Below are 57671 nucleotides of genomic sequence, written 5' to 3'. Positions count from 1 at the left end.
AGCTCTACCGTGACGGCGGTGGAGCCGCCCGCATCATCATCCGTCACCAGCAGCAGCTCGTAGTGGCCGGCCGCCAGCGGCCGCAGCACCGCTACTCCCTCCACCTTGCCCCGGTACGGCCGGCCATCGGCCCAGGCCAGTTGGGCCAGGGTAACGGGTACTACCGTGCGGTGCCCGGGGCTGCCTAGCTGCAGCACGCCCACAAAGGAGCCCAACACAGCTCCATCCAGCACAGCATCCTGGGTATCTTCCACCGAGGCCGTCACAAATACCTGCCCCGCACCCCAGCTTGCGCCCGAAAACCCGGCGGGCTTGCCGTCGATAACGGGTAATTCGAACAACTGCCGATGCACGGCGGGTAGCTGGGTGGTCTGGTGGTGGAGGTAGGCCCAGGTAGCCGCCAGTGGCAGCCGGAACAGCATGTTGCCGCTGGCCGCCCCCACCGTCCGCTGAAACAGCAGCAACTCAGTTTCGGTGGCGGTGGCTGCCTCCAGGTTCAGCACAATGCCACTGGGCAGCAGGGCACGCAGGGCCGTGTACAGGCCACTGAGGCCCAGCGGATACACCGTACCGGCTCCTGAGCCAGCTACCGGCAGCGGCACCCAGAATCCTTGTTCTCGCAGGGCAGTAGCCCCCGAGCCCAGCACCAGCAATCCGGTTTCGCCGGCCGGTGTGGTAAGCGCCGTTAAGCACTCCAGGTCCAGCTTTACGTCTTTCGGAATCCGGCCCGAGCTGAAGTGCGCGGTTTCGAACAGCGCCGTGCGGCCACCGCCGGCCAGCGTGGCAGCATTCAGCTGATACAGAAAGGGCGAATCGTCGCCGATGATGTAGGCCACCTCCTGCACGATTTCCACCCCGGAAGCCGAGGGCAAATCCAGCAGCTGTAGTTCCCGGCGAATCAGAGCACGCATAACTTGCTGAAAAGGGTTACTTCACGATGGTAAACTCTACCCGACGGTTGAGTTTACGGGTTTCTTCCCGGTCGTTGGCGGCGCGTGGGCGGCTGCCCCCGTAGCCTACCGTGCTGATGCGGGTTTCCGCCACGCCGCGGGTTACCAAATAGCGCTTTACTTCGGCCACCCGCTCTTCGGAGAGCTTCACGTTCAGGTCGGCCCGGCCCTGGTTGTCGGTGTGGCCTTCCAGCCGGATGTTTACCGTGGGGTTATCCTGCAGGGTGCGGGCCAGGCGGTTCAGCTCGGTGTAAGAGGCCGGGAGCAGCGTGAATTTGCCCTGCGCGAAAATCAGCGTGGGCAGTTCCAAACTAGAGCCCACGGCGGCGGGCACCAGCGTCAGCTCTACGCTGCGCGAGCCAGCCACCCGGATGGTGTCGGTGGCGGTCAGGTAGCCGGGGCGAGTAGCCTGCAGGCGGTAGCGGCCGGGCGGCACCGAAAACTGATAGGCACCGGCCGAGGCATCGGTGCGGGCGGTGGCGTTGAACACGATGTTTTCATCCAGTCGCATGATTTTCACCTCTGCTACCAAAGGCTTGCGCGTTTTGGCATCCAGGGTAGTACCCGTTAGCAGGGAACGGGCTGCCACCACGGGCGCTACGGGCTCGGTGGGGGCTGGCCTGGTCGTATCGGGGGCAGGCAGCACGCCGGTGGGCGTCCGGAACAGGTCGGCGGGTCCGTTGGCCGTGCGCGAGGAGGCGTAATAAGCCTGCTTGCCGTCGGCCGTCAGGCTGAGGTAGGCATCGAAGCCGGGGCCGTTGAGGGGGGCACCCAGGTTGCGGGGCTCCGTCCAGCGCGTCCAGGTTTCGTCGAGGCGGGTGGTCACAAAAATATCGGCACTGCCGTAGCCGGCGTGGCCGTAGGAACTGAAGTACAGGGTTTTGCCATCGGGGGCCAGCCAGGGCGCAAACTCAAACCCCGGCGAATTCACCACCCCGCCCAGGTTGAAGGGCTCCGTCCAGAGGCCATCAGTGGTGGGGCGGCTCACGTACAGGTCGTTGGCCCCCTGCGAGTCGCCCCGCTCCAGGCTCAGCAGCAGGATCTGCTCGTCGGAGGTCATGAAAAACGAAGTGGCCGGGCCAGCTGAGTAATAGTTGGCCACTTCCACGGCAACGGGTTTACTGTTTTTGCCGGTGGCCGCCCGCTCTACCCGGCTCACGCCCTCGTCCCGAAACGTGCCGTCGCGCTGGTAGTCGCCGCGTACCAGCAGGGTGCGGCCGTCGTGTACCACGGCCATTACTCCATTGTTCTGGGTGGTGTTCAGGGCATCGAGGCGGGTAGCCGGGGCCCAGGTACGGCCGTTGTTGGCCGAGGTGCTCATCCAGATGTCGCCCGATTCGGTAACACCCTCCTTGTTGCCGCTGTAGCGGGTGCGGCTGAAGTAGAGGGTAGCACCATCGGGCGAAACCACGGGCTGCAGCTCGTTACCGGTAGTAGTGTTCAGGCTCAGTAGTGGCTCGGGCGGGCCAAAGCCAGGTTGGGTGGGGTCCACGTTCAGGCGCAGTTTAAAGAGCTTCCACTGTTGGGTCGCGCGGTTCTGCACCCGCTGGCCAACTACCGGCGTACCATTAAACTTATCGGCCGCGGCCAGGGCAGCGCACTTATCGTTGCCCCGGCTAATGAGCATAAAGCTGCCCAAGGGGCCCGAGGGCACTAGCTTCCACTGCTGGTAGAAGCTGCCGGTCCAGGGGCGCTGCACCAGGGGGGCATTCTCGTCAGGCTTTTCCAGCGTGAGGCACTTACCACTGTGACGCACTTCCACCCGATAAAAATCACTGCCTTTAGCGGCCGGCACAAAGCGCCACTGCTGGCTGTTGGCGTGCGTAAACTCCCACTGCACGGTGGCGGCCCCAGCTTCGGCCGAGGCATTAGCCACATCCAGGGAGCGGCCACTGCTGCGCGCTACTACCCCGTACCAGGCATTTTCGTCAGGAATAAAGGCCGTTTGAGCACGCCCCGGAACAGTAACCCACAAACACAGCAACACTATCCACGGCGCCGTGGCGCGAACCAGCAAAGTAATCATGCACGCAAAACGGATGAACCGGGGCGCAAGTTAGGCGAAATGCCGGGCCCGGTGCCGGCCAGCACGCAAAAGGCGCTGCCTTCCCTAACGAAAGTGCAGCGCCTCTTAGTACGAAAGCCTATACCATAAGCTCCTACGCAACCACGGCCGCCAGCCGTCTTGCTCAGGATAATTATTCATGCACGAGCTATGCCCTAATTATTATTAATGTACTTGAACCGTACAAACCGGTCGTTTTCGTAGATGGCCGTGAAATGTCCGCCGGCCTGTTTGGTTTCGGTTCTGCGCTCTGCAGGCCGATGGGTGCTGGTTGTGGTTGGTACGGCTGGATAGGTACCGGGAGCCATGCCGGGTACATGGCAGATGAAGGAGAGGATTTTTGATGGCATGGTCTGCTTTTCGTTAGGGGTTAAACGTTTCGACACGGCTGCAAAGTGAGGTGAAAGAGGAAATGACTGAAACAGAGCTTGGTAATGGAGCTATTGGTTGATGTAATATAAAGATATTATCATTTGATTGAACGATGCTAAGGTATATTTTTTACCCTATATAAGTAAATAAGTAGCAGCCCTGATTTTTACCTCCGTACCAGTACGGATATACCCCTTCCGGCCCCAAGTGAGCTTACCTCGGTTTAGCCCTACTAAACTGCTCGTATTGCGCCCGTAGCCTACTTCAGCAGCCGGCCTGCTCTTGTGCATGGCTACACGCTTCCCCCGGCTCAGTGCTGCGCCCTGTTACTACTACCCCAGACAACCACACGGCGGCGGCCTACCCTACTCCCACTATAAACCAGCCAAGATATTAGTGAATAAGCTTGTGCTTAAGCGCATATTGAATAAGCCCAACCACCGACTTGGAGTTGGTTTTCGTGAACAGGTTACGCCGATGAGTTTCCACGGTCCGCTCACTGATAAAGAGCGCCTCCGCTATAGCTTGATTGGAATACTCCTGGGCTATCAGCTGCAGAATTTCCTGCTCCCGGCCCGTAAGCTCTACCGCCCGCTTAGCCTGAATGGAAGCTGGTATCTGCAGGTTCTGGAGCAGGGTATCGGCTACATCCTGACTGAAGTAATTCTGGCCCGCAGCTACTTGCCGGATAGCCGTGCTCAGCTCCGCCCGACTGGCCGTTTTCAGAATATAACCTGAGCCGCCGGCTTCCAGTACCTCGGCCACCGTAGCATGGTCGTGAAACATACTCAGAATCAGGACACGAATGGTGGGCCAGGTAGTCCGAATGGCCCGGGCCAGCTCCACCCCCGTCATTTCAGGCATGTTCAGGTCCAGTACGGCCACCCGTATTTCCGGGTGGGCAGGCAGCAGCCGCAGGGCATCGGCCCCGCTGTTGGCCTGCAGCACCACCTGCAAGTCGGTTTCCGGGCGTAGCATCATCTTAATCCCCTCCACAATTACCGGATGGTCGTCGACCAGCAGTACTGGAATGGTTTCTTGTTCAGATAAGGGGTGTGCCATACGGTGTGGGAAGCAGAAAGAGCAAAATAGTCCGGCAGGAGCTGGAGCAAGGGCAAAAGGTACCGCACCTATCTTCTATACTAAATATAGCAAACTGCTGTATAGTAGGCCGGCGGCCGGGTACTGGTGGCAGCCGGGAACGGCAAATCTACACTAAAACCGGTGCTGGCCCCACCCGCAGCGGAATTTTCAGGGTAGTACTGGTGCCGGTACCTTCACCAGAGCAAATAGCAAGCTCCCCATTCAGGTAGGCCACCCGGCTGGCTACATTGCGCAGGCCAATGCCTGCCCCCTCCTTCAGCAACACTGGGTTGAAACCCACGCCGTTATCGATGATGCTGATATGCAGCTCGCTTGGTTGGCACGTGAGGCGCACGATAAGCTCGGTGGCTTGGGCATGTTTGGTAACGTTGTGGATAAGCTCCTGCAGAATCCGGAACAGGATATTTTCCAGGGTTGAATCCAGCTGATGATCCTGCAGACCGGTTACCTCCAGTTGAATTTGCAGGTGGCAGGGCCCCAGCCGCAGCCGGTCAAGCAGGGTGCGCACGGCCTGCACTAGGCCGTGGCGCGTAAAGGTGGTGGGCACCAGGTTGTGCGAAATACTGCGCACCTCCCGCACGGCCTCATCCAGCATGTCCATGGAGTTGCCAAACAGCTCCTGGTGAGTGGCATCGGTGAGGGAAAGGCGGCGGCGCAACGCCCCCAGCGTTATTTTGGCCGCACTCAGCAGCTGGCCCACGCTGTCGTGCAAATCGGCTCCAACGCGCCGCCGCTCATTCTGCTCCGCATCCAGGATGGCCTTGGAGTGGCGGCGCTCCATGCGCTGGCGCTCCTGCACAAACTCCACCTCCCGGCGCAGGTGCCGCCGGCTGATCAGCAGATACCCCACCACGGCCGTCAGCACGGCCCCAGCTAGGGCCAGGGCCAGCACAAATTGCCACCGGCGGGCAGCGGCCCGCTCGCCTTCTTCCGCCAGCTTTTGCTGATGCAGCTCCTCGCTGAAGCTCAGGGCCTGCACCTGAGTCATGCGCGACTGACTGAACAGACTGTCGCGGGTGGCAGCGGAGGCGCGCAGGTAGCGGTATGCCTCCTTACTGTTGCCCATGTCGGCATATATATCGGCCAGGTAGTCGCTGGCTTCAAACACGCCTTTGGCATAGCGCCCGGCCTGACCCGCAGCCAAGGCCAGCCGCGCATAGCGCAGGGCCGCAGTTGGCTGTTGGTGGCGGGCCAGGCGGGCCAGCCCCAGGTAGGCCCTACTCACAGCATAAGATACTGGCATACCAACAGCCCGGCTAATGGCCCGCTGGTAGAAGTAGCGGGCCTGGTTTGGGTGGCCACGCCGGGCTTCTATATCGCCCAGAATGGACAAGTCGCCTATTTCACTATGGGCATCATGCTGCTGCAGGTCCAGCTCGTAGCCGCGCCAGGTGTAGTACCAGGCCGAATCGGGGTGCCCCAGCTCCAGGTGGGCCCGGCCAATATTGCCCAGAATGGGCGTGAGCAACACAATATCGTGGTGCTTCTTGGCCAGAGCCACAGCCCGACGAAAATAGCGCAGGGACAATTGCTGGTTCCCCTGCTCCAGGTGGGCATATCCCAGGGCGTTATCGGCATGAATCACACCACCGGCGTACCCGATGCGTTGGGCCAGCCGCCGGGCCGTAACCTGAGTTTGAATGGCAGTGGCATAGTTACCGGTGCGCATGAAGGCCCAGCCCAGCATCAGCAGTGCCCGGCACTCGCCCGAGCGGAAGCGTAGCTGCCGGGCCAGCCGCAGCCCCTGCTGTCCGTATTCTATTCCTTTAAGGGGGTTGTCGTCGGTGCGCTCCCAGGCCAGTTGAATCAGCAGCTGCACCCGGTTGGTATCGGGGCGGGAGGCCGTCAGCAGCCGCTGCAAACTATCGGCCCGGGAGCCGGCAGCGGCGCCCCAGGCTACCTGCACCATGCTACAGCAAAAAACAGCCAGTAGAAGTCGGAGCATGGGCAGGCGGGAATGGTTCAGCCTCTAAGCTAGAAGGTTTCCGTGGACCATCCAATACGCCCCGGCCAGTACGCAAAACGCCCCGCCGGAACTCCGGCGGGGCGTTTTACAGGCACGTACACCTGGTTATCAGGCATTCTTGGGGTCAGGCTCAATGAAGGCCTGCTCTTCCATTTCGGTAGGTATTACCACAATGCCCTGCTGCAGCTTGGAGTTGCGCTTGCCGTAGATGAAGTACACGATAAAGCCCAGTATCATCCAGCCCAGGGCTACTTTCAGCGTGAAGGCATCCAGGGCCACAATCATACCCAGGCATACCAGCATCCCCATAATAGGCACCAGCGGGAAAACCGGGCTGGAGAGCGGGGCGCGGAACGGGCGGGGCTGGCTGGGGTCCGATTTGCGCATAATCCATACCCCGGCCGATACCAGCACAAAAGCCAGCAGGGTACCGAAGGAGGTTAGGTCGCCGGCCAGGGAACCGGGTACGAAAGCGGCGAAAGCGCCTACAAATACCAGCAGAGCCAGGTTCGATTTGTACGGGGTGTGGAATTTGGGGTGCAGCTCGGAGAAGGCCTTCGGCATGAGGCCGTCCTTGGCCATAGAGAAGAATACGCGGCTCTGGCCCATGAGCATTACCAGAATTACCGAGGAGAAACCTAGTAGGATAGCCATGGTTACTGCCGTACCCAGCCACTCGTAGCCGGGCATGTGCGCCTTAATGGCGTAGGTAACCGAAGCTTCGCCGCCCTTGGCCGGGTCGGCAAACTCGCGCCAGTTAGCCACACCCGTCAGCACATGGCCGAACAGGATGTAGAGCACGGTGCATACGGCCAGGGAGCCCAGAATCCCGATGGGCATGTCGCGCTTAGGGTTTTTGGCTTCCTGCGCGGCCGTGCTCACGGCATCAAACCCGATGAAGGCAAAAAACACAATGGCGGCACCTCCCAGGATACCACCCCAGCCGTGCTTGTTCCAAGCCGTGTACTCGCGCACTACCGCCCCGGCAGCATTTTTCACGGGCTCGGCGTTTTCCGGAATGAGGTAGGGTTCGTGGTTGGAGGGGTTGATAAACTGCCAGCCCACTGCAATGAATACCAGCACAATAGCCACCTTCAGGAACACCACCACCGCGTTGAACAGGGCCGACTCCTGGGTACCTTTAATCAGCAGCAGGCTCAGGGCCACAATAATCAGCAGGGCGGGCAGGTTGATGATACCCGTATGCATCACCCCGTCGATGGCAGCGCTTTCGAAGGGCGAGTGGCTAAGCTCGTAGGATATAGGGGCAATGTGAAACGCCTCTAAGAGCTTGTTGAGGTATTCGCTCCAGGCAATAGACACGGTAGCCGCTCCCAGAGCATATTCCATAATCAGAGCCCAGCCGATTACCCAGGCCACAAACTCGCCCATGGTAGTGTAGGCGTAGGTGTAGGCCGAGCCGGCAATGGGAATCATGGCGGCAAACTCGGCGTAGCACAGCCCGGCAAAGGCGCAGCCAATGGCCGCTACAATGAAAGCCAGCGTTACACCGGGCCCCGATGCCTGGGCCGCAGCCGCGGCCGTGCGCACAAACAGGCCGGCCCCGATAATGGCGCCCACGCCCAGTGCCACAAGGTTACCGGCGCCCAAGGTGCGCTTTAGCGAACCTTCTCCGGAGGAGTTGGCCTCGCCCAGCAGCTGGGCCAGCGGTTTTTTGGCGAAAATATTTGCCATACAGGTTGTTGAGAGGAAAGAGAAAAGGTGAGACGAGGATTGTAAATTTTGCAAAGAAAGCTACCTGCAAGCAGCTACGTGGCCCGAATATAGGCGTTTTGGCTGATTGCTGTGAACAGCAGGCGGGCACGCGGCTGGTTTTCACTCGTAATTAAACCTGCCGCTCCCGGTCACCTCTAACCCGCTATACGTTCATCCACAGACTCCTCCTCCATGAAAAAGATGCTTGCGCTGCTTATTGCCGCCACCGCCCTGAGCGGCAACGCCGCTGCTCAAACCACCATTCCGGCCCAGTCCCGCCCTGGTGGCCTGGCTCAGAACCGCCAGAACCTGTCCCCAGAGCAACGCGCCGACCGCCAAGCCCAGCACCTGACCACCCAACTCGGTCTTTCTGCCGATCAGACGCCCAAAGTACGCGCTATTGTGCTGGCTCAGGCCCAGGAAATAGAAACTCTGCGCGACAAATACACTGCCGCCGGTAGCCGCCAGGGCCTGGGCCCGGACCTGAAAGCTACGCAGGAGAAGTACGATGCGCAGTTAAAAGCGGTGCTAACCGCCGAGCAGTACACGGCCTACACCCAGCTCCGCGCAGACCGTTTGGAAAAGGTGCGCCAGCGGCGCGCCAATTAGTCAGGTAGTCGCCTAACCGGTACGCCAATTGAGTACGTTGCCCCGGCCACTCAGGCCGGGGCTTTCTGCGTGCTGCCAGCAGGCGGCGCAAGCTTTTCCGGTATTGATGGGCTTGTAAGAGGTGCTTCTTACCTATATTTGAAACTATGCGCCCCCGCCCTGGCTACCACCGGCCGGGAGGCCGTCACCACATCCAACACCCCATGAGTCCTCTGCCCAGTAGTACCGGTTCGGTACAAATTCAGCAGTTCTACGACAAAGGCCTGGCCCACGCCAGCTACGCCATCCGCAGCGGCCGCCAGGTGGCCATCATCGACCCGGCCCGCGACCCGCAGCAGTATTACGATTTTGCTGATGAGCATGATGCCACCATCATTGCCGTCATCGAAACCCACCCCCACGCCGACTTCGTGAGCAGCCACCTGGAAATTGCCCAGGAAACCGGCGCCACCATCTACGTCAGCAAGCTGGTGAAGGCCGGCTACCCCCACCAACCCTTCGACGACGGGCAGCGCATCAGCCTGGGGGCGGTGGAGCTGCACGCCCTCAATACTCCCGGCCACTCGCCCGATTCCATTAGTGTACTGCTCGTGGACGAGTTGGGCCAGACCCGCGCCGTGTTCACCGGCGACACCCTGTTCGTGGGCGACGTGGGCCGCCCCGACCTGCGCGAATCCGACATTGTGGGCGGCCACAGCCGCGAGGCATTGGCGGCGCAGCTCTACCGCAGCACCCGCCAGAAGCTAATGACGCTGCCGGTCACCACCAAGGTGTACCCGGCCCATGGGCCCGGCTCGCTCTGCGGCAAAACCACCTCCCCCGACCTCGACAGCACCATCGGGAAGGAAGTGAAAACCAATTACGCCCTCCAGCCTATGTCGGAGGAGGAGTTTATCCGGGTGCTGCTGGAAGACCAGCCCTTCATGCCCAAGTACTTCGGGCATGATGTGGTGCTGAACAAGCAAGGGGCATTGCCATTTGAGGACAGCGTGCGGGCCGTGCCCCGCCTGCAGCCCGACGCGGCCCTGGCGCCTGGGGTGGTGGTAATTGATACCCGGCCGGCAGCTGAGTTCCGTAAAGGCCACCTGCCCGGCGCCATCAACCTGATGGACGGGGGCAAGTTCGAAACCTGGCTGGGCTCGGTAGTGGGCCCCACGGAGCCGTTCTACCTCATTGCCGACTCGCAGATAGCCCTGGACATCGTCATCCGGAAAACGGCTAAAATCGGCTATGAGGGCAATATTAAAGGGGCGTTGCTGACGCCGCGGGAGCGGTCTGCTACCAGCCCGGCGGTGGATGTAGAGCACGTGCGCCATCAGCCCCAGGATTTCACCATTGTGGATATTCGCAACTACGCCGAAGCCCGGCAGCCGGTATTTGATAACGCCCTGGTTATTCCGCTGCCGGAGTTGCGCGAGCGAGCCCAGGAAATTCCGACCGACAAGCCTGTGCTGATTCACTGCGCCGGGGGGTACCGCTCGGCGGCGGGGGCCAGCATTGTGCAAGCAGCCCTGCCGGGCGTGCCGGTGTATGACTTGGGGGAAGCCATTTCTACGTTTCAGCCCCAAGCTGTGCATTAGATTTCTTTCTCGCAGAGGTTCGCGGAGGGATGCGCAGAGGTAAAGGGAGGTTGTGCCTCTGCGCTCCTCCGCGCATCCCTCCGCGAACCTCTGCGAGAAAACCTCATTAGCAACTCATGCGCGTATTACACACCGCCGACTGGCACCTGGGCCAACGCTTTATTCAAGGTAATGAGCGCACGGAGGAACACCGCCATTTTCTGGAGTGGCTGGTGCAAACCGTGCGCGAGCAGCAGGTGGAAGTGCTGGTAGTGGCCGGGGACGTATTCGACACCGGCTCACCTTCCAACCAGGCCCTGGAGCTGTATTACAGCTTCCTGCTGAGCCTGCGCCAAACCGGCTGCCGTGACGTGGTGGTGGTAGGCGGCAACCATGATTCACCAGCCACCCTCAACGCCCCGGCCCGGCTGCTGCGCCATTTGCGCGTGCACGTAGTGGGCTGCGTGCCCGAGTGCTTCGAGGAACAGGTGCTGGTGCTGGACGATGCCCAGGGCCGGCCCGGCCTGGTGGTGTGTGCCGCGCCCTTTCTGCGCGACCGGGACGTGCGGCTCTCGGTGCCTGGCGAAACGGCCGAAGAGCGGGAAGCCCGCATCAAACAGGGTATTGCCGACCATTACGCCCGCCTGGCCGAAATAGAAACCGTGTGGCAGCTCAAGGATTTGGGCCTGCCCGTGCTAGCCACCGGCCACCTGTACGCAGCCGGGGCGGCCCCCTCCGAGTCGGAGCGCACCATTCACGTGGGCAACCTGGGCCAGGTGACGGCCGACCACTTTCCGGCAGTATTCGATTATGTGGCCCTGGGTCATTTGCACCGCCCCCAGCGGGTGGGCGGGCGGGAGCATATCCGCTACTCCGGCTCCCCCATTGCCTTATCCTTCTCCGAAATTGACCACCCCAAGGAAGTAGTGTTGGTAGAGTTCCGGGCAAACCAGTCGCCGGCCTTCACCAGCCTGCCCGTACCGGGGGCCCGCCGCCTGGTGCGGTTTCATGGCACACTGGACGAGGTAACCCACGGCCTGACCACTTACGACAACACCGGCTACCTGCTGCCCGCCTGGGCCGAGGTGCAGGTGCACTCCGAGCTGACCCAGCTGGAAGTAGCCGAGGCTTTGCTGCGCGTAATCGGGGAGTTGGACCGCCGGCAGCTGGAAGTGCTGGCCCGCCGCCACTACCGCCTGGTGAAGCTCCGGGCCCTGGGCGAAGCCACCGACGCCGATACTCCGCTTACCCGCAGCCTGCACGATTTTACCGAGCGGGAGGTGTTTGAACAGCGTCTCGAAGCCGAGCCTGAAGCCTCTCGCCCCGAGCTGCTGAGGGCTTTCGATGAGTTGCTGGAGCAGATGTAAGGTCCCCCCCGCTCTGGTAGAATTGTGGTAAATTAGCTTTGCCGGTTGTCCCGGCGGTAGCCCGTCTGGCCCCGTGGCGGGGCCGGTTGCCTAACCACGTAATCTGCTTTTTTCTCTTGCGCATCACGAGCCGGGTCCTGCTGTTGCCAGCCCTGATTGGCCTTGTAACGGCCTGTACCTCCACGCCCGCCCCCCCTACTTACCGCATTGGCTTTTCGCAGAGCGTGAGCGGCGGCGACTGGCGGCAGGCCATGCTGGCGGGTATGGAGCGGGAACTGGTGTTTCACCCCGAAATCCAGTTTCTCACCCGCGACGCGCAGAGCAGCAGCCGGCAGCAGCAGCAACAGATTCATGACTTGCTGGATGCCGGGGCGGATGTGCTCATTGTGGCACCCAACGACGCGCAGGCCCTGTCTCCATCCGTTGAGGAAGCCTACCGCCGCGGGGTGCCCGTTATTCTGCTGGACCATCGCACCACCTCCCCCCACTACGCTGCCTACGTGGGCGGCGACAACACCGGGGCCGGCGCTACGGCCGCCCGCTACGCCGCGCAGCTGCTGCGCCAGCGCGGAGAGGTTATCGAAATAACGGGCACCCCGTCGTTGGTGGCCAGTGAGCGGCACCAGGGGTTTACGCAGGCCCTGCGTGCCTACCCGCAGATGCGCGTGGCCGGCACCGTAACCGGCGACTGGGGCACTACCACCTGGCAACCCACCCTCACCCGCTTACTGCAACAGCACCCCGAAACCCGGCTGATTTTTGCCCACAGTGACCTGATGGCCCAGGGCGCCTACGAAGTGTGCCAGCGGCTGGGCCGCCCCGAGGTGCGCATTATTGGGGTAGATGGGCTGGCGGGCAAGGGCAATGGGCTGGAAATGGTGCAGCAGGGCCGCAGCACGGCGTCCTTGTTTTACTCGCCGGGCGGGGAGGAAGCCATTCGGGTGGCCCTGAAGATTCTGCAGCATCAGGCCTACGAGCGGGAAAATATCCTGGGCACCATTGTTATCGACTCAACCAACGTGCTTACGCTGCAGCAGCAGGCGGTGAAGCTGGCCAGTCAGCAGGCCGGCATCGAGCAGCAGCAGCACCTACTCCACACCCTACAGGCCACGTATGCCAGTCAGCGCACGGTATTGTACGGTTTGCTGGCCTCTCTGCTGGCGGCTATTGTACTGGGAGCCAGCGCCTGGCACGCGGCCCGCACCAACCGGCGCATCAACCGGGAGCTGGCCCGGCAAAACGAGGCCAACGACGCCATTAACCGCCAGCTTAGCACCCAGAACGAGGAAATCAGGGCTCAGCGCAACCAGATTGCCGAGCTGGCCGAGCAGGCCCGCGTGGAAACGGAGGCCAAGCTGCGCTTCTTTACCAACTTCTCCCACGAGCTGCGCACCCCGCTTACCCTGATTATGGGGCCGGTAGAGGAAATGCTGACCGGCCGCAACGGCACCGCCCTCCAGCCCAGCCAGCGCCACGAGCTGGGCCTGATCCGACGCAGCACCCAGCGCCTGCTGCAACTGGTGAATCAGCTGCTCGACTTCCGCAAGATTGAGGTGGGAAAAATGGCCGTGCAGGCCCGCCCCGACGATTTGGTGGCCTTCGTGCGGGAGCTGGTGGAGGCCTTCGAGCCGGCCGCTCGGGTGCAGCAGGTGGCCCTCACCTTGCGCCCCGCCGAGCCTACGCTGCCGGGCTGGCTGGACCGCAACGTGCTGGACAAGGTATTTCTGAACCTGCTTTCCAACGCCCTCAAGTACACCCCCGCCGGCGGGCAGATTACGGTAAGCGTACAGGCGGCCGCCGAGGGCCGCAGCCTACAGGTGCTGGTAACCGACACCGGCCGCGGCATCCGGCCCCAGGATAGTCCGCACATTTTCGAGTGGTTTTACCAGGGCGAGCAGCCGGGCACTGGCAAAGGCTCGGGCATGGGCCTGGCCCTGGCGCAAGGGTTGGTACGGCTGCACCAGGGTCAGCTCACGTTCAGCAGCCAGCTGGGCCAGGGCAGCACCTTCACCGTGACGCTGCCCCGGGAGCTGCCCGCTGCGCTGCGCGCCCCCAACCCCGCCGAGCCCCTGGATATTTCCATGGATGAGCCCCTGGCCCTGCCCGTGCCGGAGGTGGAAGCGCCCGTCCCCGAAGCCGAGGCCCTGGTGCTGGTAATTGAGGACAATGCCGATGTCAGTGAATTTGTAACCCGCAAGCTCCGTCCTCATTTCCGGGTGCAGGCAGCCGCCGATGGGAAGGCGGGACTACAGCTGGCGCTGGAGCTGATTCCGGACCTGATTGTGTGCGACGTGATGATGCCCGGCCTGAGCGGACTGGAAGTAGTGGCCCGGCTCCGCGCCGACTGGCGCACCTCTCACGTACCGGTTATCCTGCTTACGGCCCGCAACGCCCCTGAGCAGCAGGTGGAGGGCGTGCAGGCCGGTGCCGATGTGTACCTGACCAAGCCTTTCAACCCAGCCTTCCTGCTGGAGAGTGTGCGCACCCTGCTGGCCAACCGGGCCCGGCAGCGGGAGCACCTCAGCCGGGAGTTGGCTACCCCCATCGACCCACCCCAGGCCCCCCACCCCGACCAGGCATTTATCCAGGCCCTCACGGCGCAGGTGGAAGCCGACCTCACCCGCACCGACCTCACCGTGGAGGAGCTGGCCCACGCCCTGGGCTTTTCGCGGATGCAGCTCTACCGCAAAGTGAAGGCCGTGCTGGGCACCAGCATCACCGACTTCGTGCAGAGTGTGCGGCTGCAGAAAGCCTGCGAGCTGCTGCGTGATGACTCACTAAGCGTAACAGCCGTAGCCTACGAGGTAGGCTATGCCTCCCATTCCTACTTCTCCAACAGCTTCAAGGCCCGCTACGGGGTGGCCCCTTCCGAGTTCCGGGCCCGCCACCAGGCTGGGGTGAGTTGAAATAATTGTGCAAACGGAGCAAAAAACTCCTGCAAAAATTGAATATCCGCTGAGTTTTTAGTTATATAATAGTTTGTCAAACAGATACTTATATATTTATTACATCTTGAACATACCCTGCACGATTTGAGCATAAGCCGGGAAGCTGGGCGCTGAATCTTTACAAGGTCATCCCATTCACTTTCCCATCCTTCCTGCTCCTATGACTTCCCGTCGTGCGTTTATGAGGTCCGCCGCCCTGCTCTCGGCCGGCGTGCTGGCGGCCCCGGCCCTGCTGGCTAAAGCTCCCGCTACCATTGGTTTGCAGCTGTACACCGTGCGCGACGCCATGCAGCAGGACGCGGCCGGCACACTGGCCCGGCTGGCCAAGCTGGGCTATAACTCGGTGGAAGGCGCCACCTACACCGGCAGCCAGAAATTCTACGGAATGGAGCCGGCTGCCTTTGCCAAGCTGCTGAAGCAAACCGGCCTCATGATGCCCAGCAGCCACTACCTGTTGGGCGAGCAGGAAAACAACGGCCAGGCCACTCAGGGCACCATGCTGCACGGCTGGGACAAAGCCGTGGACGATGCCGCCCAGGTGGGCATCAAGTACATGGTGTGCGCCTGGCTAACCGAGTCGGAGCGGGGCAACCTGGACCACTACAAGCTGCTGGCCGAGCGCCTGAACAAAGCCGGGGAGCGGTGCAAGAAAGCGGGCATTCAGATGGCCTACCACAACCACGACTTCGAGTTTGCCGCCCAGAACGGCAAGCTACCCTACGATGTGCTGCTCCAGGAAACCGACAAAAACCTGGTGCAGATGGAGCTGGACCTGTACTGGGCCACCAAAGCCGGCCACGACCCGGTGGAGCTATTCAAGAAGAACCCCGGCCGCTTCCCGCTCTGGCACGTGAAGGACATGGACAAAACACCCCAGCGCAACTTCACCGAAGTGGGCAACGGCAGCATCGACTTCAAGCGCATCTTCGCCCAGGCCAAGCTGGCGGGTCTGAAATACTACTTCGTGGAGCAGGACCAAACCCCCGGCTCCCCCTTCGACAGCATTCAGCAGAGTATCACTTACCTCAAGCGCAACCTCATCTAGTTAGTAGTTGATGGTTGTCAGTTGTTATTATAGTTCTTGGCTTACGTGCGAACTGACAACTAACAACTAACAACCAGCAACTAACAACCAGCAACTTCTTTCGATATGGAAAAGAATACCTATGATGCCATTGTCATCGGGTCCGGTATTTCGGGCGGCATGGCGGCCAAGGAGCTGACCGAAAAGGGCCTGAAAACTATTATGCTGGAGCGGGGCCGCAACGTAGAGCACATCAAAGACTACGTGAATGCCAATAAGGCCCCCTGGGAGTTTGCCCACCGGGGCGGCAAAACCGAGCAGATGATTAAGGACTACCCGGTACTGAGCCGGGACTACACCCTGAACGAAACCAACCTGGATTTCTGGGTGAAGGAGAAGGAAAGTCCCTACGTGGAGGTAAAGCCCTTCGACTGGTTCCGGGGCTACCAGGTGGGCGGCCGCTCCCTGATGTGGGGCCGGCAGAGCTACCGCTGGAGCGAGTACGACTTTGAGGCCAACGCCAAGGACGGCATTGCGGTGGACTGGCCCATCCGCTACAAAGACCTGGCCCCCTGGTACAGCCACGCCGAGAAGTTTGCCGGCATCAGCGGCAACCGGGACGGCCTGCCCCAGCTCCCCGACGGCGAGTTTATGCCGCCCATGGAGATGAACTGCGTGGAAAAAGACGTGGCCGCCCGCATCCGCAAAAACTACAAGGACCGCCACATGGTCATTGGCCGCACGGCCAACATCACCCGCCCCCACAACAACCGCGTAAACTGCCAGTACCGCAACAAATGCTGGCTGGGCTGCCCGTTCGGGGCCTACTTCAGCACGCAGTCGGCCTCCCTGCCGGCGGCTATGGCTACCGGCAACCTCACGCTGCGGCCGTTTTCCATCGTCACCCGCATCCTCTACGACAAGGACACCAAGCGGGCCAAGGGCGTAGAGGTGCTGGACGCGGAAACCAACCAGACCTACGAGTACTTCGCCAAAATCGTGTTTGTGAATGCCTCGGCCCTGAACTCGGCCTGGGTGCTGATGAACTCGGCTACTGATGTATGGCCCGAGGGCCTGGGCAGCAGCAGCGGGGAGCTGGGCCACAACCTCATGGACCACCACTTCCGGGTGGGGGCCCACGGCGAAATGCCCGGCTACGAGGACAAGTACACCTACGGCCGCCGCGCCAACGGCATTTACGTGCCCCGCTACCGCAACCTGTTCGGGGATAAGCGCGAGTACCTGCGGGGCTTCGGCTACCAAGGCGGGGCCGGTCGGGAAGGCTGGGGCCGCGACGTGGCCGAGCTCAGCATCGGCGGCGACTTCAAGGATGCCCTCACCGAGCCTGGCAACTGGACCATGGGCCTCACCGGCTTCGGCGAAACCCTACCCTACCACGATAACCGCGCCTACCTCGACAAAACCAAGAAGGACAAGTGGGGTTTGCCGGTGCTGGCCATCGACGCCACCATCCGGGACAACGAGCAGAAAATGCGCATCGATATGATGAACGATGCCCAGGAAATGCTGGAAAAAGCGGGCCTCAAGAACGTAAACACCTACAATGGGGGCTACACCCTGGGCGGCGGCATTCACGAAATGGGCACCGCCCGCATGGGCCGCGACCCAAAAACCTCGGTGCTCAACCAGCACAATCAGGTGTGGGATGCCCCCAACGTGTACGTCACCGACGGGGCCTGCATGACCTCGGCGGCCTGCCAGAACCCTTCCCTCACCTACCTGGCCCTCACGGCCCGCGCCGTGGACCACGCCGTGGGTGAGCTGAAAAAACAGAACATCTAACCCCTACCAACGATGATGAACCGACGTGATGCCCTGGCCCGCGTAGCTCTGCTGATGGGCGGAGCCGTTATCGGGGGCGACTATTTCCTGAGCAGCTGCTCTTCGCCCAGCGAGGAAAAAACGAAGACCAAACAACCCACGGCTACCGCACCCAAAGAGCTGCCGGCCGTGCTGACTGCCGAGCAGGTAGCCTACCTGAACGAAGTGGGCGACACCATTCTGCCCCCCACCAAAACGCCGGGTGCCAAGGCCGCCGACGTGGGCGGCTTCATGGCCGTGATGGTGCGCGACTGTTACAAGCCCGAAGACCAGCAAATCTTCAAGCAGGGCCTGACCAAGCTGGAAGCCGCCGCCAAGCAGAAGTACAGCAAGGGCTTTATGGAACTGGACGCTGCCCAGCGCACGGCCCTGCTCACGGCCCTGGACGCGGAGCAGAAAACCTACGCCAAAACCAAAACGCCGGAGCAGCCCAACCACTACTTCCGCATGATCAAGGAGCTCACGCTGCTGGGCTACTTCACCTCCGAAGTGGGGGCCACCAAAGCCCTGCGCTACCTGCCCGTACCCGGCAAGTACGAGGGCTGCGTCCCCTACAAAAAAGGCGACCGGGCCTGGGCGACTACTTGAGTTGCCAGTTTATGGTTGATGGTTGCTAGTTATCAGTTGTCAGAACTATACCGAAACCAGCAACTAGCAACTGACAACAAGCAACTAACAACTAGAAACTGAAAAGCAACCGAATGAAACTACGACTGGGCATGATTGGCGGGGGGCAGGGAGCGTTTATCGGGGCGGTGCACCGCATGGCCGCCGCCCTGGATGGCCTGTATGAGCTAACCGCCGGTGCCTTCAGCAGCAACCCCGACACTTCCCGGGCCACTGGCCGGGAGCTGGGCCTGGCCCCCGAGCGGGTGTACGGCTCGTATCAGGAGCTTATCGAGCAGGAAGCCCGGCGGCCGGCGGCTGAGCGGGTGCAGGTTATCAGCATCGTGACGCCCAACCACCTGCACTTTGCGCCGGCTAAGCTGGCCCTGGAGAATGGCTTTGATGTGGTGCTGGATAAGCCGATGACGTTTTCATTGGCCGAGGCCCGGGAGCTGCAGCAGGTGGTGCAGGCCACCGGCCGTAAGCTCTGCCTCACCCACACCTACACCGGCTACCCCATGCTCAAGGAGGCCCGGCAGTTGGCGGCCTCCGGGGCGCTGGGCACCATCCGGAAAGTGTACGTGGAGTATCCGCAGGGCTGGCTGAGCGCCTTTGAGGAAGGCGGCGACAACAAGCAGGCCGCCTGGCGCACCGACCCCGCCCGCAGCGGCGTGGCCGGGGCCATGGGCGACATTGGCACCCACGCCTTCAACCTGCTGGAATACGTGAGCGGCCTGCAGGCTACCCAACTCTGCGCCGACATCAATACCGTAGTACCCGGCCGCCAACTGGATGATGACGGGGCCGTGCTGCTCCGCCTGAATAGCGGAGCCAGCGGGGTACTGGTGGCTACCCAGGTAGCGGCCGGCGAGGAAAACAACGTGCGCCTGCGCATCTACGGAGAAAAAGGGGGCCTCGACTGGCAGCAGGCCGATGCCAACACCCTGCTGGTAAAGTGGCTGGACCGGCCCACCGAAATCCGGCGCACGGGCGCGGGCTACCTCAGCGCCGCCGCCCGCCACAACAGCCGCCTTCCGGCTGGTCACCCCGAGGGCTACCTCGAAGCCTTTGCCAACCTCTACCGCAATTTCGCCCTCACGTTGCTGGCCGAGCAAACTGGCCACCCCGCCCCACCCGAAGCCCAGGATTACCCCGGTATTGAGGATGGCGTGCGGGGCATGGCCTTCATTGAAACCGTTATTGCCTCGGGCCGCTCCGAGCAGAAATGGACGGACTTTCCGGCTCCTGAGAGCTTAGACCCTAGAACGTAGAACTCAGATTCCGTTCAACCGAAAAGGCCTACTTTCTAAGCTCTACGTTCTTGGCTCTAAGCTCTAAAAATGAAAACAATCAAAGGACCCGGCATATTTCTGGCCCAGTTCATCGGCGACCAGGCCCCATTCAACAGCCTCGCCAGCATCTGCGAGTGGGCGGCGGGGCTGGGCTACAAGGGCGTGCAACTCCCGACCCTGGACACCCGCTTTATTGACCTGAAACTGGCCGCCGAAAGCCAGACCTACGCCGATGAAGTGCGCGGCACGGTGCGGGCAGCCGGTCTGGAAATCACCGAGCTATCCACGCACTTGCAGGGCCAGCTGGTGGCCGTAAACCCCGTGTATGACCAGCTGTTTGATGGTTTTGCACCCGAAGCCGTGCGCGGTAACCCCGCCGCCCGGCAGCAGTGGGCGGTGCAGCAGCTGAAGTACGCGGCCCAGGCTTCGCAGCGGCTGGGGCTCACGGCTCACGCCACGTTTAGCGGGGCCTTGCTCTGGCCCTACGTGTACCCCTGGCCCCAGCGCCCGGCCGGCCTCGTAGAAACCGGCTTTGACGAGTTGGCCCGCCGCTGGCGGCCCATCCTGGACGTGTTTGATGAGTGCGGGGTGGACGTCTGCTACGAAATTCACCCCGGCGAGGACCTGCACGACGGGGTGAGCTACGAACTATTCCTGGAGAAAGTCGACCAGCACCCCCGGGCCTGCCTGCTCTACGACCCCTCCCACTTCGTGCTGCAATGCCTGGACTACCTGGAGTATATCGACATCTACCACGAGCGAATCCGGGCCTTTCACGTGAAGGATGCCGAGTTTAACCCCAGCGGCCGCCAGGGCGTGTACGGGGGGTACCAAAGTTGGGTAGACCGCGCCGGTCGCTTCCGCTCCCTGGGGGATGGGCAGGTGAATTTCAACGCCATTTTCAGTAAGCTCACCCAGTACGATTACCCCGGCTGGGCCGTGCTGGAGTGGGAATGCGCCCTCAAACACCCCGAAGACGGAGCCCGCGAAGGTGCGCCCTTCATCCAAAACCATATCATTCGCGTCACCGATAAGGCCTTCGACGACTTTGCCGCCTCCGGCATCGACGCGGCCCGCAACAATACCCTGCTCGGCCTCTAACCTTCCCAAGCTCACCCATGAAAAACAGCCTTCTTCTCCTGACCCTCTGCGCCGGCCTGGCCGCCTGCGGCTCCGAATCCGATAAGCCCGCCGCCAAGGAAACCTACACCCTGGCCGATGAGGCCGAAACTGCCCAGGACAGCACCACCGGTGCCAACGTCAGCGCCGTGGCCCGGCAGCCGCAGGTAGATACCAACGCCACCAAAATCGGCACCACGCCCACCGGCACACCGGCCGAGACGGGCGCCAAGCTCATTGCCGGCTCCGACTGCACCACCTGCCACCGCGACAATGAAAAGCTGCTGGGGCCGGCTTACAAGGACATTGCCGCCAAGTACCCCAACACCCCCGCCAACGTGACCATGCTGGCCAAGAAAATCATAACCGGGGGCAGCGGCAACTGGGGCGAGGTGGCCATGACGCCCCATCCCGGCCTCTCCCAGAAAGACGCCGAGGAAATGACCCGCTACATCCTGAGCCTGAAGTAAAAACCAGCTCTTAACAACCTATAAAGGCCGTCATGCTGAGCTTGCCGAAGCATCTCTACCGCTTCGTTGCAAGGCCCATTAATTAGCCAGAGGGAGAGATGCTTCGGCAAGCTCAACATGACAATTACTTAGGTAACGTCATCCCCAGATTCCTCGCTTCGCTCGGAATGACAGCCTATTCCCAACCCCCTATTCGCCCTTGCTTATGACCTCTGCAATCCGGGTAAAACTGTCCCTCATGATGTTCCTGGAGTTCTTCATCTGGGGCGCGTGGTTTGTCACGCTGGGGACCTATTTGCTGCGCAACCTGGGAGCCTCGGGCACACAGGTAGGCGTGGCGTTTCTTACGCAGTCCATCGGGGCCATTGTGGCGCCGTTTATCGTGGGGTTGATTGCCGACCGGTTTTTCTCGGCCCAGAAGATTCTGGGGGTACTGCACCTGGCCGGGGCAGTGCTACTGTGGCGGGCTTCTCAGGCCCCGGATTTCGGCAGCTTCTACCCCAGCATCCTGACGTACATGGTGCTCTACATGCCCACCCTGGCGCTGGTGAATTCCATTGCCTTTCGGCAGATGCAGAACCCGCAGAAGGAATTTGCGCCCATTCGGGTGCTGGGCACGCTGGGCTGGATTGTGGCTGGCCTCACCATTGGCTGGCTGAACTGGGAACAGAGCAACAGCCTGCAGCTTACCTTCCTAATGGCCGCCGGGGCCTCGGCCCTGCTGGGCGTGTTCAGCTTCACGCTGCCCGCCACGCCACCCGTGAAAAAGGGCCAGTCCAGCTCCGTGGGCAGTTTGCTGGGGCTGGATGCTATTGGAATGCTCAAAAACCGCTCCTACCTCACGTTCTTTCTGGCTTCCATTGCTATCTGCATTCCGCTGGCCTTTTATTACGGCTTCACCAACCCCTTCCTGAATGAGGTGGGCATGAAGGCCGCCGCCGGCGTGCAGAGCCTGGGGCAGGTATCGGAGCTGCTGTTTATGCTGGCTATTCCGCTGTTTTTCAGCAAGCTGGGCGTGAAGAAGATGCTGGCTATTGGCATGGCAGCCTGGGTGCTGCGCTACGTGTGCTTCGCCTACGGCGGCGGGGAAAACGGCTACTGGCTGCTGATTGCCGGTATTGTGCTGCACGGCATCTGCTATGATTTCTTCTTCGTGACGGGCCAGATTTATACCGACAACCTGGCCGGCGAGCAGTTCAAGAGCTCCGCCCAGGGCTTCATCACCCTGGCTACCTACGGCGTGGGGATGCTGATTGGCACGCTGCTCTCGGGCCGCATCTTCGACCAGTACCAGCTGGCGGCCGGGGCCCACGACTGGCGCATGATCTGGCTGATTCCGGCCAGTATTGCCGCCGCCGTGCTGGTGCTGTTCCTGCTGCTGTTCAAAGAGCGCACTGCGGCTCCCGTACCTACTGAAACGGCCGGTGTGGATGCTGCCACGCGCTTAGCCAATGCCAACTAAACCATCATGCAGAGGCGTAGCCGCAGCATCTCACGTGCTGACGCCTGAATAGCATTTCAACATCCGCACGCGAGATGCTGCGGCTACGCCTCTGCATGACTGCCTTCCGGCTCGTCTCATATAATCTGATTTTATGGCTACCACCTGGAACCGCCGCGCCGCCCTCAAAGGACTGCTGACTAGCACCGCCGTCGTGGGTACTCTGGTACTGGCCGGGGCTAGCGTACCTGATGAAACCCCGACTGCTATGCCCGCTGTCCTGAAAGGAAACATCCGCCAGTCGGTGTGCCGCTGGTGCTTTGCCGACTTGCCGTTGGACCAGCTCTGTGCCGCGGCCCGGGAAATGGGCATCAAGGGTATTGACCTGGTGGGCCCGCAGGAGTGGCCCACGCTGAAAAAGTACGGGCTGGATTCGCCCATGTGCAACGGCGCGGAAATCAACCTCGTCGACGGCTTCAACGACCCGCAGTTTCACCCCCGCCTGCAACAGCAGTATGCCGCCATGATTCCGCAGGTAGCCAAGGCCGGCTACCGCAACCTGATTTGCTTCAGCGGCAACCGCCGAGGCAAAACGGACGAGCAGGGCTGGGCGAATTGCGTAGCCGGACTCAAGCCGCTGCTTAAGCTGGCCGAGCAGCACAACGTGGTGCTGGTAATGGAACTGCTCAACAGCAAAATCGACCACAAGGACTACCAGTGCGACCGGACGGTCTGGGGCGTGGAACTGGCCAAACGCCTGGGTTCCGAGCACTTCAAGCTGCTCTACGACATTTACCACATGCAAATCGACGAGGGCGACGTTATCCGCACCCTTACTGAGCACCACCGCTATATTGCGCACTACCACACCGCCGGCGTGCCCGGCCGCCACGAGCTGAACGACGCCCAGGAGCTGAATTACCCGGCCATCATGCGCGCTATTCTGGCCACCGGCTTCCAGGGCTACGTAGCCCAGGAGTTCATTCCCACCCAGCCCGACAAGCTGGCCTCCCTGCGCCAGGCCGTGCAGCTCTGCGACGTGTGAGCAATGTTGAGACGCGACACTTGGCGTCTCGTCGTTGCTGAGGTTGTTATCATTGCTCGGTGTGAACCGTTCACCGAGCAGACGCGAAGTGTCGCGTCTCTACACCGTTCTAGTTTTTTCCCATGAGACTCCCATTCCTGACTGCTGCACTTTTCAGCCTCTCCCTAGCCGCCGCGGCCCAGCAAACCGGTAAACCGGAAGACACCGAGGTGTGGAAGCCCGAGCCCAAAGTGGTAGCGGGCAAGCTGAAAACGACCCCACCGCCTGCCAAGGCCATTGTACTGTTTGATGGGAAGAACCTGAATGAGTGGGTATCGGCCGACGACCGGACCCAGCCGGCCCAGTGGACGGTAGCCGACGGCCTGCTGACGGTGGACAAGCCCAAGGGTAACATCGAAACCAAGCGCACCTTCACCAACTACCGCTTGCACCTGGAGTGGCGCGTACCGGCCGATATAACCGGCCAGGGCCAGGTGCGCGGCAACAGCGGCGTATTTCTGGCCTCCCTGGGCAAGGGCGACCTGGGCTACGAGCTGCAGATCCTCGACCCTTACCAGAACCCTACCTACGTGAACGGCATGGCGGGTAGCATCTATAAGCAGCATATCCCACTGGCCAACCCCGGCCGCAAGCCCGGCGAGTGGCAGTCGTACGACGTGGTGTGGCTGGCTCCCACTTTCAAGGCCGATGGCACGGTGAACACCCCGGCCCGCGTAACCGTGCAGTTCAACGGCGTAACGGTGCAGAAGAACGTAGCCCTGGCGGGCCCCACCCGCTATATCGGCCCGCCCCAGTACGAGGCCCACGGCCCCTCCCCCATCAAACTCCAGTCGCACGGCGACCCGAGCGCCCCCATCAGCTTCCGCAACATCTGGGTACAGGAGTTGCCGTAGTTCCGGTAGAGGGCAGCCTACTTGTTGCTCCGTACGCTGCCTGTCGGTAGTTGTGTTACCACCTGCCCGCCTTGGGTTTAGGGACCTTCGGTGAGGTTGCTGGTGGCCCCAGGTAGGTAGCGGGCAGGTTACCGGCGCTAACGACCACCTTCTCCAGTACTACCCCGGGGTCGACGCGCCAGAACTTCAGCACATGCTCGCCGGGTGTTGCCAGGGTGTGGGCAGAGGTGTTGAGCAGAATGTTATTGGCCACGGCTTTTTCCCAGGGACGGTTGCCATTGTCGGCTACCAGACCGGTGTGCAGATTAATGAGCTGAGGGGCTTCGTCGTCAATGGACACGGCGTAGCGTAGGCCCGGGCCGCCCAGGAAATTTAGCGTGGGGGCCAGGTAAGCATGTACCGTAACGGGGCCAGCCTGCCGGAGCGTGAAGCGGTACTCCAGGTGCGGACTAGTGCCGCCGGGAGCCTCCGTTGCCGGGGCCGTTACCGGAAACGTGGTAACGGCCCCGGCCGTGCGACCTAGGTCGGGCAGGTGCTGCCAGCTGATACCCCCGGCATGCACGGCTCGGCTGTAGTTTTCCGCCTCCACCGACACGTACGCACCCGCAACCAGTGGGGCGGACGGCGTGGCAGGCGGGTTGGCCGGGGGCTGGGGCAGCATCTGTACGGTGGGCATGGTGTTCTGTTCAGGCTGCTGCCAGCTAGTGTAGCCAATGTGGGTCTGGTCCATCATGTGGTTCCACTTGCCGCCGGCCAGGGCATGGTAGCGGCGCGTTATTTCCGCGTCCTTCTCAAACAGGAGCCTGGCTTTCGCGGCCAGCTCGTTGGTAGTGGCTTGGCCGGTTTTAGCCGCTTCCCGGTTTAGGGCCACGGTATAATACAGCTCGTTGAGGTTGGCACAAGCCTGCACCGGGTGTAGCACCAGCTGAAAATACGCATCCTGATGGGTGGCCGGCAGCTGTTTTTCGATGACCTCGGCGCGGGTGCGCAAAGCATTGTACTCGGCCACTACAGCGGCCCACTCCCCAGTGGCCAGGCTGTAGGTGGTAGCATCCAGCAGCTCGGGCTTGCGGCGGGCGTTGTACTTGGCGTATGTGGCCAGGATGTCGGCAATATCGGCGGCGTGCTTATCACCGAACTGCCGGGCGGCCCACTGCCGGGTGTAGGCGGCCACCTGGTCGGCGCTGATGCGGTTGGGGTTCCAAGCGTAGTCGAGGAAGAAGCTGATGGGTAGCTCCATGGGCTTCAGGTCGCCCACGTTCACAATCCAGATCTGGTTGGCACCATAGGCATGGGCCAGATGCATCTGCTCCCAGATACGGGGCAGCGGATTGGTGTTCAGCCATTTGTAGTTGCGCGGCCCGCCCACATAGTCGAAGTGGTAGTAAATACCGTAGCCGCCGGACCGGGGCTTCTCCCCTACTTTGGGCAGCTTACGGATGTTGCCCCAGTTGTCGTCGCAGAGCAACAGGGTCACGTCGTCGGGTACGCGCATCCCTTTGTCGTAGTAGTCCTGCACTTCTTTGTAAAGAGCCCAGAGCTGGGGCGTTTGGGCAGCGGGCTTGCCGGTAGTTTCCTCAATAATGCGGCGCTGGTCGGCCACAATTTTTTCCAGCAGGGCAATGTTACTGTCCTCGCTCATGGGCTCATCCCCGTCGCCGCGCATACCAATGGTTACGATATTCTCGCGGGTACCCATGCGCTGCATCCCGCCCCGCCAGAACTCCTGCAAGGTAGGGGCGTTGGTCTGGTAGTGCCAGGGGCCTTTGCCGCCGCGCTGCCATTCGGCGTGGGCGCGCGTGAGCGGCTCGTGGTGAGAAGTACCCATTACAATACCGTATTCATCGGCCAGTACTGGGTTCTGGGGGTCATCTACGTTGAACATGTTACCCCACATGGCCGGCCAGAGATAGTTGCCTTTGAGCCGCAGAATCAGCTCGAACATGTGGGCGTACATCTTGGAGTTGACGCCCCCGAATTTCTCCTTCGACCAGTTTTGCAGCGCCGGAGCCTCGTCGTTGATAAAAATACCCCGGTACTTCACCTGCGGCTCGCCCAGGCTGTGGCGGCCGGCAGCTACATATAGCGCCGTTTGGTGCCTGGTTGGCACATCGGCCCACCAGTACCAGGGCGATACCCCCATCTGCTGCGACACATCATAAATGCCGTAGATGGTGCCGCGCTTGTCGCTGCCCACAATAACCAAGGCCCGTGCCACGCCCGGCAGCGGCTTTTCTACCACCTGCACCGCAAAGGTTTCCCACTTGCCGGCCAGGCCCGCCGCATCCAGCTTGCCAGCCTGCACCAGCCCGTCAATCAGGGGGCTTTTGCCCAGCGTACCAATCAGCACTACAGCCGGCCCGCTTGACACTTTATCGATTGTGAAGCTTGGCGTGAGCCGGGTTACGCGGCTGATGTCGGCCTGCAAATCCCGGGCGGCGCGCAGTACGCCGGGCCAGTCCTGGGCGCTGGCGTAGAGCGGGGCCGCTTTGCCGGAAACGGCCAGCGGGAAGCTGCCGCTGCTCTTGTTAGCGGAAATGTAGGCGGCAGGCTGGGCGGCAGCGGAGCCCGTCAGCAGCAACAGGCTCAGCAACAGGCTCAGCAGTGCGGAACGGTGGAAAGGTATAGGCATGGTACGGGTGGGTTCAATCTGTCATCCTGAGCGGAGCGAAGGACCTTATCACGTTGGAACGAGCCGTTCTAATGACTATCGTTCAATTGCCATAAGGTCCTTCGCTCCGCTCAGGATGACAGGTGGGAAATCAGCTCTAGAACTGCACGACTTCCCAGAAAGCCTGTTTGGGCTGCTGGTTTTGGTCGAAGAGCAACGGGTAGTTTTTGCGGCCGGCCACGGGGTAGGTATCCAGCCAGCTGTACTTGTCCGACACGTTCCAGAAGGTAACGCCGGTAAGCACCTTGCGGTAGTCGCGGAACACGCGGAAAAACATCTTGTACTGGGCCGCCTGCTGCCGGGCCAGCTCCGGCGTGTAGGCGTCCGACTCATCGGGGCGCTTGGCGCGGCGGTCCTTTTCCCAGGGGTAGATGGATACATCGAGCTCGGTAATCTGCACCTTCAGACCCAGGGAGGCGTACTGGTCGAGGGCGGCGCGCAGTTCCGGCTCGGTAGGCTCCTGCAACGACCAGTGGCCCTGCAGCCCTACGCCGTCAATGGGCACTTTTGCTTCCTTAAGCTGCTTAAGTAGCTTGTAGATACGGGCGCGCTTCTCGGGCCGCTCGGTGTTGTAGTCGTTGTAGAACAGCTGGGCTTGCGGGTCGGCCTCGTGAGCGTACTCGAAGGCTTTGCGAATGAATTCGTCGCCGCAGATCTGGTACCACTCTGAGTTACGCAGAAACTCCTGGGGGTTGTCGGCAGTGGCTTCGTTCACTACGTCCCAGGCATAGATTTTACCTTTGTAGCGCTTCACCACCGCGAAAATATGGTCGTGCAGGCGCTTGAGCAGCACGTCTTTGCTCACGCGGGAGCCGTCGGCGTTTTTGAACAGCCACCGGGGTGTTTGCTCGTGCCAAAGCAGGTTATGGCCCCGCACCCGCAACTTGTTCTGCTGAGCAAATTCCACAATGGCATCAGCATCGGTCCAGAAGTAGCGGTTTTCCTCCGGATGAATCGGGCCCATCTTCATGGCATTTTCCGGCGTCAGGCTATTAAACTGCTGCTTAATCAGGGCCGCCTCGGGCCCTTGCAGCTGGGCGCGGCCCACGGCCACGCCCACCGGGAAATAGGCTTTGTAGTAGTCTTTGAGGCCTTTTGGGGGCGCGGCGGATTGCTGGCTACTGAGCACAGCAGCCCCAGCCAGCAGCAGACTGGCCATTGCCAGTCTGCGCCGGTAAGCAGCGAGAGTTTTCACGTTGGAAGGGGTTAACCCCGCGGGCCCGGCCCGTGCACGACTACCAGTATACGGTGTAGAGCACAGTGAGCAGAACCATGATGGTCATGGCCCCGATGGCAAAGCCGCGGGTAGTTTTGAACATGCTCCGGTCTACTTCCAGGCCGTTGGTTTTCACACCCCGGCTGGTTTCAAACAAACTAATCAGCACCATCATGACTACGCAGATGATGAACACGAAACCCATCCGGTCGAGGAAGGGAATTTCGTACACGCCGGCTGCATTGGGCACGGCAAACCCGAAAGGCGCCAGGAAAGACAGGTCGGCGAAGGTGGGCAGGAACTTAAACAGCACCGACAGCAAAAAGCCGCCGATGGTGGCAAACAGGGCCGCCGTGGAAGTCGTTTTCTTCCAGAAGAAGCCCAGGATGAACATGGCAAAGATGCCCGGCGACACAAACCCCGTATACTCCTGGATATACTGGAAACCGCCTTTTTTGTCGATACCCAGGTGGGGCGCAATCAGCACACCCAGGATCATGGCGGTTACGACGGCAATTTTGCCCACGTTCACCAGCCTCTTCTCCGATGCCTCCGGGTTGAGAACTTTCTGGTAGATATCCAGGGTAAAGATGGTAGCAATGGAGTTGGCCTTTCCGGCCAGCGAGGCCACTACGGCCGCCGTGAGGGCCGCAAACGACAAGCCTTTCAGGCCCACCGGCAGAATGTTAAGCAGCACCGGATAGGCGCGGTCAGGGTTCAAATCGGCCCCCTGGCCAAACTCCGCTGCCCCAAACACATCTGCTTTAAAGAGCACAAAGGCCGCAATACCAGGCAGCACCACAATAATGGGCATGAGCAGCTTGAGGAAGGCAGCAAACAGCAGACCACCGCGGGCGGTGGGCAAATCGGCCCCCAGGGCGCGCTGGGTAATGTACTGGTTGCAGCCCCAGTAGTTCAGGTTCACAATCCACATGCCGCCCAGCAGCACCGTGAGGCCGGGCAGGTCCATGTAGTTCTCATTGTCGCGCTTGAAAATCATCTGGAAATGGTCACCCGCCTGCTCAGTCATCAGGTTGAAGCCCGCCAGCACGCCCGATTGGCCGTAGTGGTCGGCTACCAGATTCAGGGCCAGGTAGGTAGTGGCCAAGCCGCCCAGAATCAGGAAAAACACCTGAATCACATCAGTGAAGCCTATTACCTTCATGCCACCCAGGGTAATAATCACCGCAAAAAAGGCCAGGGCATACAGGCAGAACTCCAGGTTGAGGCCGGCAATGCTGCTGATGGCAATGGCCCCGAGGTAGAGAATAGACGTCAGATTCACCACCACGTAGAGGGCCAGCCAGAAAATGGCCATAATCATGGCCACAGTGCCATTGTAGCGCTGATGCAGAAACTGCGGCATCGTGAAGATTTTATTCTTCAGGTATACCGGAATGAAGAACACGGCTACAATAATGAGCGTGAGGGCTGCCATCCACTCATAAGTGGCAATGGCCAAGCCCATCTTGAAGCCCGAGCCCGACATGCCCACGAACTGCTCCGCCGAGATGTTGGAGGCAATCAGGGAGGAGCCGATTGCCCACCACGTCAACGACCCTTCGGCCAGGAAGTAATCCTTGGAATCTCCCTCCATGGTGCCGTCGTGGCCGGTTTTGCGCCGATAAATCCAAATACCGTACCCCGAGACAATCAGGAAGTAGATGAAAAAGACGACGTAGTCGAGAGTCGCGAGTTGGTGTTGCATGAACGATAAACAGACGGGCCAGAAGGCCGCAGGTAAGAAACAGGGAAAAAGCTGCCCTCAAGGTACCGCAATGCGCGTATTCCGGCAACCTCCCCGCAAAACATTCCCGGCCGGTTCTCCCCTCGGGTTCCCACGCCCTCCCGTGAAAAACCAGCCGGGTTTGTTTGGGTGAATGATGAATTAGGAGTTATGAATGATGAGTTTCGCTCGGCCTCCAACCGACCCAGCTCATAATTTATAACTCATCATTCATAACTCCTATAAGCTAGATGTACTGGTTGATGATGGCTTCCAGCCACTCTTGCTTGCCGCTGCGCATAGTTGGCTCACCGGCTTCGTGGGCCAGGCGGCGCAGGTCTTCCAGGGTGAGCTGGCCCTTCTCGAAGGCAGCCCCGGCCCCACTGTCGAAGGAAGCGTAGCGCTCCGTGCGGAACTTGCGGTAGCTGGATTTCTGCAGAATGTTGTCGGCCGTTACCAGGGCGCGGGCGAAGGTGTCCATGCCGGCAATGTGGGCAATGAAGATGTCCTCCAGGTCGGTGGAGTTGCGGCGGGTTTTGGCGTCGAAGTTGATGCCGCCGGGCTTAATGCCACCATGCTCCAGAATGATGAGCATACTCTCGGTCAGCTCGTTGAGGTTGTTAGGAAACTGGTCGGTGTCCCAGCCGTTCTGGTAGTCGCCGCGGTTGGCATCCATGGAGCCCAGCATATTGGCGTCGGCGGCTACCTGCAGCTCATGCTGGAAGGTGTGGCCGGCCAGGGTGGCGTGGTTTACCTCCAGGTTCAGCATGAAGTCGTCCTGCAGGCCGTATTCCTTTAGGAAGCCGATGACGGTAGCGGCGTCGAAATCATACTGGTGCTTGGTGGGTTCGGCGGGTTTGGGTTCGATGAAGAACTTACCCGTGAAGCCCTGCTTGCGGGCGTAGTCGCGGGCCATGGTCAGGAAGCGGCCCATGTGCTCCAGTTCCCGCTTCATGTTGGTGTTAAGCAGGGTCATATAACCCTCGCGGCCACCCCAGAACACGTAGTTCTCGCCGCCGAGGGCAATGGTAGCGTCCATGGCGTTCAGCACCTGGGTACCGGCGTGGGCCACCACCTGAAAATCGGGGTTGGTGCTGGCGCCGTTCATGTAGCGCGGGTTCGAAAACACGTTGGCCGTGCCCCAGAGCAGCTTTACGCCGCTTTCCCGCTGGTGCTGCTGAGCGTACTCCACAATGGCACGCAGGTTATGCTCATACTCGCGCAGGGAATTGCCCTCGTCCACCAGGTCAATATCGTGGAAGCAGTAGTAGGGCGTGCCCAGCTTGGTGAAGAACTCAAAGGCGGCGTCCATCTTGTCCTGGGCGCGGCCCAGAATGTCGCCCTGCGCATCCCAGGCAAACTGCTTGGTGCCGGGGCCAAACGGGTCGCCGCCGGTGCCGGTGAAGGTGTGCCAGTACGACACGGCGAAGCGCAGGTGTTCCTCCATGGTTTTGCCGGCTACCACGCGGTTCTTATCGTACCACTTAAAGGCCAAGGGGTTGTCCGACTCGCGCCCTTCAAACTGAATGGGGCTGATACCGGTGAAGAATTCGGTTTTAGAAAGCGTGTTGCGTGACATGAGTCGGGAAGCTTGAAAATGAAGAAGTAGATGCGTTGAGTTGATGCCGAAGGGCCTGCTGCCAGCGGGCGTAGGCCGCTGCGTACTGCGGCTGCAAAGCCGGGTCGGGCGTTTCGGTGAGCAGGCATTCAAGCCCGCCGAAGGCCTCAGCGGCCGAGGCGTAAATGCCCGCGCCCACGCCCGCCCCGCGGGCCGCGCCCTGGGCCGCGTCGGTGTTGTAGAGTTCCAGGGTGAGGTTGCCGGTATTCACGAAGGCTTCGCGGAACACCGGGCTCAGGAACATGTTGGCGTTGCCGGCGCGCACGGTATGCACCGCCACGCCCATGTCGCGCATGATGCCCAGGCCGTACATGAGGGCAAACACAATGCCCTCCTGGGCGGCGCGCAGCAGGTGGGCGCGGGAGTGCACGTTCAGGTTCAGGCCCAGCAGGGCGGCCTCGGCGGGCTGGTTGGCCAGAATCCGCTCGGCCCCGTTGCCGAAGGGCAGGAATACCAGCCCCTCCGCTCCTACCGGGGCTTCGGCGGCCAGCCGGTTCATTTCGTCGTAGGGCAGCTCGCCCACCATCCGGCGCAGCCAGCTGTTCAGGATGCCGGTGCCGTTCATGCACATAAGCACGCCGTTGCGGGGCTGCCCGGGGGTGCTGTTCACGTGCACAAAGGCATTCACCCGTGACTGGGCATCGGAGGCCGGGGCTTCCGTAATGCCGTAGATAACGCCTGAGGTGCCGGCCGTGGCGGCTATTTCGCCGGGCTGCAGCACGTTCAGGGAAAAGGCATTGTTGGGCTGGTCGCCGGCCCGGTAGCTGATGGGCGTACCGGCCGCCAGGCCTAGTGTCCGGGCGGCGTCTTCGCTCAGGCGGCCCTGCACCGAAAACGTATCCACCACCTCGGGCAGCAGCTCCGGGCTGATGCCGTAGTAGTCGAGCAGCTCCTGAGCCAGGGCCTGGTTCTTGAAGTCCCAGAACACGCCCTCCGACAGCCCCGACACGGTAGTTTGCAGCTCACCAGTCAGCTTGAAGGCAATGTAGTCGCCGGGCAGTTGAATTTTGTGGATCTGGGCGTACACCGCCGGCTCGTTTTCCTGTACCCACTTAAGCTTGGAGGCCGTGAAGTTGCCGGGTGAGTTCAGAAAATACTCCAGGCAATGCGCTTCGCCCAGCTCGGCAAAGGCCTGGTTGCCCAGCTCCACCGCCCTACTGTCGCACCAGATGATGGCCGGGCGCAGCACCTGGCCCTGGGCATCTATCAGCACCAAACCGTGCATCTGGTAGGTGATGCCAATGGCGGCCACTTGCGCCCCCTCGAAACCGTAGGTAGCCTGCAGCTGGCGGGTGGCGTTGATAATTTCCTGCCACCACCGCTCGGGCCGCTGCTCGGCCCAGCCTGGCTGGGGCACATCCATGCCCATTTCGGTGGTGGGCGTGGTAGCAGCTGCCACGCAGCGGCCGGTGGCCGCGTCGAGCAGAGAGGCTTTGATGGAAGAGCTACCGATATCGTAGCCGAGAAGGTAGTGCATGTTTAAAGAAAGTAGCGGTTGCGAATCGGGGGCAGAGCCGGCGGGCCCGGCACCAGCCGGAGCGGTACCGTATTCAGGCGGCAATGGGCGACGCAGCCGGGAAAGTGTGCCGCCGTACCTGACTACTGCACCAGCAGCTTACTGGTTATCAGGCCTCCATCCTGCTCAGTAAGCTGTACGGCGTAAAGGCCTGCCCCCAGCTGTACGGGCAGGGCAAAAGTGGACTGCTGGTGCAGGGCCTGCGTGTATACGCTGCGGCCCTGCATATCTACAATACGCACGTGTACAATACGCTGGGTGCCGGTGAGGGTGATGCGGCCATCCTGGGTCGGATTTGGGTACAGCTGAACGAGGGTTTGCTGGCTGCTGCGGTTTTTGAGAATGGTGGTGCGCACGTAGTTTTTCAGCCATACCAAAGCCGTACGCTCCGTGTTGTCGTCGTTGGCCAGGTAGGCGCCCTGGGCCGTGCGCCAGTGGCCGGGCCGGTAGCCCCAAAGCGTAATGCCCTTCACCCCCGGATGCTCCCACAACGCCGGAAACACGCGCTGGTATTCGGCCAGCTGCACGGCATCATCGAGCTGGTTGCTGCTGTTAACGCCATCAATATCCAGCTCCGTGATATACAGCGGCTTGCCGGCCGCAGCTAAAGCGCTCAGGTTGGTGGTAAGCGTGGCAACAGGAATGTTGCGCGTTTCGAAGGCGTGGCCCTGGATACCAACCCCATCTACCAGGTTGCGGGCCACCAGCAGGTTCACAATATCCAGGTAGCGCTGGGTATTGGTTGTGTAGCTTATCACCCCGTAGTCGTTGATGAGGAGCTGGGAGTTGGGGAAATATTGGCGGGCCAGCTGGAAAGAAGTTATCACCCAGTCCCAACCGGTAGTACCAGCCCCACCCAGCGCATTGTAATAGTTACCAGCCCCACTGCCGGGCGTGTTGGGGCCGTTGTTGCCCGTGGAACCGTTCAGCGGCAGGTCGTTGGTGGGCTCGTTTACCACCTCAATCTGGTCGATGTTGGGGTAGCGCTGGGCCACGGCCTGAAACCATTCCCGAATTTCCAGCAGCTGTTCGGCCGCCGGGAGGGTTTCAATCCAGATGGGTTGCTGCTGGCCCCAGATGAGGGTGTGCAGCTTGAACGGAAAGCCGTTGCGTCGGGCCAGGTTATAGGCCGAGTCCAGCTCCGCCCAGTTCATTTGGTTACGAGTAGCTTCCACAGCGCCCCACTTACCGGCGTTTTCGGGGGTTACCTGGTTGAAGTAACGGTTGAAGAAGGGCTTTTGGGCCGTGCTGTATATACCACCCAGGTATTTCGACTTGCCCTGGGCCATGGGAGGGCCAGCGGGGGTAAACGTGGTAGGCGGCGTAGTAGTGCCCTGCTGGCCGGCGTCCAGCTGAGCCGGGGTGAAATACAGGCCCGTTTGCCCAAATACCAGCTTATCGATATCAAACCCGTCCTCACGGGCCCCTAGCTGAAACGTCTGCGTCAGGGCTCCGGCCGGCACGGTAAAGGAAACCGGCGTTTCGCTGTAGCTGTACTTCGACATGTTCACCCACTTCCATACGCCGGTGCCTGCCGAGCCCTGATTATCAACGGGCAGGCTGCCGCCGGTGTACCCCACGTTGAACAGGTTGTTGCAGGTAATCCAGTCGGTGTCAGCGGAGGGCGACTTGGTGCCAAAGCCGTTGGCGTAGTAAAAACTGTCGTCATTGGCTCCGCCCGCGTTTACCCGCATCCGCACATACAAATCGTAAGTACCAGGGCCGGGGAATGTTACGGAGTAGGAAACAACTCGCGCGGCCGTACCCGGGTTTTGGGCGTTGATGGTTGCCGTTGGGGTAATCGTGACGTACTGTACGCCGCTGGCGTTCAGGTTTTGCCAGTCGGCGCCCAACGCGCCCGATTCAGCTTGCTGCGACACGGGCGTATTCTGGCCCAATGCCGCCGGCGCGGCACTTAGCACGAGCAGCCCAAGCAGGCCGGAAAACAAGGTAGCGGTACGATTCATGGTTTGGTGGGAGTGTGCCGCCGAGTAGCAGCCGTGGACAGATCAGAAGAAAGGTCAGATTGAGGGCGGGCGTGGGAAACTGGAACGTAACGAGAGGTCGGGAAGGAAGTAGCAGTTAGCGCATTACTACCTGGCCCTGCGCGGCCGGACTGGCGCCCAGGGCCGTACTCCGCGCACTTGGCAGCGCGCCACCCACCCACACAGTAACGGCCCCGGTGGCGGCCACTGCCTTGCCCTGCTCGTCAATCAGGGCTAGCTCAGCGGGCGTGAGCGTGAAGCGCACGGTGGTGCTGCCCCCCGGCTGCAGCAGCACGCGGCGGAAGTGTTTGAGGGCGTAGAGCGGCACCTGCCGGCCCGGGCGCGGGGCGTGGGTGAGATAGAGCTGCACCACTTCCTCGCCGGCCATCTTGCCAGTGTTGCGCACGGTAGCCTCCACTTCCACGGACTGGTTGCGGGCCGCCTTCTTAGGCAGCTTCAGGTTGCTGTACTCGAATTTGGCGTAGCTCAGGCCGTAGCCGAAGGGGTACATCGGCTCCTGCGTCATGTAGCGGTAGGTGCGGCCGGCCATGCTGTAGTTTTCGTAGGCCGGCAATTGGTCGAGGCTTTTGGGGAAGGTGATGGGCAGCTTGCCCGAGGGCGACACCTTGCCGAATACTACATCGGCAATGGCGTTGCCGCCTTCCTCGCCGGGATACCAAACCAGCAGCACAGCGTCGCAGAGCTCGTGCACCTCGCTCAGGTTCATGGGCGAGCCGCCGGTAATGATGGCCACAATGGGCCTGGAGTTCTTGTCGCGCAGCTTGCGCAGAAAATCCAGCTGATTTTGGGGCAGGTTGTAGTCGAGCCGGTCGCCGAAGGTGGGCGAGGAAATGGACTCGCCTTCCTCCCCTTCCAGCAGCCCGTTAATGCCCAGCACCACGAACGTAGCGTCTACCCCGCGCGCCGTACCGCTCACCCAGTCGATGCCGTTCTGGTTGGGCCGGTCGAGCAGGGCACCGGGACGGTACTGCACCTGGCTGGCGGGGCTTACGCCGCCCACCAGGCCTTCCAGCACGGTTTTCATCTCCGGATTTACGCCGTAGTAGTTGCCCAGCAGCGCATCGAGGGTGGCGGCGTTAGGACCGGTCACGAAGTACTTGGCCAGGTCGTTACGCAGCGGCAGCACCCCGTTGTTCTTGAGCAGCACAATCGACTTCTGGGCCGCCTCGCGGGCCAGGGCGCGGTGTGCGGGGCTGTTGATGACGGCGGGCGTAAGCTTATCGAACGGGGTGCTGCCCTGCGGGTCGAACAGGCCCAGCCGGAACTTGGTGCGCAGCAGCACGGCCAGGGAACTGTCAATCCGGGCTTCGGTGGTGAGGCCTTTCTGCACGGCTTCGGGCAGGAAGGGGTACACGCTGCCGCAGTTCAGGTTCACGCCCCGCTCCAGGGCCAGCGCGGCGGCTTCGGCGGGCGTTTTCACCACTTTGTGCCCCTGGTAGAAATCCACCAGCGCCCAGCAGTCGGACACTACGTGGCCCCGGAAGCCCCACTGCCGGCGTAGCACGTCCTGCAGCAGGTACTGGTTGCCGCAGCACGGCTCACCGTTGGTGGCGTTGTAGGCGCACATCACGGCTTCTACTTTGGCATCAACGAGCCGCTTGAAGGCGGGCAGGTAGGTTTCCTGTAAGTCCTGGGGCGAGGCTACGGCGTTGAACTCGTGGCGCAGCTTCTCGGGGCCGCTGTGCACGGCAAAGTGCTTGGCGCAGGCAGCCGTTTTGAGGTAGCGCGGGTCATTGCCCTGCAGGCCCTGCACAAAGGCCACGCCTAGGCGGCCGGTGAGGGTGGGGTCTTCGCCGTAGGTTTCCTGTCCCCGGCCCCAGCGCGGGTCGCGGAAGATGTTGATGTTGGGCGTCCAGAACGTGAGGCCGCTGTACTGCTGGCGGTAGCCCTTGGCCACGGCCGCGTTGTACATGGCCCGCGCCTCATCGGAAATGGCCGTGGATACGCGCAGGGCCAGGTCTTCATCAAACGTGGCGCCCAGCCCAATGGCCTGCGGAAACACGGTGGCCGCCCCCGCCCGGCCCACGCCGTGCAGGGCCTCGTTCCACCAGTTGTAGGCCGGGATATTCAGCCGCTCAATAGCCTTGCTATTGTACATCATCTGGTCGGCCTTTTCTTCCAGCGTGAGCCGGGAAATCAGGTCCTGCACGCGCACGTTCAGCGGCTGGCTGGGGTCGAGGTAGCGGACGGGCATAGGTGCTGCCGCGGGCTGGGCAAACGCCCCCAGCCGCAGCCCCAGCAGCAGGGCCACACTCACCAGACCTATTTTGCGCAACTGTGGGGCGGCAAACAGCATGAGAAACCAGCTAGTTGAATAGAAGGAAAATAAAGGCGTTACAGGCGGCCAGTGGCACCGGAGGCGGGGTCGGGCTCGGTGGAGAAGGGTGAGGCGGGCAGGCCTTCCTGATTGTAGAGGTTGGCACCTTCGGGGTTGTCGGCCCAGGCGTAGCGCACCACGGCCGGCACAGGCACCTTGTCGCTCCAGACCACCACTTTCCTGCCCTCAATCCGGGCCTCAGCCCACACAAACTTCTTGTCGGGCCCAGCCACGGCGAAACCCTTGAGCGGGCCGCCTTTGGCCACCAAGCCCCCCCCGATACTGGTGAAGCTGAGGGTGGCTTTGTTGCCGGTTACCTGCATTTCCTGATACAGGGGCCCCGAGGAAACCACTTTGGCGTCGCCGTAGGCTACTTTTTGGGCTGCCAGGGCCAGGCGGTGGCCGGGCGTCTGCTTATCCAGGGGGTGAATGTCGTTCCACTCGCCGGCGTCGGTAATAACGGCCATGCCGGTGTGGGGCACGGCCAGGGTGCGGCGCTGGGCGTCACGCACTGCTGCCCAGCCACTCTCGCCGGGCTCCGGCTTCACGGCCATAAAGTTGGCCAGCTGCACGTACAGGAACGGCAGTTTGGGTTGCTGAAAATGAGCGCGCCAATCAGCAATCAGGCTGGTCATCAGGGCCTGGTAGTCCTGGGGGCGGCCGGTGTTACTTTCGCCCTGGTACCAGAGCACGCCCTTGATGGCGTAAGGCAGCACGGGCGCAATCATGCCGTTGTAGAGGCCGCCGGGCTGGTACTGAAACGTGGTGGTGCCGGGCGTGGGCGGCATGGTAGCGCCCAACTTGTACTGCCAGGGCCCGCGCAAATCCAGGGTCTGGCCGCCGGCCGTGAGCTGGTAGCTCTTATCGAGCGTGAAACCGCCCCGCCCGCCATTGTTAATGAGGCGCACTGTTACCACGTTTTTGCCGGCTTTCAGCACGCCCGGCTTCACCTCGTATTTGCGGGGCGGATACTGGTAGCCAGTAGTGCCCACCAGCTGCCCGTTGATGTAGGTAGAATCGGCATCGACCAGCGTACCCAGCTCCAGGCGGGCGGGTTGGCCTACCATGGCGGCCGGCACGTCCACTTCCTTACGAAACCACACCACGCCGTTTACGGGCCCGAGCGGCGTCTGGCTGGCCCAGTAGCCGGGCACATTCATGGTGGCCCAGGCGCTGGCGTCGTACTCCGGGGTCGACCATTTCTGCTGGCCCCGGGCCTCGCCCTGGTCGGCCTGGTAGAGCTGCTTGTACCAGTCGGCCACGGCGGCGCTTTCGCGCTGCTTGGTATTGGCTACCAGCAGGCTGTCCCGGTATCTGGCTCCTTGCTGCTCGTAGGTGGGGAACTGGCGCAGGGCTGCAGCGCTTAGCCAGGCCTCGGCCGGAGAGCCGCCCACGGCATCCTTAATCAGGCCCACCGGCACCTGGTACCTGGCGTTGATTTCCTTGGCGAAGAAGTAGCCCACCCCCGAAAACTGCAGCACGGTTTGCGGGTCGGCTGCCACCCATTTGCCGCCCGTTACATTGGCGCGGGGCTGCTGGAAGGCGTAGCTCATAGGCACCTCAAATTGCCGGATGCGGGAGTTGGCCGCCTGGGCAATAACGGCGGGGTACTTGTCGCGCAGCCGGCTCATGGGCGTTTCCATGTTCGACTGGCCCGAGAGCAGCCACACGTCCCCCACCAGAATATCAGTCAGCTCCAGCTGGTTGCTGCCCTTGATGGTCATGGCGTAGGGTCCGCCGGCTTTCATGGCCGGCAGCGTCACGCGCCATTGCCCATCAGGGCCGGTAGTAGCCTGGTAGGTTCTGCCCAGAAAGGCCACATTCACCCTCTCTCCTTTTGCGGCCCAGCCCCAGATGCGCACCGGCGCGTCGCGCTGGAGCACCATCCCATTGCTTACCAGGCGCGGCAGGCGCACCTGGGCCGTAGCGCCATTGACGGCGGCCAGCAGGCCAGCCGTCAGCAGCGCGGAACGGAACACGGTGGTGAGCGTAAGTGGGTGGCGCATAGAAGAAGGGGAAGCAGGTATAAGGAAGAAGCAAAAGCCGCGGCACGGCCTGGGGGCCTCCTTCCCAACGGAAAGGAGGCCCCGTCCGAACCAGATTTAGTAGCCGGTATTCTGGGTGATTTTACCGCTGGTGCGGTCAATCTCCTGCTGCGGAATGGGGCGCAGCACGTGGAAGGGCTGGATGTTGCGGGCCGCGTTGGAGCCGTACTGGTCGGTGCCGCCGGGGATGGGCGAGGGTTTGGAGCCCACGTAGGCCGGCACATACCGCTTCACGCGCTCTACCAGCTTGCCGGTGCGCACCAGGTCGTACCAGCGGGTAAACTCGCCGCACAGCTCGCGGGTGCGCTCTTCCAGAATGAAGTCGATGTTCAGCTGTGTAGCCGTAATTTCCATCTGGGCGGCGCGGCCGGGCGCGGCGGCGCGGCGGCGGATGATGTTGAGCTGGTTCACGGCCTCAGTGGTCCGGCCCAGGTACATATTGGCCTCGGCTGCAATGAGGTAGGTTTCGGCCAAGCGGTAGAAAATCAGCGGCCGGTCGGAGCTGTTATTGACGGCCGCGCGGGTGGCATCGTCATACTTGTTGATGTAGGGCGAGAAGTTGGTGGTGTAGGTGCTGGGCGTGCCCACTACGAAGCGGCCGTTGGGGCGGCTGTTGATGCGGGCCTGCTCGGCGGCCGTCAGCTCGCGGCCGGCATACCAGGCAGCCGTGTCGCCCACCACGGCGCGGGGGTTGAAGGCCGTGCCGCCGTTACCACCCACGCTGTTCACCAGCCACAGCGTGGAGAACCACTTGGCGTAGCGGGTATCGGTGGTGCGCCACTGCCGCGGCGTAGTTTCCGAAGCCAGCTTGTAGGAGTCGAGCAGGTAGGGTGTGGAGCCCAGGCGGCCGAAAGGACGGCCGTACTGGATGCTGCGGGCCACGTTCGGCAGCAGGTCGTAGCGCACCCGGAACAGAAAGTTGGTCTGGTTCTGGCCGGCGCCGCCTGCCCCGTTATCAGAAATGCCCGTGAACACAGGGTCGGCATTGAACTGCACATTCATCAGTACCTCTCTGCCGTTCTCATTGCCTTCGGCGAATACCAGACCCGGATCGGCTTCCAGCCCCTTGCCATACTTGGAGGCATCTCGGATCAGTTCCTCAGCATATTGAGCCGCCTTGGCGTAGTCGTCGGCGGCGCGGGCCGAGGAGGTGGCGCGGGTCAGGTGCACTTTAGCCAGCAGGTGCAGAGCCGTGGCGCGCGTCACGCGGCCGGGCTGGGCTGCCGTATTGGCAATGCCTGTAGTGGGGTTGAGGGCATCGTTCAGGTCCGTAATAATGGCACTGTACACGTCGGCCAGCGGGGCCCGCACAATGTCCTTGGTGGGCGTGTCCACAAACTTGAGCATCAGCGGCACGTCGCCGAAAGACTGCACCAGGTAGAAGTAGTTCCAGGCGCGCAGCACCTTGGTTTCGGCCACAATCTGGTTCACGGCGGCCGGCGACAGTCCCTGCACCGTGCCGGCGTACTGCAGCACGCCGTTGGCCGTGTTAATGTTGCCGTAGAAGGCGTTCCAGAGGTTGGTGGCGGTGCCGTTGGTCGAGCTCATCTCGCCCGCGTTGTAGTCCTCGAAACCATTGGAGGCACCAAAGCCGCGCATGAACTCATCGGTTCCCTGCGACATAAAGTTCGAGCCGCCCTGGTCGGCGGTGACGTTGCGCAGGCCCGAGTATACACCCACCAGTCCGGCCTGAATGCCGTCGGGGGTACCAAAGAAGCCGGGCACCAGTACCGAGCGGGGGTCTTCCACTAGGGTGTCCTTGTCGCAGCTGGTAGCTGCCAGCAGCAACGCCAGAGCCGTACCGGTAAGAAGTAGCTTTTTCATAGGAGAAGAGGCGCCGGAGCGCCGGAAAAGTTGAGGGAAGAAATTAGAAGCCCACGTTGATGCCCACAATAAAGGAGCGGGTAGTGGGGTAGTTCACGCCCCGGCCGGCCAGGCCGTTGTTCACGCCGCTGTTCAGGTCGCCCTCGGCGAAGGCGATGCCGTTGTTGACGGCGGTGCTGCCGCTGAAGCGCGTGGAGTACGACAGCGCATCGGGGTCAATGGCTTTGTTATTTTTGAAGTACTCTTCCGGCGACCAGATCAGCGGGTTCTGCACCTGCACGTAAATGCGGGCCGTGCTCATCTTGGCCCGGCTCACGAGGCTTTGCGGCAGGGTATAGCCCAGATCAATGCTGCGCACCTTGATGAAGGTGCCGCTCAGGTAGGCCAGCGACTGCGCGTTGGGCACAAAGTCACCGAAGTAGCTCTGGTTGGGCTGCGGGTAGCGGTTGCCCGGGGTAGCGGGCGTCCAGTACGGCAGGTTCACCTGGTTGCGGCGGCCGCTGTAGGTAGTGAAGTAGGCAGGCGAGTACAGCACCGGGTCGATGATGGTAGCACCTACCCGGGTCAGGGCCACGGCGTTCAGGTCGAAGCCCTTAAAGCGGAAGCGCTGCGTGGTACCAGCCTCAAACTTGGGCTGGCGCGAGCCGATGATCTGCCGGTCGCCGGCATCCACCACCCCGTTGCCGTTCAGGTCCTGAATTTTCACCTGCCCCACGCGGGTACCGGCGCGCGTGGCGGCGGCGGCCTCATCTGCCTGCCAGATGCCCGCGTACTTGTAGTCGTAGAACACGTACAGCGGCTGGCCGATGAAGCGCTGGTTGCTGATGTCGCTGCGCTGGTTGCCGCTTTCATCCAGGCCCAGGCCCAGATCCAGCACCTGCTCGCGGTTGCGGGTAAAATTCCAGTCCGACGACCATTCGAAGCCGCTTTCCGTGCGCACGTTCACCGTGGTCAGGCTCACCTCTAAGCCGCGGTTCTGGGTTTTGCCAATGTTGCGCGTAAACGAGCCGTAGCCGCTGGAAGTGGGCAGGGCATCGGGCAGCAGCAGGTCGTTGGTGCGCTGCTGATACACTTCAATAGAGCCGCTTACGCGGTTGTTGAAGAAGCCGAAATCGAGGCCAAAGTTGGTGGTACCGGTGTATTCCCAGCCCAGGTTGGGGTTCGGGATGCTGGCCGGGCGCACGCCCGCCACCCCGGTTGCGCCGAAGTTATAATAGCCGTTACCCAGGCCCGTGCCGAGGGAGCCGAGCGTCTGGTAGGGGTTTACGGCGGTGCTGCCGGTGCGGCCGTAGCTGGCGCGCAGCTTCAGACTGCTGATCCAGCTGCGGCTTTGCATAAACGACTCATTGGCCAGGTTCCAGGCCACGGCCGCCGAGGGAAAAGCCCGGTAAATGTTACTCGACAGGCGCGAGGAGCCATCCACGCGCACCGTAGCCGTGATGGAGTAGCGGTTGTCATAGGCGTAGTTGAGGCGGCCCATGTAGGAAATAATGTCCCATTTCCCTTCGAAGCTGGTGGCCGAGGTGGGGGTGCCGGTGCCCAGGTTAGAGGCCAGCTGGTAGTTGGCCAGCAGGTTCTGGGCACCGGTGCCGAAACCATCGTTGCGGAAGCCCTGCCAGCTGTAGAGGCCGGTGAAGTTCACGTCGTGCTTTTCGGCGAACGTGCGGTTGTAAAGCAGCAGGTTCTCGGCCAGTAGGTTAAACGCCGTGTTGGTGGAGCGCCCCGCCGCGCTTTGCTGGTTACCGCGGATGGTAGTGCCGCTGGCCCCGAAGTTTTCGTTGAACTCGGCGCGGGCGTCCAGGCCCAGGTTAAAGCGGTAGTCGAGGCCCTTGAGCAGGTTCACCTGCGCGTACAGGCTGTTGAACGTGCGGATGCGCCGGCGCTGGTCCAGGCGGCCATTAGGGATATAGTTGGTCAGCGGGTTTGCGTAGGCAGTTTCGCCGTCTACGGGGTAGAGCTTGGGCGTACCATCAGGGTTGTAGGGCGTAGCCAGCGGACTGGAGGTCAATATGTTGTACATATTGTTCAGACCCGGATCTTTCTGCTGGGTGAAGGTATTGAGCGTGTTCAGCCCCGCCTTTACCCGCTTGCCGATCTGCTGGTCGAGGGTACCGCGCAGGGAGTAGCGCTTGATACCCTGCACCGGCACAATGGCAGTTTCATCGTAATAGCCCAGCGAGGCCGAGTACTGGGTCTGCTCGGTGCCGCCGCTCAGGCCCAGAGCGTGGTTCTGGATACGGCCGTTCTGATACAGCAGGTCCTGGTAGTCGAAGTCGCGGCCGGCGGCGAGGTTGGCCTTCTCGTCGTCGGTAAGGAAGCCGGCGGCCGTGTTCGGGTCCAGGCCGGCGGCCCGGAAGGCCTCCGAGCGGAAGTTGAAGTACTCCTGCCCGTTCTGCAGGTCGTAGCGCCCGTAGGCTTTCTTCACGCCGTAGTAGGCGCTGTAGGTGGCGCGGGGGGCACCGGCTTTGCCGCGCTTGGTGGTGATAAGGATAACGCCGTTGGCGCCGCGGGCCCCGTAAATAGCCGTCGAGGAAGCATCTTTCAGCACTTCCAGTGAGGTAATGTCGTCGGGGTTCAAATCGTTCAGGCTGCCGTCGAAGGGTACGCCGTCCACTACCAGCAGCGGGTCGTTGGAGCCGGCAAAGGAGCGGTTACCCCGGATGCGGATCACCGGGGCCTGCCCGGGCGTGGTATTGGCGCTGCTGATGTTGACGCCCGCCGCACGGCCCTGCAGTGCCTGCCCGATGTTGGCCACCGGCACGTCGCGCAGGGCCTGCTCGCTCACCGACGAAATAGCGCCCGTTACCTGGCTTTTCTTCTGCGTCCCGTAGCCCACCACTTGCACCTCGTTAAGGGCCGTAGTGTTGGTAGCCAATCGAATGGACAGCGAGCTACCTGACACCTGTACCTCCTGGCTGTTGAAGCCAATGGCACTAATCACCAGCGTACTGCCCTGGGGCGCGGTCAGCGTGAAACTGCCATCGGCCGAGGTGGAAACACCGTTGGTGGTTCCCTTCTGAATGATGGTCACGCCCGGCAGCCCCTCGCCGGTATCCAGACTGGTGATTTTACCGGAAATCGTCTGCCCCGTTTGAGCAAACGCGCTGCCGGCTGGCAGCAGCGAGCTGGCGAGCGGAAAGCCAACGGCCGTTAGGAGCGGCCAGCTCAGGCCCAGGGCCGTTTTGCGTAGTGGTGTGTACATGAACTGTGGGAATTAAACTGTGGGATGTTTAAGCAGAGGAAAGCCGTTGGCTAAAAGCCGATGGAATTGCCGCCATCCACGGGCAGCGAAGCCCCGGTGATGTAACGGGCCGCCTCGGAGGCCAGGAACACGGCGGCGTGGCCGATATCCTGGGGCTGACCGAACTTGCCCATGGGCGTGCGGCGCATGGCCCGGTCGCGGCGGTCAGGGTCGGAGTTCATGGCGGTGCGGCTCATTTCGGTTTCGATGAAGCCGGGGGCAATGGCATTTACCCGCACATTGTCCTTGGAAAACTCCGAGGCCAGCACCTTCACCATTCCCTCCACCGCCGATTTGGACGCGGCGTAGGCTACTACCCGATCAATACCATAGTAGGCTGCCATGGAGGAAATCATCAGAATCACGCCGCTTTTGCGGGCCACCATGTGCCGGGCACAGGCCCGGGTAAGGGCAAACACAGCGTTGAGGTTGGTTTGAATGATGCGGTTGAATTCGGCGTCCGTTACTTCCAGGGCTGGTTTTTTCATGTTCACTCCGGCATTGTTTACCAAAATGTCAATGGGGCCGTAGCTAGCCTCAATGTGGTTTACGAGGCCGTCGAGCTGGTCCAGCTCACACACGTCGTTGGTGAGGTAATGCACCGAGCTGCCCAGATCGGCTACGGCCTCCTGCAGCACGGCCTCGCGGCGGCCCGTAATGATGACCGTAGCCCCGGCCAGGCTCATGCAGCGGGCAATTTCCAGCCCGATACCGGTGCCGCCGCCGGTTACCAGGGCCAGCTTGCCTTCCAGGGAAAACGGGTTGGAATGGTGCTGCCCGTTGGGCTGGGGCTGTGCCGAAACAAGGGAGTTGAGTTGTGCCATGCGGGAGATGATAAGGCAGTGGATTAGCGCAGCTGGTAGATGTCGACCAGCTCCTTGATTTCGGCCAGGGGCCGGGCAGGTGGGGTAAGCGTGGGCGGCAACGGCCGCCGGGCAAACTCTTGGAAGTAGAGCACGCAGGCATCACGCCACCACTGGGCCTCGCGGTGCTGCACGCGCAGGCGGGCGGCCACATCGGCGTACAACTGCGGGTCCAGGGCGGGTTTGGCCAGCTCCCACTGCTGCTGCATCCAGCGCACTGAGTCGGTGCCGGAGTAGTAGCGGGTGGTTAGCTCGTCCCAGAGGGTACGGCCAGTGCTTAGCGGCTGCCCCCAGCCCACATGATGAAACCAGAGCAGGTAATCGGGCGGGCAGGTAGCAGGGTTGGCCCACAGGTGGCGGGCACCAGGGGCGTACAGCGCCAGGGCATCGGAGCCGGTGGCGGTGCGGTCGAAGCCCAGCCCTTGGGCATCGGCTTTGTGGTAGTACACTGAGGTCCAGTCGGGCCGGGCGCTTTGGGACAGCCAGGGCTCGGGGCCGTAGTGCAGGCTCTGGCCCATGATGTGGTGCAGCCCCAGGGGCGTGGTGTAGCGCACGTATATGGCCCGCGACTGGTTGAGTAAGGGCAGAATAGCAGCTACGGCGGCCGGCTCCCGGGTCAACGTCATGCGGGTCCATTCCCGGGCCAGGTCCTCGGAGCGCAACGTATGGTCCCAGGCCAGCCGCCCGAAAGCGTACCAGTTAGCCTGCCCCACCGGGTGGCCGGTCCAGTTCCGGTCGGAGCCAATGTTGGCCACGCCCGCAATACCGCTGAGGCTGTGCTTTTCCAGTGTGCCATCCACCACCTTCGCCACCGTGGAGCCAGGGCCCTGCCGGTGCGTATCGGCCTCCAAACACTCCTTAATCAGCGGCCCCAAATACACAGCGTGGGTGGCAAAGCCCAGGTACTCCTGCGTAAGCTGCACTTCCAGCACCAGCGGAGTGCGGGGCATAGCCCCAAACAGCGGGTGAAACGGCTCCCGGGCCTGAAAGTCAATCGGGCCGTTTTTCACCTGCACCAGCACCTTGTCGGCAAACTGGCCATCCAGTGGCTGAAACTCCTCGTAGGCCTGCCGGAACCGGTCGCCACTGCCGGCTTTGTATACGAAAGCACGCCACATTACAATGCCATCGTGCTGGCCAAGGGCCCGGGCCAGCATATTGGCCCCGTCGGCATGGGTGCGGCTGTAGTCCTGGGGGCCCGGCTCGCCCTCGGAGTTAGCCTTCACCAGAAAGCCCCCGAAGTCGGGAATAGTCTTGTAGATTTCGTCGGTGCGGGCTTTCCACCACGCCTGCACCTGCGGCTCGAGGGGGTCGGAGGTTTTCAGCCCCCCAATCACTTTGGGCGCGGCCCAGAGCACCGAGAGGTATACCCGCTGGCCGTAGGGGCGCAGCACGCCAGCCACGGCCGCCACTTTGCGCAGGTACTCGGGCGTGAGGTAGCGGGCTGAGGCGTTGACGTTGTTAAGCACCACCCCGTTGAGGCCAATGGAGGCGTTGGCGCGGGCGTAGTCCTGGTAGCGTGGGTCGAGCACCTCGGGCAGCTCCTGCCACTTCCAGATGCTGGAACCGGCGTAGCCGCGCTCCACGGTGCCGTTGGGGTTATCCCAGTGGTTAAGCAGGCGGTACCGAATGCGAGGCTGGCTGCTGAGGCGGAGGCCGGCGGGGCGCTGTCCGGTTTGCACCTGCCGCAGCAGGGCAAAGCAGCCGTAGAGCACCGCCGTTTCGGTAGAGCCGGTGATTTCCAGCCCACCGTTCTGGTAACTGATGCGGTAGCCTTCCTGGCCCAGTGCGGCATCGGGCGCTACGCGGAGGCGGAGGTGGCCCTTGCCGCCCGGTGCCGCCCCTACCGGCACCGGGCGTCCCAGCAAGCCTTGCAGCCCGAGTTGCAGCTCGTGCGCGGCGGTTTGCAGGGTGGGTCCCACATTCTGATCGATACGGATGCTGTTGGTCTGTGCCTGCCACTCCTTGCGTAGCCCTGCCTCCGGCAGCTGGTCGTACTTCAGCCACAGGCGGTAGCCGTCATCGGCCCACGCCCCGGCCTGGGGGCCGATAACCAGCAGAAGTAAGAAGAGAAGCCGGAGCAGCATGGGTAGAAAGGCAAGTAAGGAGCGGTTAAACGAAGCGGGCAGTAGTCCTGTCCCGGTAGTCGGCGGTAGCAGGTGGGGCTTCGGCCAGGGCCCGGCGTACGCCCAGCTCCAGGCCCCGTAGCTCAGCCAGCCCCCGCAGCCGCCCAATGGCCGAGTAGCCGGGGTAGGTGCGTTTTTCCAGGTCGTCGAGCATCTGGTGGCCGTGGTCGGGGCGCATGGGCAGCTGGGCATCTTCCTGGCCATTAGCGGCGCGGCGCAGCTCCTCCTGTACTAGGGCACGCACCACGGCGTACATATCCACGTCGCCGGCCAGGTGGTCGGCCTCATGGAAGTTGCGCGGGTTTTCCTCACGCTTGGTGGCGCGCAGATGCACAAAATGAATGCGGTGCCCAAGGCGCTCCACTATGCCCGCCAGGTCGTTATCGGGGCGCACACCCAGGGAGCCGGTGCAGAACGTGAGGCCGTTGGCCGGCGAGTCGTAGGCCTGCAGCAAACCCAGCAGGTCGGCTTCGGTGCTTACTACCCGGGGCAGGCCCAGCAGCGGAAACGGCGGGTCGTCGGGATGGATGCACAGATTCACGCCGACTTCCTCGGCCACCGGCCCCACTTCCCGCAGGAAGTAGTGGAGGTTCTCGCGCAGCGCCTTGGCATCCACGGCGGCGTATTCATCCAGCACCCGCTGAAAATCGGCCAATTGAAAGGTTTCCTCTGAGCCGGGCAGGCCCAGCAGCACGTTGCTTGTCAGCTCCGCTTTTTCGGCCTCACTCATCGTGGCAAACTGGGAGCGGGCAGCCTCGACCACTGCGGCTTCGTAATCCTGCTCCGCGCCGGGGCGACCCAGAATGCACAGGTCGAACACCGCAAAATCCTGCCACACAAAGCGCAAGGCGCGGGAGCCATCGGGCATCTGGTAGCGCAGGTTGGTGCGCGACCAGTCCAGCACCGGCATAAAGTTGTAGCACACCGTGCGGATGCCACAGGCAGCTAGGTTGCGCAGCGACGCTTGGTAACTGGCAATGTACCGGGCCCGCTCGGGCCGGCCTTTTTTAATATCCTCGTGCACTGGCAGGCTTTCTACTACGGCCCAGTGCAAGGGCGAGTACTGCGCGTTGTCGGCCTCAATCAGCTGCTGGCGGCGCCGGATTTCCGCCACCGGCCATACCTCTCCTACTGGCACCTGGTGCAAGGCCGTAACCACACCCGTGCACCCCGCCTGCCGGATAGAATGAAGCGGAACCGGATCCTGAGGACCAAACCAGCGCATGGTGTGCAACATAACGAAGACCAGAAGCCTGAATTAGAAAAATTCAATTATTACCCTACTCTACCTACTCGTGTAGTACCAAGTTGTAAAGCGGCACGTATAGGGGTTAGGGAGTACTTACTATCGAATATAGAACATCCATCAAGATAGGTGAGCTATCAAAAAACCTTTCAAACGGCTGTTTTTCAAGATAAAATACCGAAAACGTTTTCGAAAACGTTTTCGGTAGCTTGCTACTCATCTAGGAAGAGCAAAAAAAATTCCTAGCTTACTTGCATAATCTGAAATGAGGCAGCGGGCTTGCTTTTCATTGCGCCACTAGACACCTTTGAAATAATTCAATTTACGCTTATGGTCAGATGCACGAAATGCCACCTCCCCGATTCTGTGATGCGGGCTGGTTTCATCCGGGGGCGGCAGCGCTACCACTGCAAGGCCTGCAACTATCATTTCACGGATGAGAAGGGCGTGGTAGTACCCGAAAAAAAGCGCCGTCAAACCACCATCAGCGACGTGGCCCGGGAGTTGGGCGTAGCTCCCTCAACCGTGTCGCGGGCCCTGAATGGGCACTCCGATATCAATATCAACACCCGCCGGGCCATCATGGAGGTAGCCCGCCAGCTCGATTATCAGCCCAACCTACTGGCGCAAAGCCTGAAAAGCAGCGAAACCCGTACCGTTGGGGTAGTCATACCAGATATTGAGCGGCCCTTCTTCGCCACGGCCGTAAGCGGAATTCAGCAAGTGGTAGGCGAGGCCGGCTACCGCGTAATGATCTGCCAGTCCAAGGAATCGTACGAAATGGAAGTCAGCAACGTGCAGGCTCTTATTGCGAGCCGCGTCGACGGGCTGCTGATCTGCCACTCCCGCGAAACCGAAAACTTCGACCACGTAAAGCAGCCCGCCACCCGAGGGATTCCTATTGTGCACTTTGACCGGGTGTGCAATGAGGTGGATACGGCCAAGGTGATTCTGGACGATTGGAACGGAGCCTTTGCCGTTACGGAGCACCTCATTGAGCAGGGCGCCCAGCGTATTGCCATTCTGGCCGGTCCCGAGGGCCTGCTCATTAGCCAGAACCGCCTGGCTGGCTACCGCAGCGCCCTGCTCAAACACGGCCTGCCCGTGCTGGATGAGCTGCGCGCCCACATCCACTTCCGGCCCGAGTCGGCGGTGGCAGCCTTAGATACTTGGCTGGCCCTGCCGGAGCCCCCCGACGCCATTTTTGCCGTGAACTACACCAACGCCTTCGACTTGCTGGTGGCCCTGAAAGAGCGGGGCGTCCGGGTACCGGATGACATGGCGGTGGTAGGTTTCGGCGACGAGTTTATGGCCTCCATGATTGAGCCCGGCCTGACAACGGTGAACCTTCACCCCTACCGCATTGGGCAGCAGGCCGCCCGGCTGTTTCTGGAGCAGGTACAGCTAAAAGAGGCTTTCCAGCCCCGCACCTTCGTTATTACCGGCGACCTGGTTATTCGCCAATCCTCCCTGAAGGCCAAGAGCTCAAAGCAAAAAGCGGAGTATTTTAAGCTGGATATTTAATTCTTGGACGATTCGCTGCCAAACGGAAGCGAAAAGCCGTCATTCCCTGGCTCCGCTGGGAATGACGGCTTTTCATTTTTATTGGTGCGCCTAGCGCGCCAACCTAGGGGTTGAGAGTTTCGATGCGGCCGTCGGAGTGGCGCTTGAGCTCGGTTACTTTCACGTTGCGCAGCCAGGTTTTGCCCGAGAGCTGAGTGTCGTGGTAAAAAATATACCACTTGCCGTTCACCTCCACAATGGAGTGGTGGGTGGTCCAGCCTTCTACCGGGTTCATGATGACGCCCTGGTAGGTAAAGGGACCGTAGGGCGAGGTGCCGGTGGCGTACACCAGCAGATGAGTGTCGCCGGTGGAGTAGGAGAAGTAGTACTTGCCGTTGTACTTGTGCATCCAGCCGCCCTCGAAGAAGCGGTGCGTATTGTCGCCGGAGCGGAAGGGCTTGCCATCCTGACCCAGAATCTGCACTTCCTTTACAGGCTCCGCCAGGGTTAGCATATCGTTGCTGAGGCGGGCCATTTTGGGTCCCAGTGCCGTTTCCTGGGGGCCGGGCTCCTGCAGCTTGGGGTTACTGGCGTCGTACTTGCCACTGCGCCAGCGCTGCAGCTGTCCGCCCCAGATACCGCCCATGTACATATAGGTCTTACCGTCGGTATCGGTAAACACGGCCGGGTCGATGCTGAGGCTGCCTGCCATGGGCTGGGGCTGAACCTTGAATGGGCCCGTAGGCGACTGACTGGTAGCTACCCCAATACGGAACACATCCTGCTTATCCTTCACCGGAAAATACAGGTAGTAGGTACCGTTTTTGAAGGCCGCATCCGGAGCCCACAACTGGCGGCCGGCCCAGGGAATATCCTTGATATCCAGCGCCACGCCGTGGTCGGTGACCTTGCCCCCTATGCTGTCCATGGACAGAATGTGGTAGTCGCGCATGGCGAAATGGTCCCCGTTGTCATTCTCCGGCATTCCCGTCTCGATGTCGTGCGAAGGGTATATGTAGATTCTGCCGTTGAAGACGTGGGCCGAGGGGTCGGCGGTGTAGATGTTCTTTACCAGCGGCTGGGCCAGATAGCGGCGGCCGGTAGTGTCGGCAGCGGCCGGGGTGGTTTCCGGGGCGGCGGCCGTAGTCTCGGCACGCTTACTCTCACAAGCGCCAAGCAGTAGCACAGCCACGGCCGATACCACAGGAAACAGGGAAGCTGATTTTTTGAACAGCACGGGCGGGAAGGGTGAAGATGGGTAGACGCGCGGCCGGCCAGATAACTACGGCCGCAACCAGGAACAGACAGGCAATGCCCAGCAGATGGCCGCCGGACTTATCCTACCCCGGGCGGGGCTGGCCAGCGGCTACTAAAGCAGTCCTATAGCGTCAAATATAGATTCTCCGGAGCTTCACCTCCCCCACTTTTCGCCCTTCAGGCTGAAAATAAACTCTGTAATCGATTGTGGTAGGAAGGGAGTTTGCGCCCAGCCCCCCCTCCCCCTAGCCCGACCCGGAATGCTACCCTCCTGACGACGCCTGGGTGCCGCGCCTACGACCAACAATCAGTCTGCTCAAAAAGTCCGGCTGCATTATTTGCCGCGCACATAAAACGGAATATTAGCCGTAGCCACGTTGTCCTTCCCATCGTAGGCGTACACGAACAAGCGGTAGGCCCCTTCCTTTGCGGGAGCCGTGAGGGTGGTTACGGCCTTGGCACCGGCAGGTAGGGCCCCGGCAATGGCGGCGGGGCGGCTTTCCCGGTCGCCGCCGCTTTTCAGATCGGTGCTTTCGGGCAGTAGCTCGTAGCGGTAGGTCAGGCGGTCCTTATCGGGGTCGGTAACGACGGCCTGCACCGGATACTTGTTGCCGGGCTGCAGGTATACATTGCCGGTGGCCGGCTTGCCATCCAGGGTGAAGGAGGCCAGGTGCGGGGCGCGGTTAGTAGGCCATTGGCCGCTCCACAGGTATTGCATCACGTCCACCACCTCCGATTCCTTCCCGTCCTCGGTGAAGATGCCGTACCAGGTGGGCGTGCGCTCCTGCTTCTGGCCCCATAGGAACACGTAGGTACCCAGGCATTGGGTGGTGTCTTTCTGCACGGAGGCCTCGTAGCGGCTTTGGTACACGTCGGCTTTCTGGCTGCTGGTTTCCTCCACCGAGGCTTTCCAGGGCGTAACGGGACTTTCCCAGTGGCCGGTGGGGCCCCACTCGGCTACCACGTAGGGCCCGGCCCAGCCGGCGGCGCGCACCTGCTGCGGTATGGCCGCCAGCCCGGCGTAGGTATTGATGCTCAGAATATCAACGGCCGGGCACCGCTGCTTGATGTAGGCCACCTCCTGGGGGTTGCAGCCGGCCAGCACGGTGCTGGTAGGGTGGTTGGGGTCCACCTCATGTATCATGCGGGCAATCTGCTCCACGGCGTCCCACACCTTGGGGTTAGTGTACTCCAGGTTCAGCTCATTGCCAATACCCCAGAACAGCACGGCAGGGTCGTCCTTGTAGCGCAGCACCTCGGCCCTGATTTTCTGCAGCTGCGCGGCTACTGCCTGGGGGTCGTTGTAGTTGAAGCCGTGCCGCTCCCGGGCCACGTCCAGGCCCAGCATTACGGTGAGGCCGTTTTTGCGGGCCTGGGCCAGCACCTTATCGGCACCATCGGTGCCCCAGGTGCGCAAAGAGTTGCCCCCGTAGGCCCGTACCCGCTCCGGAAACTGGCCGCCACCCGCGCCTTTAATAAAGTAGGGCTGGCCGGCCCGCAGCAGTTGGTAGCGGCCCTGGGCTTGGCGGATTTCTACCTTAACCGGGCCGGTCTGGGCACGGGCAGCGGTAATGAACGCCAGAAAAATCAGCAGGATGGGAAGTTTCATGAGGGCAAAAGCGGAAAGAGCAGAAACAGATGGGCCTAAAGCTACCGGGAGAAACCCGGACAACCGCGCAGCAGCGGCCTGCGTTATACGGACTCCACCATTTCCTTTGTCAAACATGAGCATTTTTGGTTCTAACCGCCCGAGCGGTACACTGGGTGGCCTGCTGTCGGGCCTGTTTGGCGGCCGTAAAACTGTTAATTCTGCTGATACTTACGGTGCCGCGCCGCGCTCCGGCGGCCTCAACAATAAACTATTGGGCGGGGCTTTGCTGGCCGCCGGCGCGGCCTACCTCTACAACCGCAACAAAAACCGCAGCATCAGCACCCCGAGCTTCACCGGCAACGAATAGCGTATTTAGCGAGTGGAGAAGCCCCGCCTTGCACCTTTTCGGGTGTGAGGCGGGGCTTCTTGTTTTTATTTATCTGCTCTGTATCTGAAGATGCTGAAACGGTCATGCTGAGCGCAGCCGAAGCATCTCCACCGCTTCGCAAGCACAATGCAACGAAGCGGCAGAGATGCTTCGACTCCGCTCAGCATGACGTTTAATAGGTTTCGAACGATTTCTAGACACAGCCTAGCCTGCAGGCTCCCACAGCTCCACCTTATTGCCATCGGCATCCAGAATGTGCACGAACTTGCCGTAGTCGTAGCTGGCAATATCATCCAGCACCGTTACGCCGTTGGCTTTCAGCTGCGCCACCAGCCCTTCAATATTCTGTACCCGGTAGTTAATCATGAAGCCTTTGGTGGAAGGCGCGAAATAGTCGCTGCCGGTTTGGAACGGGCTCCATTGCAGCGAGTTTACCTCCTCCGGTTTGTCCACACTCCGGGATTCAAACGTGGAGCCCCAGTCGTTGACTTCCAGCCCCAGGTTGCTGGCGTACCACTCCCGCGTTTCCTTCGGATTGTCGGAGAAAAAGAAAATACCGCCGATGCCCGTCACTTTGGGAGTGGCTACGGATGATTGGTTTGGAGTTTCGTTTTGTGGCTCGTCCATTTTCTAATTTTTGATCTTGCTCTATATTAGGTGATGGTCTAAGTGATGGTGCATCGTCGATTATGCTCGTCAATGACGAGTTGAATACGCACGTGGTGCATGGCCAAGCAGCGACTGAACGAGCAGGACTTGCGCACCAGCACGGCGCACTTCTGGCGCAAGGAGCAGTTGATGGCCTCCACGATGCTGGTTTGGCCGCTGCCTTTCGGATGCGCCCGGTGAGCCCGCACCGGCCGCACGCCCCGGTAAGCTTCCCACTCATCCGTGTGGTACCACGTACCCGTACGGTAGGGGGCGGGCAGCGCCCGCCACAGGCGCCGGGCGGTAGCACAGCCCCGGCTGCCCAGCACCCAGGCCACGATGCGCCGCGTGTGCCGCTCCACAGCCAGCCAGAGCCATTTCTTGCGCCGTTTCCGCCCCACAAACGTCCACAGCTCATCCAATTCCAGCTCTTTCGGCCGGTGCGGCAGCGGGCTACTGCTCGGACGGGTCTGCGCTTTTTTTTGCCAGTTTGGCCACCGTCATCCGCGCTACGCCCGTCAGGCGCACAATGGCCCGTTGCGACACCCGCTCCAGGAGCAGCTTTTCCACCTGCGCATACTGGGCCGCTTTGCGCGGGGCCGCTGGCTGAAACACCGCCTGGTGGCGGCAACTCGTGCACAAATACTTGGCGTGGCCGTGGCTATGCCCATTTTTGCGCAAGGCCGTGCTCCCACATTTAGCACAGGTAAGGGTAGTCTGTAGCATCACACAAGATAGCAAAACCACGATTTAGACCACCGCCTGAATTATTAGTGGTTTCCCGTCATCGTAAACACCAACTCCCCGCCCTTCACCACATCGGCATACTGCAAAAACGGGCGGGTGAGTTTCTGGCCGTTGAGGCGGGCTTCCTTTACGTACACGTTTTTGTCGCTTTGGTTTTTGACGGTGATGCGGAAGGTATTGCCATTTTCCAAGTTAATGGTGGCGCCGTATACGGCGGGGCTGCCGAGGGCGTACTCCGGGGAGCCGGGGGCTACGGGGTAGAAACCCAGGGCCGAGAAAATGTACCAGGCCGACATCTGCCCGCAGTCGTCGTTGCCGCCGAGGCCGTCGGGGGTGGGGCGGTACATCTTGGGCAGAATCATCCGCACGCGGGCCTGGGTTTTGTAGGGCTGCTGCGTCCAGTTGTAGAGGTAGGCCACGTGGTGGGCGGGCTCGTTGCCGTGCACGTAATTGCCGATGATACCGTCGCGGGTGATGTCCTCGGTTTCAGCGAAGAACTTATCCGGCAGGTGCATGGTGAACAGCGAATCCAGGTGGGGCAGAAACTTCTTTTCGCCGCCCATTTTGGCAATGAGTGCGGCCGGATCCTGCGGCACGTAGAGGCTGTAATTCCAGGCGTTGCCCTCGATGAAGCCCTGGTCGTGGGTGCTCAGCACGTCGAAGCGGGGGCGGAAGGAGCCGTCGGCGAGGCGGGGCCGCATGAAGTTGATGCGGCTGTCGTACACGTTCTGCCAGTTCTGGGCCCGCTTGCTGAACTCGGCTTCGATGTCCATTTTGCCCAGCTTCCTGGCCAGTTGGGCAATGCACCAGTCGTCGTAGGCGTATTCCAGCGTTTTGGACACCGAGGAGCCGCTTTTGTCCTCGGGCACGTAGCCCAGCTGCTCGTAGAAGCTGATGCCGTCAAAGCGCGGCTGGTGGGCGGTGGCCACGCAGGCATCGAGGGCGCGCTGGGCCTGGCTGGCGGGCACCACGCCTTTGAGCACGGCATCCACGACGACCGGCACCGAGTGGTAGCCAATCATGCACCAGTTTTCGTTGGCGTAGTGGCTCCAGATGGGCAGCATGTGCAGGGTGCTCTGGTCGTAGTGGGCCAGCATCGACTGCACCATATCGGCGTTGCGCCGGGGCTGCAACAGGTTATAGAGCGGGTGCAGGGCGCGGTAGGTGTCCCAGAGCGAGAAGGTAGTATAGTTGGTAAAGCCCTCGGCCCGGTGAATGTTCTGGTCGAGGCCCCGGTACTGCCCGTCCACGTCCATGTAGGTGGTGGGGCTGAGGGCGGCGTGGTACATGGCCGTGTAGAAGTTCTCCTTGTCCACCCGTTTCGGCGACTCCACCACCACTTTGCCTAGCTCCTGCTGCCACTGCGCCTGCCCGGCCCGCTTCACGGCCTCAAAATCCCAGCCCGGAATTTCGGCCCGCATGTTGCGCAGCGCCCCCTCGGTGCTCACCCCCGACAACGCCATTTTCACCTTCACCTTCTCCCCGGCCGTGGTCTTGAAATCGAAGAACAGCCGCAGCTGCTCGCCGGCCAGCTCGGGGAAGTTCTGGCTCTGGTCGAAGCGGCCCCAGAAGCCCCGGTACACCTGCTTCTTGGAGAGGTTGCGGCTGCCGTAGCTCACGAACGGCTTCGAGAAGCTCATGGCGAAGTACTGGGTGCGGGTGCGGGCCCAGCCGTGGGTTTGGCGGTAGCCGGTCACGAGCGTGTCGTTTTCCACCCGCACAAACGTCCAGACGTTCTTATCGGGGTAGTTGTAGATGCCGGCCGTGAGGTCCAGGATAATGTGCGCCTGCTCCGACTGCGGAAACGTGTACTGGTGCATGCCCACGCGGTTGGAGGCCGTCAGTTCGGCCAGGATGTCGTGGTCATCGAGCTTCACGCGGTAGTAGGCCGGCTCGGCCACCTCGTTCTGGTGCGAAAACCGGGAGCGGAAACCCCGCTCGGGCTGGTCAGCGGTGCCGGGGTTGAGCTGGAGTGGGCCGATGGTGGGCATCACCAGAAAGTCGCCTAAATCGGAGTGGCCGGTGCCGCTGAAGTGGGTGTGCGAGAAACCGACGATGGTTTTATCGGCGTACTGGTAGCCGGCGCAGTACTCGTACACGCGGGGGTTGTACTTGCCATTCAGCTCGTAGCCGATGGTGTCGGTATCGGGCGAGAGTTGCACCATGCCGAAGGGCACCGTGGCCCCCGGATACGTGTGCCCCATCCGGGACGTGCCCACCAGCGGCTTGGCGTACTGCACCAGGTTTTCGGTGGGCTTGGCTTTCTGGGCGAAGGTGGGAACGGCTGCCAGCAGCAGCGCAGCAAGAAAGGAGAGGCGGGGCATCAGCTTCGGGAGGTGGCGTTGAAGCTGGTAAGGTAGGAAGGTGTTACAATACTACTGCGTTAGATTCCTAGCTCCTTCTACATGGTCTGACCTAGCAGAATACTTAATACCTTACTAGTTGCTTCCTTATTCAACCCAATCATTGGCTTAGTCATCACCCATCTATTTTTAATATAATTGGGCAAACCATTTATTGAGAGGTCGTCATCAATAATTACGTAATCTTCAGCTGCGCCGAATTGATGCACCCAAGCCTTAATCTCTTCGCTCCTATTACCCAGTAAGAGCGTGTTTGGGAATTAGGTAGGGGCTAAAAAGAAACGAGTCAGTAAGTTGCGCGGGGAGTTCCTAGGCTTCCACGGGCATTATGGTTGATGGCTACCAACCCCTTACTGACTCGCAGTGGCAAG

General features: G+C 61.5%; 40 protein-coding genes (1 of these 40 running past the window's edge). 15 read left to right on the top strand and 25 right to left on the bottom strand.

From position 1 onward, the window contains the following. The 5 genes from EI290_RS08915 to EI290_RS08895 form a co-directional block, all read right to left on the bottom strand. Window positions 1–911 carry the 5' portion of a DUF6929 family protein gene (locus EI290_RS08915; RefSeq protein WP_125428851.1) on the bottom strand. 10 nt of this gene lie to the left of the window's left edge, so only the first 911 of its 921 coding nucleotides appear in the window; it begins with the start codon at window positions 909–911; the stop codon falls past the left edge of the window. Window positions 912–927: 16 nt separating this feature from the next. Beyond that, window positions 928–2976 (bottom strand): RICIN domain-containing protein, encoded by a 2049-nt coding sequence (locus tag EI290_RS08910; protein ID WP_125428849.1) that lies wholly within the window; start codon window positions 2974–2976, stop codon window positions 928–930. An 804-nt stretch (window positions 2977–3780) separates the two neighbouring features. After that, window positions 3781–4449, bottom strand: a complete 669-nt coding sequence (locus tag EI290_RS08905; RefSeq protein ID WP_125428848.1) for a response regulator transcription factor — start codon at window positions 4447–4449, stop codon at window positions 3781–3783. A 148-nt stretch (window positions 4450–4597) separates the two neighbouring features. Next, window positions 4598–6436, bottom strand: coding sequence for an ATP-binding protein (locus EI290_RS08900; RefSeq protein ID WP_125428846.1), 1839 nt, complete (start codon window positions 6434–6436; stop codon window positions 4598–4600). A gap of 129 nt (window positions 6437–6565) precedes the next feature. Continuing rightward, window positions 6566–8152 (bottom strand): amino acid permease, encoded by a 1587-nt coding sequence (locus EI290_RS08895; RefSeq protein WP_125428844.1) that lies wholly within the window; start codon window positions 8150–8152, stop codon window positions 6566–6568. 213 nt (window positions 8153–8365) lie between these two features. Here EI290_RS08895 and EI290_RS08890 point away from each other — a divergent pair, with 213 nt between their 5' ends. From EI290_RS08890 to EI290_RS08830, 13 genes are all read left to right on the top strand, one after another. Next, window positions 8366–8782, top strand: a complete 417-nt coding sequence (locus EI290_RS08890; protein WP_125428842.1) for a hypothetical protein — start codon at window positions 8366–8368, stop codon at window positions 8780–8782. Between the two features lie 203 nt (window positions 8783–8985). Next, on the top strand, window positions 8986–10362 hold the full coding sequence (locus EI290_RS08885) for an MBL fold metallo-hydrolase (RefSeq protein ID WP_125428840.1): 1377 nt from the start codon (window positions 8986–8988) through the stop codon (window positions 10360–10362). A gap of 116 nt (window positions 10363–10478) precedes the next feature. Further along, the gene (sbcD, locus tag EI290_RS08880) at window positions 10479–11708 is read left to right on the top strand and encodes an exonuclease subunit SbcD (protein WP_125428838.1); all 1230 of its coding nucleotides are present in this window, start codon (window positions 10479–10481) and stop codon (window positions 11706–11708) included. Window positions 11709–11824: 116 nt separating this feature from the next. Continuing rightward, window positions 11825–14614: a hybrid sensor histidine kinase/response regulator transcription factor gene (locus EI290_RS08875; RefSeq protein WP_125428836.1), complete on the top strand. Its 2790-nt coding sequence runs from the start codon at window positions 11825–11827 to the stop codon at window positions 14612–14614. Between the two features lie 202 nt (window positions 14615–14816). Continuing rightward, on the top strand, window positions 14817–15701 hold the full coding sequence (locus EI290_RS08870; RefSeq protein ID WP_125428834.1) for a sugar phosphate isomerase/epimerase family protein: 885 nt from the start codon (window positions 14817–14819) through the stop codon (window positions 15699–15701). A 105-nt stretch (window positions 15702–15806) separates the two neighbouring features. Further along, window positions 15807–17483, top strand: coding sequence for a GMC oxidoreductase (locus EI290_RS08865; protein WP_125428832.1), 1677 nt, complete (start codon window positions 15807–15809; stop codon window positions 17481–17483). Between the two features lie 12 nt (window positions 17484–17495). After that, window positions 17496–18110, top strand: coding sequence for a gluconate 2-dehydrogenase subunit 3 family protein (locus tag EI290_RS08860; RefSeq protein ID WP_246008904.1), 615 nt, complete (start codon window positions 17496–17498; stop codon window positions 18108–18110). Window positions 18111–18223: 113 nt separating this feature from the next. Next, on the top strand, window positions 18224–19399 hold the full coding sequence (locus EI290_RS08855) for a Gfo/Idh/MocA family protein (RefSeq protein ID WP_221766245.1): 1176 nt from the start codon (window positions 18224–18226) through the stop codon (window positions 19397–19399). Between the two features lie 69 nt (window positions 19400–19468). Then, window positions 19469–20521, top strand: coding sequence for a sugar phosphate isomerase/epimerase family protein (locus tag EI290_RS08850; RefSeq protein ID WP_125428830.1), 1053 nt, complete (start codon window positions 19469–19471; stop codon window positions 20519–20521). Window positions 20522–20538: 17 nt separating this feature from the next. After that, window positions 20539–21009, top strand: a complete 471-nt coding sequence (locus EI290_RS08845) for a c-type cytochrome (RefSeq protein ID WP_125428828.1) — start codon at window positions 20539–20541, stop codon at window positions 21007–21009. Window positions 21010–21214: 205 nt separating this feature from the next. Beyond that, window positions 21215–22471 (top strand): nucleoside permease, encoded by a 1257-nt coding sequence (locus tag EI290_RS08840; protein WP_125428826.1) that lies wholly within the window; start codon window positions 21215–21217, stop codon window positions 22469–22471. A 133-nt stretch (window positions 22472–22604) separates the two neighbouring features. Further along, on the top strand, window positions 22605–23495 hold the full coding sequence (locus EI290_RS08835; protein ID WP_125428824.1) for a hydroxypyruvate isomerase family protein: 891 nt from the start codon (window positions 22605–22607) through the stop codon (window positions 23493–23495). 122 nt (window positions 23496–23617) lie between these two features. Next, window positions 23618–24388: a 3-keto-disaccharide hydrolase gene (locus EI290_RS08830; protein ID WP_125428822.1), complete on the top strand. Its 771-nt coding sequence runs from the start codon at window positions 23618–23620 to the stop codon at window positions 24386–24388. 55 nt (window positions 24389–24443) lie between these two features. Here EI290_RS08830 and EI290_RS08825 read toward each other — a convergent pair whose 3' ends face one another. From EI290_RS08825 to uxuA, 13 genes are all read right to left on the bottom strand, one after another. After that, entirely contained in the window at window positions 24444–27020 is a 2577-nt protein-coding gene (locus tag EI290_RS08825; protein WP_125428820.1) for a glycosyl hydrolase 115 family protein, read from the bottom strand. 136 nt (window positions 27021–27156) lie between these two features. Then, window positions 27157–28218 carry an endo-1,4-beta-xylanase gene (locus tag EI290_RS08820; protein ID WP_125429282.1) on the bottom strand — a complete coding sequence of 354 codons (1062 nt, stop codon included), beginning with the start codon at window positions 28216–28218 and terminating at the stop codon, window positions 27157–27159. Between the two features lie 76 nt (window positions 28219–28294). Next, window positions 28295–29983 carry a sodium/sugar symporter gene (locus EI290_RS08815; protein ID WP_125428818.1) on the bottom strand — a complete coding sequence of 563 codons (1689 nt, stop codon included), beginning with the start codon at window positions 29981–29983 and terminating at the stop codon, window positions 28295–28297. Between the two features lie 265 nt (window positions 29984–30248). Then, window positions 30249–31580 carry a xylose isomerase gene (gene xylA / locus EI290_RS08810; protein WP_125428816.1) on the bottom strand — a complete coding sequence of 444 codons (1332 nt, stop codon included), beginning with the start codon at window positions 31578–31580 and terminating at the stop codon, window positions 30249–30251. Beyond that, the gene (locus EI290_RS08805; protein ID WP_125428814.1) at window positions 31558–33096 is read right to left on the bottom strand and encodes a xylulokinase; all 1539 of its coding nucleotides are present in this window, start codon (window positions 33094–33096) and stop codon (window positions 31558–31560) included. The genes xylA and EI290_RS08805 overlap by 23 nt, the downstream gene beginning before the upstream one ends. A 122-nt stretch (window positions 33097–33218) precedes the next feature. Next, a complete protein-coding gene (locus tag EI290_RS08800) occupies window positions 33219–35102 on the bottom strand; it encodes an endo-1,4-beta-xylanase (protein WP_125428812.1) in 1884 nt (627 codons plus the stop codon). A 115-nt stretch (window positions 35103–35217) separates the two neighbouring features. Next, on the bottom strand, window positions 35218–37437 hold the full coding sequence (locus tag EI290_RS08795; RefSeq protein WP_125428810.1) for a glycoside hydrolase family 3 N-terminal domain-containing protein: 2220 nt from the start codon (window positions 37435–37437) through the stop codon (window positions 35218–35220). Between the two features lie 38 nt (window positions 37438–37475). Then, complete coding sequence (locus EI290_RS08790; RefSeq protein WP_125428808.1) at window positions 37476–39464, bottom strand: sialate O-acetylesterase; 1989 nt, start codon at window positions 39462–39464, stop codon at window positions 37476–37478. Window positions 39465–39560: 96 nt separating this feature from the next. Next, window positions 39561–41327, bottom strand: coding sequence for a RagB/SusD family nutrient uptake outer membrane protein (locus tag EI290_RS08785; protein ID WP_125428806.1), 1767 nt, complete (start codon window positions 41325–41327; stop codon window positions 39561–39563). Window positions 41328–41370: 43 nt separating this feature from the next. After that, complete coding sequence (locus EI290_RS08780) at window positions 41371–44529, bottom strand: SusC/RagA family TonB-linked outer membrane protein (RefSeq protein WP_125428804.1); 3159 nt, start codon at window positions 44527–44529, stop codon at window positions 41371–41373. A gap of 50 nt (window positions 44530–44579) precedes the next feature. Beyond that, window positions 44580–45392 carry an SDR family NAD(P)-dependent oxidoreductase gene (locus EI290_RS08775; RefSeq protein ID WP_125428802.1) on the bottom strand — a complete coding sequence of 271 codons (813 nt, stop codon included), beginning with the start codon at window positions 45390–45392 and terminating at the stop codon, window positions 44580–44582. A 23-nt stretch (window positions 45393–45415) separates the two neighbouring features. Then, window positions 45416–47518, bottom strand: coding sequence for an alpha-glucuronidase family glycosyl hydrolase (locus tag EI290_RS08770; protein ID WP_125428800.1), 2103 nt, complete (start codon window positions 47516–47518; stop codon window positions 45416–45418). Window positions 47519–47543: 25 nt separating this feature from the next. Continuing rightward, window positions 47544–48794 (bottom strand): mannonate dehydratase, encoded by a 1251-nt coding sequence (gene uxuA, locus EI290_RS08765; RefSeq protein ID WP_246008902.1) that lies wholly within the window; start codon window positions 48792–48794, stop codon window positions 47544–47546. Between the two features lie 378 nt (window positions 48795–49172). Between uxuA and EI290_RS08760 the strand changes: the two genes are divergently transcribed. After that, complete coding sequence (locus EI290_RS08760; protein ID WP_246008901.1) at window positions 49173–50327, top strand: substrate-binding domain-containing protein; 1155 nt, start codon at window positions 49173–49175, stop codon at window positions 50325–50327. A gap of 103 nt (window positions 50328–50430) precedes the next feature. On the opposite strand, the gene EI290_RS08755 is transcribed toward EI290_RS08760, so the two are convergent. Further along, window positions 50431–51543 (bottom strand): glycoside hydrolase family 43 protein, encoded by a 1113-nt coding sequence (locus EI290_RS08755; RefSeq protein WP_246008900.1) that lies wholly within the window; start codon window positions 51541–51543, stop codon window positions 50431–50433. A gap of 354 nt (window positions 51544–51897) precedes the next feature. Beyond that, a complete protein-coding gene (locus EI290_RS08750) occupies window positions 51898–53172 on the bottom strand; it encodes a glycoside hydrolase family 2 TIM barrel-domain containing protein (protein WP_125428796.1) in 1275 nt (424 codons plus the stop codon). Between the two features lie 115 nt (window positions 53173–53287). Here EI290_RS08750 and EI290_RS08745 point away from each other — a divergent pair, with 115 nt between their 5' ends. Further along, window positions 53288–53521 carry a hypothetical protein gene (locus EI290_RS08745; protein ID WP_125428794.1) on the top strand — a complete coding sequence of 78 codons (234 nt, stop codon included), beginning with the start codon at window positions 53288–53290 and terminating at the stop codon, window positions 53519–53521. 225 nt (window positions 53522–53746) lie between these two features. On the opposite strand, the gene EI290_RS08740 is transcribed toward EI290_RS08745, so the two are convergent. From EI290_RS08740 to EI290_RS22995, 5 genes are all read right to left on the bottom strand, one after another. Further along, window positions 53747–54169, bottom strand: a complete 423-nt coding sequence (locus tag EI290_RS08740) for a VOC family protein (RefSeq protein ID WP_125428792.1) — start codon at window positions 54167–54169, stop codon at window positions 53747–53749. A 38-nt stretch (window positions 54170–54207) separates the two neighbouring features. Beyond that, window positions 54208–54618: an IS1 family transposase gene (locus tag EI290_RS08735; protein WP_246008912.1), complete on the bottom strand. Its 411-nt coding sequence runs from the start codon at window positions 54616–54618 to the stop codon at window positions 54208–54210. 25 nt (window positions 54619–54643) lie between these two features. Further along, a complete protein-coding gene (locus EI290_RS08730) occupies window positions 54644–54916 on the bottom strand; it encodes an IS1 family transposase (RefSeq protein WP_125428788.1) in 273 nt (90 codons plus the stop codon). A 44-nt stretch (window positions 54917–54960) separates the two neighbouring features. Beyond that, window positions 54961–57261, bottom strand: coding sequence for a GH92 family glycosyl hydrolase (locus EI290_RS08725; RefSeq protein ID WP_125428786.1), 2301 nt, complete (start codon window positions 57259–57261; stop codon window positions 54961–54963). A gap of 77 nt (window positions 57262–57338) precedes the next feature. Beyond that, a complete protein-coding gene (locus EI290_RS22995; protein WP_394343527.1) occupies window positions 57339–57542 on the bottom strand; it encodes an HAD domain-containing protein in 204 nt (67 codons plus the stop codon). Window positions 57543–57671: the final 129 nt, after the last annotated feature.

The sequence above is a fragment of the Hymenobacter metallilatus genome, from assembly GCF_003944705.1.
GTDB classification, from domain to species: domain Bacteria; phylum Bacteroidota; class Bacteroidia; order Cytophagales; family Hymenobacteraceae; genus Hymenobacter; species Hymenobacter metallilatus.
Note: the sequence above shows the minus strand (reverse complement) of the source record. Positions and strands in the feature narration are given on the sequence as shown.

What these genes read in the sequence shown, in the direction of transcription:
- EI290_RS08815 (WP_125428818.1), bottom strand. Translation starts at nt 29,983, where the DNA reads ATGCAACACCAACTCGCGACTCTCGACTACGTCGTCTTTTTCATCTAC.
- EI290_RS08895 (WP_125428844.1), bottom strand. Translation starts at nt 8,152, where the DNA reads ATGGCAAATATTTTCGCCAAAAAACCGCTGGCCCAGCTGCTGGGCGAG.
- EI290_RS08865 (WP_125428832.1), top strand. Translation starts at nt 15,807, where the DNA reads ATGGAAAAGAATACCTATGATGCCATTGTCATCGGGTCCGGTATTTCG.
- EI290_RS08870 (WP_125428834.1), top strand. Translation starts at nt 14,817, where the DNA reads ATGACTTCCCGTCGTGCGTTTATGAGGTCCGCCGCCCTGCTCTCGGCC.
- EI290_RS08785 (WP_125428806.1), bottom strand. Translation starts at nt 41,327, where the DNA reads ATGAAAAAGCTACTTCTTACCGGTACGGCTCTGGCGTTGCTGCTGGCA.
- EI290_RS08775 (WP_125428802.1), bottom strand. Translation starts at nt 45,392, where the DNA reads ATGGCACAACTCAACTCCCTTGTTTCGGCACAGCCCCAGCCCAACGGG.
- EI290_RS08855 (WP_221766245.1), top strand. Translation starts at nt 18,224, where the DNA reads ATGAAACTACGACTGGGCATGATTGGCGGGGGGCAGGGAGCGTTTATC.
- EI290_RS08745 (WP_125428794.1), top strand. Translation starts at nt 53,288, where the DNA reads ATGAGCATTTTTGGTTCTAACCGCCCGAGCGGTACACTGGGTGGCCTG.
- EI290_RS08840 (WP_125428826.1), top strand. Translation starts at nt 21,215, where the DNA reads ATGACCTCTGCAATCCGGGTAAAACTGTCCCTCATGATGTTCCTGGAG.
- EI290_RS08750 (WP_125428796.1), bottom strand. Translation starts at nt 53,172, where the DNA reads ATGAAACTTCCCATCCTGCTGATTTTTCTGGCGTTCATTACCGCTGCC.
- EI290_RS08730 (WP_125428788.1), bottom strand. Translation starts at nt 54,916, where the DNA reads ATGCTACAGACTACCCTTACCTGTGCTAAATGTGGGAGCACGGCCTTG.
- EI290_RS08760 (WP_246008901.1), top strand. Translation starts at nt 49,173, where the DNA reads ATGCGGGCTGGTTTCATCCGGGGGCGGCAGCGCTACCACTGCAAGGCC.
- EI290_RS08860 (WP_246008904.1), top strand. Translation starts at nt 17,496, where the DNA reads ATGATGAACCGACGTGATGCCCTGGCCCGCGTAGCTCTGCTGATGGGC.
- sbcD (WP_125428838.1), top strand. Translation starts at nt 10,479, where the DNA reads ATGCGCGTATTACACACCGCCGACTGGCACCTGGGCCAACGCTTTATT.
- EI290_RS08905 (WP_125428848.1), bottom strand. Translation starts at nt 4,449, where the DNA reads ATGGCACACCCCTTATCTGAACAAGAAACCATTCCAGTACTGCTGGTC.
- EI290_RS08770 (WP_125428800.1), bottom strand. Translation starts at nt 47,518, where the DNA reads ATGCTGCTCCGGCTTCTCTTCTTACTTCTGCTGGTTATCGGCCCCCAG.
- EI290_RS08885 (WP_125428840.1), top strand. Translation starts at nt 8,986, where the DNA reads ATGAGTCCTCTGCCCAGTAGTACCGGTTCGGTACAAATTCAGCAGTTC.
- EI290_RS08740 (WP_125428792.1), bottom strand. Translation starts at nt 54,169, where the DNA reads ATGGACGAGCCACAAAACGAAACTCCAAACCAATCATCCGTAGCCACT.
- EI290_RS08900 (WP_125428846.1), bottom strand. Translation starts at nt 6,436, where the DNA reads ATGCTCCGACTTCTACTGGCTGTTTTTTGCTGTAGCATGGTGCAGGTA.
- EI290_RS08910 (WP_125428849.1), bottom strand. Translation starts at nt 2,976, where the DNA reads ATGATTACTTTGCTGGTTCGCGCCACGGCGCCGTGGATAGTGTTGCTG.
- EI290_RS08780 (WP_125428804.1), bottom strand. Translation starts at nt 44,529, where the DNA reads ATGTACACACCACTACGCAAAACGGCCCTGGGCCTGAGCTGGCCGCTC.
- EI290_RS08790 (WP_125428808.1), bottom strand. Translation starts at nt 39,464, where the DNA reads ATGCGCCACCCACTTACGCTCACCACCGTGTTCCGTTCCGCGCTGCTG.
- EI290_RS08825 (WP_125428820.1), bottom strand. Translation starts at nt 27,020, where the DNA reads ATGCCTATACCTTTCCACCGTTCCGCACTGCTGAGCCTGTTGCTGAGC.
- EI290_RS08820 (WP_125429282.1), bottom strand. Translation starts at nt 28,218, where the DNA reads ATGGCCAGTCTGCTGCTGGCTGGGGCTGCTGTGCTCAGTAGCCAGCAA.
- EI290_RS08835 (WP_125428824.1), top strand. Translation starts at nt 22,605, where the DNA reads ATGGCTACCACCTGGAACCGCCGCGCCGCCCTCAAAGGACTGCTGACT.
- EI290_RS08845 (WP_125428828.1), top strand. Translation starts at nt 20,539, where the DNA reads ATGAAAAACAGCCTTCTTCTCCTGACCCTCTGCGCCGGCCTGGCCGCC.
- EI290_RS08830 (WP_125428822.1), top strand. Translation starts at nt 23,618, where the DNA reads ATGAGACTCCCATTCCTGACTGCTGCACTTTTCAGCCTCTCCCTAGCC.
- EI290_RS08890 (WP_125428842.1), top strand. Translation starts at nt 8,366, where the DNA reads ATGAAAAAGATGCTTGCGCTGCTTATTGCCGCCACCGCCCTGAGCGGC.
- EI290_RS08800 (WP_125428812.1), bottom strand. Translation starts at nt 35,102, where the DNA reads ATGAATCGTACCGCTACCTTGTTTTCCGGCCTGCTTGGGCTGCTCGTG.
- EI290_RS08850 (WP_125428830.1), top strand. Translation starts at nt 19,469, where the DNA reads ATGAAAACAATCAAAGGACCCGGCATATTTCTGGCCCAGTTCATCGGC.
- EI290_RS08795 (WP_125428810.1), bottom strand. Translation starts at nt 37,437, where the DNA reads ATGCTGTTTGCCGCCCCACAGTTGCGCAAAATAGGTCTGGTGAGTGTG.
- xylA (WP_125428816.1), bottom strand. Translation starts at nt 31,580, where the DNA reads ATGTCACGCAACACGCTTTCTAAAACCGAATTCTTCACCGGTATCAGC.
- EI290_RS08725 (WP_125428786.1), bottom strand. Translation starts at nt 57,261, where the DNA reads ATGCCCCGCCTCTCCTTTCTTGCTGCGCTGCTGCTGGCAGCCGTTCCC.
- EI290_RS08805 (WP_125428814.1), bottom strand. Translation starts at nt 33,096, where the DNA reads ATGCACTACCTTCTCGGCTACGATATCGGTAGCTCTTCCATCAAAGCC.
- uxuA (WP_246008902.1), bottom strand. Translation starts at nt 48,794, where the DNA reads ATGTTGCACACCATGCGCTGGTTTGGTCCTCAGGATCCGGTTCCGCTT.